31 protein-coding genes are annotated in these 51466 nt (G+C 39.3%); 18 read left to right on the top strand and 13 right to left on the bottom strand.

The window, feature by feature from the left end:
* Positions 1-224 precede the first annotated feature (224 nt).
* Together Q4534_RS22520 and Q4534_RS22515 are read left to right on the top strand one after the other, a co-directional pair.
* Positions 225-695, top strand: a complete 471-nt coding sequence (locus Q4534_RS22520) for a MarR family winged helix-turn-helix transcriptional regulator (protein WP_303615417.1) — start codon at positions 225-227, stop codon at positions 693-695.
* 201 nt (positions 696-896) lie between these two features.
* Positions 897-1376, top strand: coding sequence for a GNAT family N-acetyltransferase (locus tag Q4534_RS22515; protein WP_303615416.1), 480 nt, complete (start codon positions 897-899; stop codon positions 1374-1376).
* A gap of 307 nt (positions 1377-1683) precedes the next feature.
* Here Q4534_RS22515 and Q4534_RS22510 read toward each other — a convergent pair whose 3' ends face one another.
* Positions 1684-2307: a TetR/AcrR family transcriptional regulator gene (locus Q4534_RS22510; RefSeq protein ID WP_303615415.1), complete on the bottom strand. Its 624-nt coding sequence runs from the start codon at positions 2305-2307 to the stop codon at positions 1684-1686.
* A gap of 54 nt (positions 2308-2361) precedes the next feature.
* On the opposite strand from Q4534_RS22510, the gene Q4534_RS22505 reads away from it, so the two are divergent.
* The 4 genes from Q4534_RS22505 (at position 2362) to Q4534_RS22490 (ending at position 6298) form a co-directional block, all read left to right on the top strand.
* Positions 2362-3486, top strand: a complete 1125-nt coding sequence (locus tag Q4534_RS22505) for an FAD-dependent monooxygenase (RefSeq protein ID WP_303615414.1) — start codon at positions 2362-2364, stop codon at positions 3484-3486.
* Positions 3483-3947 carry a GNAT family N-acetyltransferase gene (locus tag Q4534_RS22500; protein WP_303615413.1) on the top strand — a complete coding sequence of 155 codons (465 nt, stop codon included), beginning with the start codon at positions 3483-3485 and terminating at the stop codon, positions 3945-3947. Before Q4534_RS22505 ends, Q4534_RS22500 begins: the two co-directional genes overlap by 4 nt.
* Positions 3944-4762: a CPBP family intramembrane glutamic endopeptidase gene (locus tag Q4534_RS22495; RefSeq protein WP_303615412.1), complete on the top strand. Its 819-nt coding sequence runs from the start codon at positions 3944-3946 to the stop codon at positions 4760-4762. Before Q4534_RS22500 ends, Q4534_RS22495 begins: the two co-directional genes overlap by 4 nt.
* Positions 4763-5158: 396 nt before the next feature.
* Positions 5159-6298 carry a PKD domain-containing protein gene (locus Q4534_RS22490; protein WP_303615411.1) on the top strand — a complete coding sequence of 380 codons (1140 nt, stop codon included), beginning with the start codon at positions 5159-5161 and terminating at the stop codon, positions 6296-6298.
* Positions 6299-9157: 2859 nt separating this feature from the next.
* On the opposite strand, the gene Q4534_RS22485 is transcribed toward Q4534_RS22490, so the two are convergent.
* The 4 genes from Q4534_RS22485 to Q4534_RS22470 form a co-directional block, all read right to left on the bottom strand.
* Complete coding sequence (locus Q4534_RS22485) at positions 9158-9601, bottom strand: hypothetical protein (protein ID WP_303615410.1); 444 nt, start codon at positions 9599-9601, stop codon at positions 9158-9160.
* Between the two features lie 31 nt (positions 9602-9632).
* Positions 9633-11240, bottom strand: coding sequence for a RagB/SusD family nutrient uptake outer membrane protein (locus tag Q4534_RS22480; protein WP_303615409.1), 1608 nt, complete (start codon positions 11238-11240; stop codon positions 9633-9635).
* Between the two features lie 19 nt (positions 11241-11259).
* Positions 11260-14784 carry a TonB-dependent receptor gene (locus Q4534_RS22475; RefSeq protein ID WP_303615408.1) on the bottom strand — a complete coding sequence of 1175 codons (3525 nt, stop codon included), beginning with the start codon at positions 14782-14784 and terminating at the stop codon, positions 11260-11262.
* Between the two features lie 138 nt (positions 14785-14922).
* Positions 14923-15372: a hypothetical protein gene (locus tag Q4534_RS22470; RefSeq protein ID WP_303615407.1), complete on the bottom strand. Its 450-nt coding sequence runs from the start codon at positions 15370-15372 to the stop codon at positions 14923-14925.
* Positions 15373-16131: 759 nt separating this feature from the next.
* On the opposite strand from Q4534_RS22470, the gene Q4534_RS22465 reads away from it, so the two are divergent.
* The 11 genes from Q4534_RS22465 to Q4534_RS22415 all read left to right on the top strand — a co-directional run bounded on the left by Q4534_RS22465 (position 16132) and on the right by Q4534_RS22415 (position 40828).
* The gene (locus Q4534_RS22465) at positions 16132-18849 is read left to right on the top strand and encodes a family 78 glycoside hydrolase catalytic domain (protein WP_303615406.1); all 2718 of its coding nucleotides are present in this window, start codon (positions 16132-16134) and stop codon (positions 18847-18849) included.
* A 151-nt stretch (positions 18850-19000) separates the two neighbouring features.
* On the top strand, positions 19001-19609 hold the full coding sequence (locus Q4534_RS22460; protein WP_303615405.1) for an RNA polymerase sigma factor: 609 nt from the start codon (positions 19001-19003) through the stop codon (positions 19607-19609).
* Positions 19610-19735: 126 nt separating this feature from the next.
* Positions 19736-20737 carry a FecR family protein gene (locus tag Q4534_RS22455; protein WP_303615404.1) on the top strand — a complete coding sequence of 334 codons (1002 nt, stop codon included), beginning with the start codon at positions 19736-19738 and terminating at the stop codon, positions 20735-20737.
* 145 nt (positions 20738-20882) lie between these two features.
* Positions 20883-24359, top strand: a complete 3477-nt coding sequence (locus Q4534_RS22450) for a TonB-dependent receptor (RefSeq protein ID WP_303615403.1) — start codon at positions 20883-20885, stop codon at positions 24357-24359.
* A 14-nt stretch (positions 24360-24373) separates the two neighbouring features.
* Positions 24374-26269 (top strand): RagB/SusD family nutrient uptake outer membrane protein, encoded by a 1896-nt coding sequence (locus tag Q4534_RS22445; protein WP_303615402.1) that lies wholly within the window; start codon positions 24374-24376, stop codon positions 26267-26269.
* A 44-nt stretch (positions 26270-26313) separates the two neighbouring features.
* A complete protein-coding gene (locus Q4534_RS22440; RefSeq protein WP_303615401.1) occupies positions 26314-29427 on the top strand; it encodes a SusC/RagA family TonB-linked outer membrane protein in 3114 nt (1037 codons plus the stop codon).
* Positions 29428-29438: 11 nt separating this feature from the next.
* The gene (locus Q4534_RS22435) at positions 29439-31205 is read left to right on the top strand and encodes a RagB/SusD family nutrient uptake outer membrane protein (RefSeq protein ID WP_303615400.1); all 1767 of its coding nucleotides are present in this window, start codon (positions 29439-29441) and stop codon (positions 31203-31205) included.
* A complete protein-coding gene (locus Q4534_RS22430) occupies positions 31205-32947 on the top strand; it encodes a hypothetical protein (protein ID WP_303615399.1) in 1743 nt (580 codons plus the stop codon). Before Q4534_RS22435 ends, Q4534_RS22430 begins: the two co-directional genes overlap by 1 nt.
* A gap of 1 nt (position 32948) precedes the next feature.
* A complete protein-coding gene (locus Q4534_RS22425) occupies positions 32949-35051 on the top strand; it encodes a DUF5722 domain-containing protein (RefSeq protein ID WP_303615398.1) in 2103 nt (700 codons plus the stop codon).
* The gene (locus tag Q4534_RS22420) at positions 35048-36865 is read left to right on the top strand and encodes a hypothetical protein (RefSeq protein WP_303615397.1); all 1818 of its coding nucleotides are present in this window, start codon (positions 35048-35050) and stop codon (positions 36863-36865) included. Before Q4534_RS22425 ends, Q4534_RS22420 begins: the two co-directional genes overlap by 4 nt.
* A 2058-nt stretch (positions 36866-38923) precedes the next feature.
* Positions 38924-40828: a hypothetical protein gene (locus tag Q4534_RS22415; RefSeq protein WP_303615396.1), complete on the top strand. Its 1905-nt coding sequence runs from the start codon at positions 38924-38926 to the stop codon at positions 40826-40828.
* Between the two features lie 1148 nt (positions 40829-41976).
* Here Q4534_RS22415 and Q4534_RS22410 read toward each other — a convergent pair.
* From Q4534_RS22410 to Q4534_RS22390, 5 genes are all read right to left on the bottom strand, one after another.
* On the bottom strand, positions 41977-43140 hold the full coding sequence (locus Q4534_RS22410; RefSeq protein ID WP_303615395.1) for an alpha/beta fold hydrolase: 1164 nt from the start codon (positions 43138-43140) through the stop codon (positions 41977-41979).
* A gap of 191 nt (positions 43141-43331) precedes the next feature.
* The gene (locus Q4534_RS22405; RefSeq protein WP_303615394.1) at positions 43332-43673 is read right to left on the bottom strand and encodes a hypothetical protein; all 342 of its coding nucleotides are present in this window, start codon (positions 43671-43673) and stop codon (positions 43332-43334) included.
* Positions 43674-43680: 7 nt separating this feature from the next.
* On the bottom strand, positions 43681-44748 hold the full coding sequence (locus tag Q4534_RS22400) for a BF3164 family lipoprotein (RefSeq protein ID WP_303615393.1): 1068 nt from the start codon (positions 44746-44748) through the stop codon (positions 43681-43683).
* A gap of 646 nt (positions 44749-45394) precedes the next feature.
* Positions 45395-46447, bottom strand: a complete 1053-nt coding sequence (locus Q4534_RS22395; RefSeq protein ID WP_303615392.1) for a 6-bladed beta-propeller — start codon at positions 46445-46447, stop codon at positions 45395-45397.
* A 110-nt stretch (positions 46448-46557) separates the two neighbouring features.
* Complete coding sequence (locus tag Q4534_RS22390) at positions 46558-46803, bottom strand: hypothetical protein (protein ID WP_303615391.1); 246 nt, start codon at positions 46801-46803, stop codon at positions 46558-46560.
* A gap of 424 nt (positions 46804-47227) precedes the next feature.
* Between Q4534_RS22390 and Q4534_RS22385 the strand changes: the two genes are divergently transcribed.
* Positions 47228-47440: a hypothetical protein gene (locus Q4534_RS22385; protein ID WP_303615390.1), complete on the top strand. Its 213-nt coding sequence runs from the start codon at positions 47228-47230 to the stop codon at positions 47438-47440.
* Between the two features lie 232 nt (positions 47441-47672).
* Here Q4534_RS22385 and Q4534_RS22380 read toward each other — a convergent pair whose 3' ends face one another.
* The 3 genes from Q4534_RS22380 to Q4534_RS22370 are packed head-to-tail and all read right to left on the bottom strand — an operon-like array spanning position 47673 to position 49509.
* Positions 47673-48677: a galactose oxidase gene (locus Q4534_RS22380; protein WP_303615389.1), complete on the bottom strand. Its 1005-nt coding sequence runs from the start codon at positions 48675-48677 to the stop codon at positions 47673-47675.
* A gap of 21 nt (positions 48678-48698) precedes the next feature.
* Positions 48699-48944, bottom strand: coding sequence for a ThuA domain-containing protein (locus Q4534_RS22375; RefSeq protein ID WP_303615388.1), 246 nt, complete (start codon positions 48942-48944; stop codon positions 48699-48701).
* A 7-nt stretch (positions 48945-48951) separates the two neighbouring features.
* Complete coding sequence (locus Q4534_RS22370) at positions 48952-49509, bottom strand: hypothetical protein (RefSeq protein ID WP_303615387.1); 558 nt, start codon at positions 49507-49509, stop codon at positions 48952-48954.
* Positions 49510-51466 lie beyond the last annotated feature (1957 nt).

The raw sequence follows: 51466 nt of genomic DNA, 5'->3' as shown, positions 1-51466 counted from the left end.
AATGGCACAGTTTAAACCGAAATGCCTGGCACAGTTTGACCGAAAAGGGTGGCACAAATCAAACCGTTATATCCACAAGATCGAGAATTATTTTTTTGGTAATCTAAGCCATAAAAATTGGTTTGGCTTAGTTCCGTTTTAAGCAATTCTTCAAAAAAAAAAAAACATAACCAGTTAACTATTTAATTTGAAATTCCTATATTTGCATAACCAGTTATGTAATTATGAAAAAATACGACCATTTAACTTTTACTGCCAGACTCAAAAGAATAAGTGATAATTTACTTTATGGAGCAAAGGATTTATATAAAACCTTAAACCTTGAAATTGAACCTAATTGGCATTTAATATTTCTTCTTTTCAAGGAAAAAAATACCCTTACAATTACTGAAATTGCTGAAGAATTGAAAATATCTCAGCCTGGAGTTATTAAGATTGTCAATAAAATGAAGACCAAAAAATATCTTAAAGCCGAGAAAGATAAAAAGGACAGTAGAATTCAGTTACTGAAACTTACAACTAAGGCAAAAAAAGAACTACCTAAATTAGAAGGGATTTGGTCTGCTGGTGAAAAAACTATTGTAGACATTTTAGATAACAACACTGAAATTTTCGAACATTTGGATAGAATTGAAATTGCTATTTCAAAATCCGACTATAAAGAACGAACTTTAATCCATTTAGATAATGATTAATTTATTCGGTTTTTCAGCTTTAGGTATCGCTTTATTTGCTTTGTCAAATAAAAACATAATCAAATTAAGAACCTGGCATTTCATTTCTAGCTTAATGTATATTATTTATGGTTTTGCTATAAATGCTATTCCAGTTGTGGTAGGTGCTATTTTATACTGTTTCATTCACGCCTATCATATTTACAATTCAAAAAATATCCAATGATTAGAAAAGCAACAAGAGAAGATTATAACGCCGTATGGAAAATATTTTCTGAAGTGATAAAAACAGGAGATACATATGTATTTAGTCCGGGAACGTCAAAAGAAGATATTCAGAAACATTGGTTTTCGGATTATATGAACACCTTTGTATTTGAAGAAAACAATGAAATTTTAGGGACTTATATAATAAAGCCAAACCAAATAGGTTTAGGAAATCACATAGCAAATTGCAGCTATATGGTAAGTCCTAATGCGCAAGGAAAAGGTATAGGAAAACAACTATGTGAACATTCATTAGAATTTGCAAAAGAAAGTAATTTTAAAGCAATTCAATTTAACATTGTTGTTAGTACTAACAAAACCGCAATTAAACTGTGGGAAAAGTATGGGTTTAAAATCATTGGTACCACACCAAATGGATTTAGACACCTTAAATTAGGCTTCGTAGATACTCATATTATGTATAAACCACTATAATCTGCTTACAATAACTAAGCATTCTGATAGCTGGAACCCATCGACCCCTTAAACAAGCTCAGGGAACTTTCTCAGGGAACGGTTTAGGGGTTTGGGAATTAGGATTACTATGGGGAATGGTTTTCCCTCTTTTTTTAGATTTTTATCGACTACCCTGTTAGTTTATTATTATCTGGAGCTGTCAGGATTTGGACGTAAGCTCCGGTAGCTTTTTTTTTCGCAACAGGGAAATTAGCTTGGTTATAATAAGCCATTTATTGCCACAGCACTAGTGCCTTTCAGGTATTAGTATTAAAACAATCAGGCACTAGCTTGCTGACTGATTTAACAATAGCAGGTACTGCTTTTTTCCTGGTTGGGTTAGATATGGATAAATCACCTCAAATAATAAGGCATGGTAATAATCTACTTTTGAGGTATCTTCTTTAATGAAAAATTCAGCAGCATTAATCCAATTGTCCCCCAAGATATTCATGCGCTCATACAATCTGTCAAATTCACCTTCCAGCTCTTCCTCTCGCATCAAACCTTGGTGAGTTAAGTTTTTGAATAGCAATTTGTATTGTTGTTTGCGTGTTTGCTGTAAGTGAAGGTAATGTTTTTTCAAGGCTTCATCATTGCCCAGCACATGATACAAATCTCTGGTGATAAACCGGTATTGGTATAAAATATTCATGGATACTTTGGCACTCTTAAATAATAAAGACAGAATGGGCTTATCGCCGCTTATTTGGTTTATTTCACGATCCATCTTATCTACCAACATAAAGTACAACTGGGATACAATCTCTGATTTTGTTCTAAAGTGATAATTCAAATTACCCTGACTCATTTCAAGTGAACTTGCTATTTGCCTTAAGGTGATCTCTTTAAGGCCTTGTTTATTGAACAATGCCAATGCTTTAATGAGAATTCGTTCTTTTGTCTTCATAAAATTAGTATACTTGACCTAATTTAGTAAATTTGACCTAAAATTACGAAAATAATGGATATATCGATAATTGGAGGAGGAATCACCGGCTTGACAACCGCATTGGCCTTGCATAAATCTGGAGTAGCATCAAAAGTTTACGAACAAGCAGCATCACTTAATGAGATTGGTGCGGGTGTGTGGCTACAGCCAAATGCTGTTCAAATTTTGCATTGGCTTGGTCTGAAGGAAGCTGTATTGAATAAAGGCTGTGCCCTTGATAAAATGGAAATTACCTATCCTAACCTTAAACCCATCAAAAAAATAAGAAAAGCCGTTGTTGAAGATCAATATGGAAACCAGACAATTGCGATTCACCGTGGGAAACTTCAACGCATCCTTTACGAAAAGTGTGAGCAACTCCAAATGGTAGCATTAGGGGAGCCCTATATTGATCATCAAAATGATGAAGGCAAAGTGCAATTGCAATTCAAGAACAAATCCATTCCAGCAGATATTGTCCTGGGTGCTGACGGCATTAAGTCACGAGTGAGAAAAGCAATGGGCTTGCCTACTGAGTTTAGACAAACCAGACAAATTTGTTGTAGAGGAATAGTAAATATTACTTTACCTAATCATCTAAAACGAGTAGGTAAAGAAGTTTGGGGGGATAAACGAAGATTTGGGTTCTCTCAGCTTTCACCCGATTCGGTATACTTTTTCATTGTTTTGAATAGAGAAATTTGTCCTAAAGAATTTAGTAAGCCTTCCTTATCGGCTTTATTTAAAGACTTTGATCCAATAATAGCCAAAATTATTGAGGCATCAGGAGATATGCATAGGACCGAGCTGATAGATTTAAAAAGATTGGATACCTGGTACAATTCAAACGCATGTCTACTTGGTGATGCTGCACATGCTACTACCCCAAATATGGGGCAAGGGGCTTGTCAGGGAATAGAAGACGCCTTCTATATAAGTCGCTATTTAAAAGAGGCCGACTCTCCACAAGATGCATTCAAAGCCTTTGAAATACAAAGAAGAAAAAAGGTAGACTATGTAGTAAATAATTCCTGGAATTTCGGACGAATGGTACACAATAGAGCAGGGCAAATGCTGCTAAAAGCTATGATGAAAATAACACCGGAAAAAATAGTAGACAAGCAAATGAATATGCTTTATGCTGTAGATGGTTTATGAAATTTTTAGCATTACGTTTCAGTAAAAGGATAGTAAATGAAGCCATTCCGTATAAGCATTTGCTATTGGCCGATGAATCTATCCAAGCCATTAATAAATACATTCACCGATGTGATCTTTATCTGGTAACAGACAATGAACTGACCATTGGTGTCTGTGCCATTCAGGAAATAGACGCTTCCACTATTGAGATTAAAAACCTGGCGATTATCAAAGGATACCGCAATTGTGGGGTGGGGAGCTGGTGTATTCAAAAGGTCAAGGAAATCTACCCTACAAAAATTGTACTTGTGGGAACGGGTGATGCCTCCAAGAATGCTTTGAGGTTTTACAAGAAGAATGGGTTTAAACCACACTGTCTAAGAAAGGATTTCTTTTTGGAAAATTACGACCACCCTATAATAGAAAATGGGCTACAGCTAATAGATCAAATCGTACTAAAATATCAATCAGCTAAATGAAGATAGTAAACAATAAACTAAAATCACTAGTAAAGTCAATAGGCTTTATAGCCATGTTTATACTTTTTGGTGCTATATTGTCCCAGCTAAAACCTTTCTTTCCGGCCGAATATGAGCGATACGCGCAAGGATTATTGGGTACCATAGGGGTAATACTGACAGTTATTGTATTTCTGAAATGGGAGAAGAAAAAGCCTAAAGACTATGGTCTTAACTGGGAGAAAAGTTCCTTTGCTAAGTCTGTCATTGGCGTTTCTTTGGGTATAGTGCTTGCAGCAGCGATGATGTTTTCTCAAATCGGGTACAGCCAATTGGAATTATCTTTAAACCATGATGTTTCCTTATTCCCTTTCTTATTCTGGTCTTTAGCATTTGTCCCACTTGCTTTTATGGAGGAAGTGGCATTCCGATCTTACCCGCTATTGACCCTTAAGAAAGCATTCGGATTTAGGGCCACCCAAATCATTTTAGCCCTATTATTTGCTGTATACCACATGCTTATGATGTGGAGCCCTAAAATTTCACTATTAGGACCCGGTATTTGGGCTTTGGCATATGCACTAACCGCTGTGATGTCCGGTGGAATAGCTTTTCCTACAGGGCTACACTTCGGCCTCAATTTTGTTCAATCTGTAATAGGTGGTCAAGAAGGAATTGAATCTATATGGAATGTGGACTATCCGGCGAATGTCTCCGAAACGGAAATAATAGCCAATGAACACTTTGGGGTGGGGCTTCAAGTTCTTCTGTTGATTATAGGTATAGTGGCCACAGAAATCTATATAAAAAAAGAAAAAGCTAGCCACAACAATTAAGTGTTTATGGTGCGGTTAAGGCTTCAGTTTATTGCGGACCTGCCTTTTTTGCATAAGTAATTAAAGAATGTGGGTGTAGAAGCCGGATTTTGGAAGTTTCGGGAGGGAATTGATTTAGACTTTGTTGGCTCACCATTGTTTTTTCTGATTACAGCTTGGTTTGTAAGTCTTTATATACATCTAGTGAATCAAACCGATAAATCCTTCAATTGCAATTTTTCATAAAAAAATGGTCTTTCTCCTAGATTCTTTGTCCGAAATACTTAATTTGATATATAATAGCTTAAGTGACTGATAACATAGGGCATTTGCATGCAAATCCTTGGTTAAGTATTTAAGTATTTATTAATTAGAGTTAATTATATTCTTAAACGTTTGAAAGGTTATTTTAGTTAAATGAGCAAGCTGAAAACTTATTTTTTTACAATTTTGGCGGTTTTTTGCACTTCTTCAATGAAGGCGCAAAATGATTCAGCGAATGAGATCTCCGGAAATGAAAAACCTTTCAAAATCTTTCAGTTCCCTAAAAATCAGATGCCCCGTATAGATGGAAAATCGGATGACTGGGAAATAGTACCCAATTCGTATGAGTATGGCAATGAAATGTTGAAAGATACAGAGGATGGATTGGGAAATGCTATTGATCATACAGACGATTTAAATGTAAGCGTAAAAGTAGGTTGGGTAAAGGGTTTAAACAGGCTGTACTTTTTGTATGAAGCTACTGATGATTTTTGGGATTTTGGGAGGTTTAGTAATAAGGGATACCTCAATGATATTTTCGAAATAGTGGTTGATGGGGACCTTTCAGGTGGACCTTTTATTTATAACCCGGATTATAATAAAGATAAGCTGAAGTGGGATAGCAAATCGGAGGCCTATTTAGAAAACCATTTCACTTTTAGTGGTGTCCACGCTCAAAATTATCATATCTATACCCCGCCTGTAAATAATGCATGGGTTTTGATTTGGGGCAATCAACATTGGATAGGTGATTTCCCTCAATCAAATTATGCTTATGATTACAATTTTGAACCTGGGGATGGGGGAAAGCTGGTTTTGGAATTTTGGGTTACACCTTATGATTATGCCCCTTATGAAGGTCCTGAAAAGGCCATTGAATCGGAACTCATTGAGGGCGATAGCATTGGCCTTTCCTGGTCGATATTAGATTTTGACGGAGGGGAAAGAGAAGGGCATTTCAATTTATCCCATGATGTACGGATGGTAAAAGACGCAAGCTTCCTACGCAAGTTTAAATTGATGCCAATAGAAAGTGAATTAAGGGATTTGATCAAGGCAGAATGGTCTTTTGAAGTAATAGATATGGAAAAGAAGCGTGTAGCCTTCAGAGATGAATCACAAGGAGAGATTTTGAAATGGGAATGGGATTTTGGGGATGGAAATTACTCGAATGAACAACATCCGATCCATCAATTCAAAGAAAAAGGAATTCACAAAGTGGTGACCTTAACGGTAGAAGGGCCTGCCGGTAAATCAAAGCACACGAAGTACTGGGAAGTAATGATTAGATAAATATTGTTTTTAGCAAGGGGCCCTAGCATTAGCGGAAAGCCAATTTCACTATTGAGCTTACAGTCGGCTAATGCCCTAAAACCCCAACTCAATAATACCCCGGGTCGCATCTCCTGCGTCGACTTACCCGGGGCTACCAAGATTGCACTCCGCTGGAGTGCTGGATTGGATATTTTCAACTTGGTTTCTGCGTTTTTAAATTGTTAATTCTTGGAATGATCGATTGGTTGGTATAAAACTACCAGAACGTCATTGCGAACCTTTTTTCGGGGAGCTGTTGCGTATGGAAAGGCTGTGGTAACCCCTCTTTCAGGTCTAGCGATTTTCCAAGAGATTCTACCCCACGTTCAGCAAAAGTCACTACATTGCTGAAAGCTCAAACTCCCCCTTTTTTCAAAGGGGGACAAAGGGGGATTTTTTTCGCTACCGTCACTAATATCAATTTCGTAATGGTTTTGTCACGTCCTGTTAAAATCCCTTTCTTAGCCTATCGGTGACAGCTTGAAACCAGGGTTGAGGGGCCCTAGCATTAGCGGAAAGCCAATTTCACTATTGAGCTTACTGTCGGCTAATGCCCTAAAACCCCAACTCAATAATACCCCGGGTCGCATCTCCTGCGTCGACTTACCCGGGGCTACCAAGATTGCACTCCGTTGGAGTGCTGGATTGGATATTGTCAACTTGGTTTCTGATCTTATAATTGTTAATTCTTGGAATGAGGAATTTTTCATAAAACTGAATCGAGTTCTTGTCTTACAGGAAATTAAAATCCGCCTTGTAGATTTTCGGCGTTAAGAAATTTAAGCTGGGTTGGCAAGGGCACAGGCATGGTTAGCCTATTAATTATGGAATTGAATACCTGGAAACCAATGGAAATAAATGAACCATAAATACCGGAGTTTGCCTGTGTGCGGGAGGCCTTAAATTTTAGTCGAAAAGATACACAGCGGTGGGGTTTTCCCTGACTAGCTCCGCTTCAGGACAGGTTGCTTACTTTTTTGACCTATAGCAAAAAAGTAAAAATGCTCTTTTTAATTGAATTCTGTCAACTTGGTTTCTGCATATTTAAAATGATAATTCTCGAAATTACTTTCCGTCATTACGGACCTTTTGGGCAGGGCTAAGGTGCGGCCGTCTCGCCATTGTGAGATTCCTTCGACTTTCTCTTCACTAGGCCTCTGCAAAGTCTCGGAATGACGATAATAATTTCCGCCTTGTAGATTTTCGGCGTTAATAAATTTAAGCCGGGTTGGCAAGGGCACAGGCACTGTTTGACGAAGTTTTTGGTTTAGTAATCATTAAAAAAACAACGAAACAATAATACCAAAAACAAGGAGTTTGCCTGTGTGCGGGAGGCCTTAAATTTTAGTCGAAAAGATACTCAGCGGTGGGGTTTTCTCCTGACTTGCTACGCATCAGGACAGGTTGTTTACTTTTTGGGCCCTGACCGCTACGCATCAGGGCAGGCCTGCAGCAAAAAAGTGACAGTTGTTTTAGTGAATGTCTTGGTGTCGTAAAAACTGGTTTGTAATTTAACAATAATCACTTGGAAATTTCAAATCTTTACTAATTGTAAAGTACAAGAATTAATAGAACTGTCACTGGTTCAGCGCTGTCTGGTGAGTTTGTCTTTCTAAAGTGATTTTATCCCTGAAAGCAGAGGTTTTCCGTTCATTTCTTTTCCATTGATGAAAAGAAACGAACCAAAGAAAAATCTAGCCAAAACTAAACTCCCGCCCGCAAGGCCCAACCCCGCCTCGTAGTTTTGGCCCGGCCCCCCGCCCTCAGTTTGACGAGTACGTTAAAAATCGCCCATCATTAATCAATTTCCGCCTTGTAGATTTTCGGCGTTAAGAAATTTAAGCAGGGTTGGCAAGGGCACAGGCACTGTTTGACGAAGTTTTTGGTTTAGTAATCATTAAAAAAAACAACGAAACAATAATACCAAAAACTAAGGAGTTTGCCTGTGTGCGGGAGGCCTTAAATTTTAGTCGAAAAGATACTCAGCGGTGGGGTTTTCTCCTGACTTGCTACGCATCAGGACAGGCCTGACTAGCTCCGCTTCAGGACAGGTTGCTTACTTTTTTGACCTATAGCAATAAAGTAAAAATGCTCTTTTTAATTGAATTTTGTCAACTTGGTTTCTGCATATTTAAAATGATAATTCTCGAAATTACTTTCCGTCATTGCGGACCTTTTGGGCAGGGCAAAGGTGCGGCCGTCTCGCCATTGTGAGATTCCTTCGACTTTCTCTTCGAGAGGCCTTTGCAAAGTCTCGGAATGCCGATAATAATTTCCGCCTTGTAGATTTTCGGCGTTAAGAAATTTAAGAAGTGATGGCAAGGGCACAGGCACTGTTTGACGAAGTTTTTGGTTGAGTAATCATTAAAAAAACAACGAAACAATAACACCAAAAACTAAGGAGTTTGCCTGTGTGCGGGAGGCCTTAAATTTTAGTCGAAAAGATACTTAGCGGTGGGGTTTTCCCTGACTAGCTCCGCTTCAGGACAGGTTGCTTACTTTTTTGACCTATAGCAAAAAAGTAAAAATGGTCATAATCAATTACTTGGTATAGTAGAAACAGAAATGCTTTATTACCCAGAACTGCTTTTTATAATTATACAATTAATTGGTTATTAAACGTTCATTTCTTTTCCCCCTGAGTTACTTCGTTTCAGGGCAGGACCATTATGAAAAAAAGAGATCCTGCCATATTTTGGCAGGATCTCATTGGTAGGTTTCCTATTATCACCTTTCTCCTCACATAACGATCTATTCGCTATTAAGATGTCTTCGACAATAATCCCTATTATTCAAAGGGGGCAGGCAGTTCATTAAAACATAAATTGATTTAATGAACTATGGTTCAAGCGTGATCGAGATGATCCCTGAATCGGTATCTCCTGAAAATACAATGGTAACTGCATCGCCTACATTAGTCAAACCGGCTTCCTCCTTTGTGTAGGTTACTGAAGCAGTCAAATCGTCTCCAACCGTCACCTCTTTTAAAGATCCCTCTAAAGGCAATAACTGTAAAGCCCCTTCAGGATCCCATGAAGGCACCTGGTTTTTTAATACCTCTGCTTCCATCACATCTCCCGGTTTTGCATTTGGAAAAATGGCATTAATGGTGAAATCAGGATCTGCTGCCGTCACGCCATCTGATGTGACTTCAGAAATATCAGTAAAGATCACATTACCATTTTCATCATAAGGGATGTCAAAATAGGGTTGCTCGGTACAACCCATCATTAGTATAAGCGATACTATGAATGATATCGATAATATATTTTTAGTTTTCATATTTATTCAACTTTTTGATTAAATGAATTCCTCAATTTGTTTGTGTTGGCAAATACCCAAAATTCTGCTGAATAACCCCATTGGTGTTCATTTCATCCCCCGGTATTGGAGATAACAGATGCTGAGGAGTAAAAGCAAAGTTGAATATTTTTGGTTGGTGACCAATGAAGTTGTCAATGCTTGAGATTTCATTATCGCCATAAACAATACACCTTCTTGTACGGCGCTGATCCCAAAGCATTTTGTTTTCAAATACCAACTCCCAGGCCCGTTCACTAAGTATTTCTTTCAAGGTAATTGTTGCGCCATTTAGAGGAGCTAAACCGGCCCTTAGCCTTACTTCATTTATCCCTTTTTCTATTTCTGCAGGACTCTCACCCAATGCCCAGTTGACTTCCGTAAGCATTAATAATATATCCGCATACCTATAATGTGACCAATTCAGCCCGGATCCGTTCACTGACTTTACTGCTGCTGCATCATAGTATTTATACAAGTGAGGGGGAAACCGAATGGTATCGCTTTCATCATCTATATTGGTATCCCAAGTAAAAAACATACTTCTCTCCATAGCACGTTCATCATTGGCAGCATAGGAATCATAATAATGCTGAGCCGGAACAAATGAACCGTTCTCATCAGATTTCGAAATTTTAGTCAATAATGGTAAAGAAGGTTGCAAAATACCATTGTTATAACCGGGTTGGGTGGAATACTGTACTTGGAATATGGCCTCACCCTGATTATTCATGGCCGGATCATGCAAATCATCATAAGTGCCCAGTACATAATTGCCGTATAGGGCATCAAGCTGGGTTTTCGCTTTTTGCAAAAATGCCGTCGCACTGCCACCGCTCACAGGATACTCCTGCATGGCCCAAGATCCTTCTCCGCACCAATCCTTACTAGGATCAGTCTCTACCTCTTGGTATGGATATCCGGAAACTGTAAGGTATACATCAGCTAATATAGCTCTGACAACATCCTGTGTTATACGTCCGTTGCTTGATTTGCCGGCCGGGACCGCATTTAGTGCAAATTCAAGGTCAGGGATAATTACCTCATCGTAAATCTGCTTGAGACTGGTTCGAGGTAATGCTGCTTCATTTACATTGTCAAGTGGTGCGGTGATCATCACTGCATCGCCCCAGTACCGAACGATATTGAAATAATAGAATGCACGTAAGGCACGAACTTCTCCTTGATATTGAGCCATTAAGGCTTGAGGTAGGTCTACAGAAGGGAGCAAATCCAATGCAAGGTTAGCATCCTGAACCCCGGCATACCAATTTGACCACTGATTATTGAAATTATCTAATAGGTTACCTGTAACTTGGTTGGTAGCATATTTATCAAATTGGGCATGTGGCTCACTTGTAAATGCCCCACCTGTAGGGAATTCCAATGTGTTGGGCAAAATATTCCCCCAATCTCTGGCACCACCGGTCCAGGAAGATAGCATTCTGTATGCACCAATTGCTAAAGGTTCTCCGAATTCTCTAGCCGTCAAATCCGCCTGAGCGGTAAGCTGATTAGTCGGAACTTCCTCCAAAAATTCCTCGCAACTACTTAGGGTAAAAAAGCATACCAATAAGAAAATTGCGGGTCTTATCACGATATAATTTTTATTGTATTTCATATTATTAGCTCTTTTTAGATTAGAAATTAACATTAACTCCTAAAATGAAATTTGTAGGATTAGGATATTGATATTTGTCAATATTCTGAATATTAGATCGCCCTTTATCCAGCGAACTACCTTCAGGATCATACCCTTCCATCTCTATTGCAGTTAACAGGAAGAAGTTCTCCATTGAGTAATAAACCCGCAAATTATCAATACCTGCCAATTCAGAAAATGTATAGCCTATCGAAGCTGCTTGGCCTCTGATAAATGCTGCATTATAGATTTCGTGGGTATCTGTAAATGAATCGTAACGTGCACCGGCATTACCCGCTCTAACCTGAGCTACTATCGTACCTTCCTGATGGTCCGGACGCCAGGCGTCTAACACCCTATTTACCATACCTGACACAAATTGCCGGTCTTCAGCAGACTCATGCACAATGGCTTTGTCCACCCCACCAACAAATTGTATCGTAATGTTCGCATCAAAATTACCATACGTGAATGAATTGATAAATCCACCGTAAACTCTAGGATAGGAATTCCCAATAATATTACCGTCGGAAATCAGCTCGATTTTTCCGTCCTGATTTACATCTTCAAACTTCAGGTCACCGGGAACCCTGCCATAGCGCGCAGCCAAAGCAGCTTCTTGGGTACTATATACACCCATACGGTTAAGCCCAAAGAAGGAACCTATTGGCTCGCCAACTCTATATACAGATGTAGCGTTTCCTGCACCGGTATCAACGAAAACGTCGGCATTTGTGGGGCCAAGTTTCAAAATCTTATTTCGATTGGCAGACAAGGTAAGACGTGAAGCCCATGTGAAATTTTGCCTTTGAATATTGGTGGTTGCCAATCCGATTTCTATCCCTTTGTTTTCTACTTCTCCTAAGTTTACGAAGGCACTACCGGGTGCACTTGAATTTGGTAATGGAAGATTAAACAACATGTCGCTTGTTGTTTTATGGTAATAGTCAGCTACGATATTAAACCTGTCATTGAACAGGCTAAGGTCTATTCCTACGTCCCACTGAAAAGTTGTTTCCCATTTTAAGTCGGGATTACCTGTAGATCCCGGATAGAATCCTGATCTTAAGCCATCACCAAACATCACATTCGTCGTGTTGATATACCTTTGGGTTACAAAGCTCCCGATTTCCTGATTACCTGTCTCACCGGCACTGCCTCGAACTTTAAGGTTAGAGATTACCCTGCTATCTTTTAGAAAATCTTCATTGGAAATGGTCCAGCCTAATCCAATAGAGGGAAAGAACGAATATTTATTGTTGGGACCGAACTTTGAAGATCCATCCATACGCCCGGTTGCGGTCAACATGTATTTGCCATCATAAGCATAATTGACACGCGCAAAATAGGAGTTAAGGGCACTTCTTTGATTTGAAGAAAGGGCTGACGGAGTATTTGCACCTGCACTTAAATTGTTGAAGCCATAAAAATTTGATGGAAAATTGGATGCTTGCGCTTCTAACCAATCCATTTTAGTTTCCTGCCAGGAAAGCCCGATTACACCGGAAAATGAATGGTTGTCAATTATTTTATCATAATTAAAATAGTTTTCATTTTGCCAGTAAAACCACCTTCGATTGCTTCCCCTGGCATCTGAACTCCTCGTTCCTTGGAAATCCCCATTAAACCATCTACTATCCTCACTTCTGTTGTCTATGGCGAAATTAGACTTAAAACTTAAGTTGTCAGTAATTTGAGCGTTTAGTACTATCCCTCCAGTCAACTGTTGGTTTAAGTAATATCCGTCTCTCTGATCCATTGTGTACACAATATTTCTCCAATTTTCTCCAACCGGAAAATCTCTACCTGTACTCCATGTACCTGCATAAATACCAAATTCAGGATCATCCGGATATTTGGTTGGCAAGATTGGCCAGGTCTCTGAAACCGTACGAAGTTGATCATCACCTCTCGTATTTTTTGCCCTTGAATACAAAATATTTGTGCTTACGCCCAACCATTTATTCAATTCGATATCCGTTGTAAATCGGGCATTTGTACGCCTATAGTATGATTCCATCAAAAGGCCATCTTGATCTGTATGGCCCAGACCAAATGAGTATTTTGCATCTGCAGTTCCACCACTCACATCAATATAATGGTCTTGTGAAAATGAATTATCAAAAGCGATATCCTCCCAGTTTGAATAATATCTGGGTTTGTAATAATTTCCGTCATTCCCAACCAGGTCCATAAAGTATTCTCCTTGGGCAACCTGTTCAAACAAATGTGGCATTTCAGACCAGGAAGCGCCCGTGCCCTGTCCGCCTCTAAAATCCTTTGATTTATCCAGGGTACCATACTTAGGAGTGTTGGTAAACGCCTGCTCATAGAGGTAGAAAAATTGGTCTGCTGTAACAGTATGATTATGTCGCTGCATTGTTCCCAATGTCGCGGAACCATTATAATTAACTTTCACTTCACCAACCTCTCCTCGTTTGGTGGTGATGATGATTACGCCATTTGCTCCACGGGTACCATAGATAGCAGTGGCTGATGCATCTTTCAGAATATCCATTGATAAAATATCCTGTGGATTAATGTTTCTCAAGGCGTTGCTAACCCCAATAATCCCATCGACTACAAAAAGTGGATCACTGTTCGAATTAATGGAATTTGTACCTCTGATACGAATGATAGGATTGGAGCCCGGATAGCCGGCCCCTTGTTTAACTACCTGAACGCCTGAGACCTTGTTTTGCAATGCTTGTCCAATATTGACAACAGGCCTGTCTACGAGCTCCTTTGTGGAGACACTGGCAACGGAGCCTGTAAGATCACTTCTCCTTTGCGTACCGTAACCTATCACCACCACTTCATCGAGGCCGCTGATATCTTCTGTAAGGGTAACATTGATTACTGTTCTAGTGCCTACTGTCTCTTGTACAGATTCGAATCCGATAAATGAAAAGTCCAATATCGCATTCCCATCGGCTACCTCTATTTCATAACGCCCCTCTAAATCAGTGACAGTGCCGTTTTGAGTGCCGACAACCCTTACATTTACTCCGGGGATACCCTCAGGTTCAGTTTCCGTAGTGACCTTTCCGCTTATGGTAATAAATCTAAGGGCAGGAGTGGAGTTGGATGCCTGTGCTTTTTGAGCTTGATTTCCCTTTGGGGTAATTACAATATTGTTTTCATTTTTCACATATTGTAAATCGGTGTTTGCCAGAAGTAGATCCAGCGTAGTTTTGAGTGTTCTCTCTGACTTATTTAACGTTAGATTTTGATGCTTTTCGATTTGATCCAACTTATAGGAGAACTTATAAGGAGTGCTTTCGTTTATCTTTTTAAAGGCACTCGACAGGGATTCACCTTTGAGTTCTATACTGACAACGACATCCTCAAGATCCGGTAATTGATCGCTGGCTTTAGTAGCTGTAGTAGTAATCATTAATAGAAATACTAAAAAGCCGACTCCAAGCGTTTTAAAAGAAACTGCCAATGATTGACAATTCATAGGATAAAGTCCATGATTTTCTAATAGGACACGATGCATCCTAGATAAGTAAAATTTCATAGTTTTAGATTGGGTTTATTTAATGGAAATTGACTGAATCTATGCCTTTGATTAGGCAGCGCTGCTTCGGGTGCAACCGGAGCAGTTTTTTTAGTTGTTGGATTTTACATAGGCTATGGTTTTTTACTGGTCTTTCATTTATATAAAATAGATATTGCTATTTTTCTCCCTCAAGGAAATTGCATTGAATTTGGTCGACGCTTCATGGACTTTATCTAAATCTTCTCTCAAATCAAAATTTGCAGTAAACCTAAATTTCTTATGGGGGGCTTGGTCGAATAGCAACTCAACTCCAATGGGCGTTTGTAGTGTAATTGCAGCTTTGCCAAATGTTGTGTTTTCAAAAATTGCTTCTCCAATAAGCCTTTCTAATTGTGTCAAAAAATCCTGAGAGAATTTTATTGTCGAACCGGCGATTAACTCCATTACATTGCTATTCGGAAGAATCATGGATTTTCTTTTCCAAATATTACCTGAAAAGGATGTAAAGTCTTTTTGGTTGGTTTGTTTAATTCCTATTAAAAGAAAAATTAATGGTTTCAAGCTAGCAAAGAAAATAAAGGATGCCTCAGCACATTTCCACTTCATAATTGTCTCAATTGATTTTTAAACATTAAAATGAGCAGACTTTTATTCATTGTTTTCTCAATAAAAATCATTAACAGATAGCAAGCTAGAACCTACATCAGCACTAAGAAAATTCCACGACTCATGTATTTTTCGGTTAAGCATATCCTTAAAATAGGTTCAATAAGCATTTCAAATAGTTCATCTTTTACTAATGGCAAACTAGTCTTGACTAGTTGTTATTGAATAGTTGCATAAATCGGTATTATTATTTAATACCTTGATAGTTTATTTCAAAATGGTCATTAATTAACAAATTAAAAGTAATATAAACAAATAAAAACTGAATTCTGTCCTAATTAAAGGTTAGATTGAATAGGTTGGGTTTTAAGTCGTTGAATTTGGAAATAGAGCTATTATTACATTCTTAGGACGTTTTTATGGTCATCAAATGGTCTGTCGCGCCATTTTTTGATTCGTTTTTAACCAATATTTTAATTGAATAAATGCCACTGTTTTGGACTCTTGTCAGCCCTATTTTGTAGTCGCCAACTTTCCATAAACTAACTGTTGGTGTGCTACGAAGCCTTGGTAATTCAGTAGGTGTATCTCCTTGCAGTATATATTTAATATACATTGGATTTTCCTGAACTTAGGCAATTTCCACGGTCGATAAAATATCAAAATGCCGGATAAAAAATTGTGGTGGTTTAAAAAATTCTTACCTTTTCACCCTATCCTCGGTGAAGAAAGGTATACCACTTCAACAAAAAATAATTTATGAATCGGATTTTCCAAATAACCTCTTGTTTATTGTTAGGCTTGGTTTTAGCCTGTAACTCAACAGCAGCCTACAAAGTTTGTGAGCTAAAAACCAACCACCTTAAAAGTCCCTTGGGCCTAGAAGAAAACCCTGTATTTAGTTGGCAGATGAAAGAGGTTTCAACGGGTTTTTACCAACAAAATTACCGGATCTTGGTGGCCTCAAATCCGAGAGATTTAGAACTAGGGAAAGCTGATCTTTGGGATTCAGGAGTGATTTTCTCTGCTCAATCGCTAGGCATTCCTTATACCGGAAAAGACCTTAACTCGGGTAAAAGAGCTTTCTGGAAAGTCATCCTTGAAGATGAAAAGAGACTGGTTCATGAAAGCGAACCCAGCTGGTTTGAGATGGGGCTGACCAACCCTAAGGATTGGAAAGCTTCATGGATAGCGGCAACAGAAGTTATGGACAGTATACCTGAATTAACGGCAGCCCCTTATTTCAGAAAGGACTTTCCTGTAAATAAGCCTATTCATTCTGCAAGACTTTATATTTCAGGTCTAGGCTATTATGAAGCCTTTATCAATGGCACTAAGGTTGGAGATCATGTGCTGGATCCTGCCATGACTCGCTATGATAAAAGTGCGAAATATGTGGTTTACGATGTTACTGAATTACTAGAGCATGGAGACAATGCCATAGGCGTGGTATTGGGGAATGGCTGGTACAATCAGCATACAAGGGAAGCCTGGGATTTCGATCAGGCGCCTTGGCGCGGCGTACCTGTCCTAAGGGCGCAATTGAAGATCGTAGATGCTGAGGGGAAAGAGCATTGGATTTACACCAATGACAGCTGGAAATTCACCTTGGATGGGCCAATCCTTTTTGATAGTGTGCACAATGGGGAGACTTATGATGCCGGAAAAGAAATGAAGGATTGGACCATGCCGGGTTTTGAAGCGCATAATTGGAAAACAGCCCATTCAGTAAGCGGGCCAAAGGGGAAAATGGTAGTACAGGTTATGCCTCCGATAAGGGTTATTCAATCCCTTGAACCCAAGACTCACTGGGCAATCAACGACAGTACCCAGATGTATGATTTAGGGCAAAATATAACCGGATGGGCAAATTTTAGGGTAAAAGGACCAGCCAATTCAAGGGTGAAAATCAGATATGGTGAACGAATTTATCCCGACAGTACTTTGGATATCGAGGAGCTTAGCCGGTTTATTTGGTCAGGAGATACCCAAACAGACAGGTATTTTCTGAAAGGTGAGGGAGAGGAGTCCTGGCACCCCGTTTTCACCTACCAAGGTTTCCAATACATGGAGGTTACCCTAAGTGAACCGGATATTGATTTATTGGAAATTAAGGCTGATGTAGTGCATACAGACTTGTCAGAAAAAGGATATTTCAGAAGCTCAAATGCCATGTTTAACCAATTGCAGGAAAACATGCGTTGGTCTTTTTTGGGCAATTACCATGGGTATCCCACCGACTGCCCTCACCGGGAAAAAATGGGATGGACCGGCGATGCGCTCTTGGTAGCAGAGATGGGGAATTACAATTTTGAAATGGTGCCGGCTTACAGTAAATGGTTGGATGACTTTGTGGATGAGCAGCAAGAAAGTGGAGATCTTCCCGGGATAATTCCAACCAGCGGTTGGGGCTATACTTTCAATCAAGGACTGGATCGGGAAAGAGGCTATGGTCCTCATTGGGAAGGGGCCTTTCTAGAAGTAGCTTGGCAGATGTACCGATTTTCAGGAGACAGCTTATTGCTGGCCAAGTATTATCCCAATATGAAAAGATATGTAGACTATCTAGAGGATCATGCTGAAAATTACCTTTTAAATTTTGGAATTGATGATCACAAACAATTAGAAAACCTTACCCAAGGACCCTTTTTATCCACTGCTTTTTTTCATTATTTCAGCAATTTACTGGCTAAGATGGCTGGTATTTTGGGTGAAGAGGAAGACAGGGAAACTTATGGGGCATTGGCAGCAAACATTGCTGATGCATTTAATCAGGCCTATTTTAATGCCCAAACCGGTCAATATGACCATGGAGGACAAGCCGCTCAGGCTGTACCATTATTTACAGGTTTGGTACCCGAGGAGAAGGAAGAGTTGGTGTTAACAGCTTTGTTAAAGGCCATTGCAGCTAAAGACGGGCATATTGATGCGGGTGTAGTGGGGACCAAAGCCATTATTCATGTGTTGATGGATTACCATCAGGAGGATGTATTGTTTGAATTGGCCAATAAAAGAACCTTTCCGGGCTGGGGATATTGGGTAGATGAGCTGACTGCCAACACCATGTTCCAAAACTGGGATGGCAGTCAATCTCGAAACCATATCATGTTTGGTACAATTGGGGATTATTTCTACAAAGGTCTGGGAGGTATCCGTCCAACTGATGAAAGTCCGGGATTCAAAAAGTTTACTGTTGCCCCTTCTTTTCCTTCGGATATGGAATGGGTAGAATCAGGACATTCCTCTCCCTATGGAATGGTAAAAAGTCATTGGAAACGAACCTCGGAAGGAGTAGAATGGACAATCACCGTCCCAGCCAATACCACGGCAGAAATAAGATTGCCGGCAAAAGGAAAGAAGGCTCCCTATTTTTTAAACCAAAAAGGGAAAAGCTTTGAAAAAATTGTTGATAAAGGAGTATTTGTTTATTCTTCGCAATTACCGGGAGGAGTTTATGTATTGGTAATGGATAGTTAAAAGTATAATGTTGTGTTGGTAGGAGTTTTCGAAGAATTTACGCTTATTGTAAAATGTATTTGTACTATTTTATATGTGATAATTTTAATTTAAAATAGGGTCTGTTTAAAATATCCTTATATTTAGGTATTAAGCAATAATAAACCCAAAAATGCCTCAATTTAAACTTGATCCTTTTTCAAGTAAAATACTTGAGTTTAATAATTTGGAGCCTTCCAAGTTGTTAAAGGATAGTATTTTATGGGATGACTTTAGAAATGGTGCCGATGCGGCATTTATCCAAATTTATGAGCAATACTTTGACAGCCTCTTTGCTTATGGTATGCGATTATCAAAAAACGAATCACTTACTGAAGATGGTATACAAGAAGTGTTCTTTGACCTGAAACGCCTACGTCATAAAATTGGTCCTACAGACAATATCAAATTCTATTTACTTAAATGTCTTAAAAGAAAACTTCAGCGTCAGTTTTCGAAGTGGGAACAAAAGCGGGTAAGCATAGAGAATTGTCAGGATTTTGATTTCACAATTTCCCATGAACAACAGTTGATTGATCAACAAATAGGGATGGAGAGAATTGGGAAATTAAATAAGGCCATTTTGAATTTAAGCCCCAGAAAAAAAGAAATCATTTATTATTTTTTTTATGAAGGTTTTAGCTATGCCCAAATTCAGGAAATAATGGGATTGGACAATGTCAAAACTACTCGAAACCTAATGTACAAAGCCTTGGGATTTTTACGAGAGACGCTTAAATAGGGCAATAGGGCTGTTTAATTTATGAGCCGTTTTCTCTAAAGTTTAAGATATTTCAAAATAATATAAATTTTTTAGGTGTTCTTTTGCAGGTGCTTGGTATTTACCTGTAAAGCCAGTATAAATTAGATGAAGACCAAAGAGGATTTTTTAACTGACCCTGAGTTTATTGCCTGGGTAAAGCATCCAGATGATCACTTGAATGATTATTGGTCTAAATGGATGAATGCAAATCCAGATGATTTAAAAGAACTTAAGTTGGCCCGAGAGATTTTATTGCGGACAAAGTATCAAGATTATAAAGCCTCGGAAAGAATTAAAGAGAACCTACGCAAAAAGTTACTAACCCAAGTCCCTGAGGAAAGCCGGATTAGAAAGAAAAACTATAGATGGATTATTAACATAGCTGCAATACTATTGATAGGTTTTGCTTTGGCTTGGATCTCGGGAATTTTTAATGTCGACTTACAAAAAAGCCAACTTGAAAATGTGGTTTTGATTCATAAAAAGACGGTTTCAGGTGAAAAGTTACAGCTAACCCTTTCGGATGGAACAAGGGTATGGTTAAACAGTAACAGTGTTTTTTCTTTTCCAGATAAATTCGGAACCTCAGAGCGGAAAGTCTTTTTAGAAGGGGAGGCATTTATAGAAGTGGAGAAAGATAGCCTGAGACCTTTTAGGGTTGTCGCACAGGGGTTGGTGACGACCGCTTTAGGCACTTCTTTTAATATTAAGGAAAAGGGTGAAGCAGAAATTAGTATTTCATTGGTAACTGGTAAAGTGAAGGTTGAGAATGTAGGTACAAGTGAAGATTTCTTTCTTAGTCCGGGAGAACAATTGCATAGAGATCCTATTACAGGTGAAAAAAGTATTCGGAAGTTTGATAGGCATACTATTTCATCATGGAAAGAAGGGACTATTTTATTTGAGAAATCAAATCTTGAAGAGGTGGTTGCAATACTGGAAAATTGGTATGGGGTAAAGATTGAAGTTGAAAATACTACAAATGCCTCTTGGGAATTTTCGGGTGAATACCATAAGCAAAGCCTTGCAAATGTATTGAAGAGTATGGCCTACGTACAGAATTTTGAATATGAACTAAAAGGAAAAAATGTCACAATCAAATTTTAAAAATAGGATTCCCAGAATACCACCTTAATAAAACCGGTTGGATAAATCCAACCGGCAGTGTGAGGTCTAAAGATGGAAAACATTGGGGAATGGGACCATCTAAAGACCCTGCGTATTGAATAAAATCCAATAAACCCTTAAAAATATGAAAAAAATATTACTTAAGACAATTATGATGTTGTCCAAAGGCTTCTTGTATGGATTAATATTCCAGATGATGGTGGTAAATTTTACCAGTATCATACAAGCAAAGGGCCAGTATAAAAATATAGATGAGGTGGAGGTAAACCTCTCCCGAAAAAAAATGGACCTTTATTCCTTTTTCAATGAGGTAAAGCGACAATCGTCTTTTAGATTTTCCTATGATAAAAAGACGCTCAAAAAATCATCTGTTTTATCCTTTAACAAGCAGAAAGGTACAGTTGAAGAATTCTTGATTGAAGTTAGCCTTCAATCTAATTTGCTTTTCAGACAATTTAATAACACGATTGATGTCAAAGTTGCTAAGGTGAAAACTGGGTCCGAAAATCTATTGAGGGATCCCGTGACCATCTCTGGAACAGTCAAGGATCAATCGGGTGAACCGCTTCCTGGTGCAACTGTTTCTGTTTTGGGTACCAGCAAAGGTACTGTAACGAGTATTGATGGGACGTATTCGATTCAAGTAGAATCTGGAGATACACTTGTATTTTCTTATATAGGCTTTCAAAACCAATCCTTTGATATAAGCAATCAAACGACCTTAGACGTAATTCTATTAGAAGATGAGTCCGCCCTAGAAGAAGTCGTTGTAGTGGGATATGCCGAACAAAGAAAACTTTCAGTAACTGGTGCGGTAAGTTCTGTTTCTTCCGATGAATTGGTTAAAAGTTCTTCTCCAAGTTTGGCCAATGCCTTGGCAGGAAGGCTACCCGGTTTGACTTCTATCCAATCCGGTGGAGGTCAGCCAGGAAAGGATGATGCAACTTTATATTTAAGAGGTGCTGCTACCACTAATGGGAGAAGCCCATTGATTTTAATTGATGGGGTGCCAAGGGATAACATAAGAACCTTGGATGCCAATGAGGTGGAATCTGTCACCGTACTTAAAGATGCCTCAGCCACTGCAGTGTTTGGTGTGCGAGGTGCAAATGGGGTAATATTAATTACCACCAAGAGAGGAAAACCTGGTGAAATGGAATTGAACATTAGCCTTGATCAAAGCTATAGTTCCTTTACCTATGAGCCGGAAAGATTGACGTCTTTGGAGTACATGAACCTCAGAAATGAGGCAGGCCGAAATGATGGAATGACCACGCCATTTTTTAGTGAGGATGTGATGGCCAAATATGCTAACCCCTTACTAGGCCTGGATCCTAATGATCCTGATTATGCCCAAAAAGCCATGGTTCGTCAATACATGTACCCCAATCATGATTATTACCGCGAATTTATCTCCAGATATTCCCCACAGACCAGAGTCAACGTGAGTGCAAGAGGAGGCACCGACAAAATCACTTATTTTGTGAATGGTGCTTACTTAAATCAAGGTGGAAATTTAAATACTGAACCTAAATCTCAGTTGGGCTATGATCCTTCTTCCTGGATGAAAAGGTATAATTTCAGAGCAAATATCGATTATAAGATCAGTGAGTCTTTTAAGGCATTCTTGAATATCGGTAGTTATATAGAACAAGTTAATATGCCTTCAGCTTGGCTTTATGGAGGAGGAGATACCAACTGGATGATGAGGGATCTTTTTTATCAAGCGCAAACCATTTTACCTATTACACCCGGCCCAACAACTATTGATGGGTTTGGGGTTGCCCCTGGCCAGATAGTGGATCCCGGATATATGGATCGCTCAGCATTTGAAGTAATGAACCGTTATGGGTACAGAAATGAGGTAAGGTCAAACCTGAACTCATCTTTAGGCATGGAACTCGATTTAAGCAATATGGTTACGGAAGGTTTAAGTGTAAGGGGTATGGTTTCTTATGATGCCCGTGCAACCACAGCCATGCAGGGAAGTAAGTCAGAGAGGTTGTTTTTAGCTGAGGTCAATCCTGATACGGATGAATTGAGCTATGCAGTCAAAAGACCAGATGAATCTTTGCTCACCTTGGAAAAGGGAGCAGATTCTAGGTACAATATTAATCTGCAAGCAGCAATTCAATATGCTAGGATTTTTAATGACAAACATAGAGTGAGTGGTTTGATCTTGGCCCAAAGAGACAATTGGGAATCGACGGCAGGAGAGATCCCTTTTAATGTATTAGGAATTGCAGCTAGGGCTACTTACGAATACGATTACAAGTACCTGGCTGAAGTAAATATTGGTTACAATGGTTCTGAGCAATTTGCGCCTGGAAAACGCTTCGGTTTTTTTCCGGCGGTATCTGTGGGGTGGATATTAAGCAACGAAAATTTCTTATTGGACAATCCAGTTCTTACAAATGTTAAGTTCAGGGTATCAAATGGAAGAGTAGGAAATGATCAAATGGGCTCTTCCAGATTTTTGTACCAGAGTGACATTACCATGAGTGGAGGGCCCTTACCTAGCTTAGGAAGGGGACAGGGAGTTCGTCAGGGTTTACTGGGAAATCCTAACATTACTTGGGAAATAGCGGACAAGCAAAATTATGGTATCGATCTGGGGATTATGGACCAACTTGATATTTCATTTGATTATTTTATAGAGAACCGAACGAATATTCTTATTTCCAGAGGCACTGTGCCTGCATTTCAAGGAGTACCTTTAGGTAATATTCCTAAAGTCAATATGGGTGAAGTTGACAACAGTGGTTTCGAACTGGAGTTGTCTTATAGAAAGCAGTTGGCTGAGGATTTCAACATCAATATCAGGGGTAATTATGGTTACAACCACAACGTTGTCAAATTTATAGATGAACAAATTAGGGATGATTCCTATGTACACAGGTACCGCAGTACGGGTTATTCAATAGGTCAAAATTGGGGTTACCAAATTGATTATGAAAATGGAAACGGTATATTTAATTCCCAGGAGGAATTGGATACCTATAGAGAAAATACACAGTACGGTTTCGGAGAGCCTAGGGTCGGTGATTTTATATACAAAGATCTAAATGATGATGGTACTGTCGATGATAAGGACAGAACCCCAATTGGCTATTCATCCATTCCAAGAGTAACCTATGGTGCAGGTGTCAATCTCCAGTACAAAGCATTTGATTTTTCAATTTTCTTCCAAGGTGTGGGAAAATATTCTCGCAATTATGGTTCTCAGGGAGTATATGAAAATATAATCCAAGGAACCTATTTTGATTACCATAAGAATGCCTGGACACCTGAAAGATACGCTGCCGGGGAAGAAATTACCTATCCTGCACTGAGTACCAGAAGTACGACGAACCATACCGCAAATAACTTTTTTATTATGGACAGGTCCTTTGTGAGATTGAAAAATATTGACATAGGTTATACCCTCCCAAACCACCTGACACAGGTGGTAGGCATGAGTTCACTTAGGGTTTACCTAGGTGGTCAAAACTTATTGACCTGGGACAATTTAAGAATGGGTCATCTTGATCCGGAAAATAATGATTCCATCGGGTACCCGGTTACCAAGATGGTGAACTTTGGTTTTAACGCCACCTTTTAAACCCAAAATTAACGATGAAATTAATAAATTTATACCTGGCAATAATGCTATCGGTCTTTTTGACATTTTCCTGTACAGATGTACTGGACATGGCACCCGATGGTAAAATTTCACTTGAAGAAGTGTTTTCAGACAATGATAAGGTTGGGGCATTTCTCAATAGTTGTTACAGTAACCTACCGACCAAAGGTACTCGGTATTTCTTTTGGAGTAGAGGTCCTGTGAACTGGAGTGATGAATCTTGGGATACTGACGCTGAGGCCGAATCTTGGCTGACTTCAGGAAGAATGTACAATGGGGATGCTTCGGCAGCCAATCATCCATCAGTCCAATGGTCCAATGATAACAATGGTGACTATTGGGACAAATACTGGAGTTCTATCCGTAACCTAGCCATGTTTCTAGAGCGAATTGATGAAGCAGCAGTAGACAATCCCGATGATAGGAAAAGATGGAAGGCAGAAGCGCATGTACTGAGAGCATACTACTACATGGAATTGCTGAAATGGTATGGAACAGGTCTTCCTATTGTTAGAACACCTTACGACTTTTCAGATGATTTTTCGAAAGTAGAAAAATCATCTTATTTTGAGGTAGTACAATTTATTCTTGAAGATTGTAATGCAGCCATAGCAATTGATGAATTGCCCTATAGAATTACATCCGGAGGTGAGGCAGGTAGGGTCAATAAAGCTTTGGCTGAAGCCATCAAGTCTACTGCCATTTTATTTGCCGCAAGCCCTCTGTATAACGATGGCCAAAACCATTGGGAAGAAGCTTACCAAATTAACCTGAACGCAGTTCAAAACTTAAAAAACAATGGTTATGAATTGTATAATCAAGTGAACTTACCCCAGACTTACTTGTCTGATGTGGCATATATTGGCGAAGAAAAGAATCCTTATGCCGCTTTATACAATGAGTATTTCACCCAAACTACCGCTTATGCTGCTAACCCTGTGGACAAAGAGACCATCTACCAAAGCCGAGAAGGCCAGGGGAACATTTGGAACATTGATGGGATAGGGGCTCAGGATGGCTACAAGTCAGGAACATGTCCCACTCAGGAGTTGGTTGATGCATATGAGACTATAGATGGCGAGCCAATTTTGAATTTACAAAATCCATACCTAGACGAGCAACACCTGTACCCAAATTACAATCCGGACAATACATTGTATGATCCACAAAACCCATATGCAAACAGGGATCCAAGGTTCTATGCTTCAATCTATTACAACGGTTCCAAGAGAAAATCACTATGGAATTTTGCTGAAGCTCCGGAGTCTTTTGAAAATTATCCTGCAGGGATTGGAAACAGAACAAGGGTCATTGCAACCTATGTGGGAGAGCCTCAAACGGGTATTCATCCTACGGTTAGGAGGGCTACCAGAACAGGCTATTTCCAAAGGAAATTTTTGCATCCAAATTCTGGAGGAGATAACCCTGTAGGAGGAGCCAACTGGAAATATTACAGATTGGGAGAGATAATACTCAACCTGGCTGAAGCTGCAGCCGAGGCAGGACATTTAATGGAGGCAACTGCTGCTGCAAACGAAATTAGATCACGAGTTAATATGCCGGAATTGCCCCAAACCCTTACACAAGAAGAATTGATTCTAAGGATTAGAAATGAAAGAAGGGTGGAATTGGCATTGGAAGAAAACAGGTATTTTGATGTAAGAAGATGGTCTTCTCCTGAAGGAGATCTTTCTGAAACAGATAGATGGATAACCGGAGCTGAGATAATCAGAAATGAAGATGGAACTTATACCTATAGTAGAAGAAATGTAAGAGAGGTAGAACGTAAAAATTATACCAATAAATTTTTACATGTCCCCATTCCACTTAATGAGGCCAATCGACTTCAATCGATTACAGGAACCAATTGGCAAACGCCAGGTTGGTAAAATTTTGCCTATAAGTTTTTCTGAAAGACTATAATGAACTCAAAATGAAAAGATATATAAATATTATAAAACTTACTTTAGGTTTCCTGTGCATGCTGTTTTACCTCCAAAGTAGCCATTTAATTGCTCAAGAGGCATTGACTACCATTAGCGGCAAAGTAATAAATGAATTGGGACAACCTATACCGGGAGTATTGATAAATTCAGCATCCGGTAATCAGGGAACATACACTGACTTTGAAGGCAATTATACCATAAGCTTACCTACCTCTGAAGAGTTTCTGCTTTTTGAAGCCCGCGGCTTTGCAAATAAGCGGGTGCAAATTGAGGATGGGCTTGACATTGATCTTGAACTGGCTTTTGACAGTCATGGTCAAGATGATGTCGTTTCTATGGGTTATGGCACGCTGTCAAAAAGAGCGCTCACAGGATCAGTAGCCACTGTGTCAGGAGAGGAGCTTGAACGTTCTCCTGTAGCAAATCTTAGCCAAACATTTTCCGGAAGGTTTGCAGGATTAACTACCCAAGAAACCTTCTCCGAATTGTCTAGGGCCAGTACTGATTTATTTGTAAGAGGAATTTCTGGTGCTAGACAAAATGGTCCTTTGGTCGTGATTGATGGTATCCCTGTCTCTTATAATAGCAATCAAATTTTGGAATACATTTCAGCCAATGAGATCGATACAATAACTGTATTAAAAGATGCTTCCACCCAAGCCATTTATGGCATTCAAGGAGCAAACGGTGTAATTGTAATCACCACCAAGAGAGGTAGAAAAGGTCCACTTCAGGTCAAAGCAAGATTAGATCACTCTGTACAGGAAGTAACAACAAAGCCAATGTATTATCCAGCCGCTGAATATGCTCAAATGAGAAATCAGGCCGCTTTTAACGATGGGTTTGGCGATGAATACTTGTTTACTAACAATGAAATTGAAGAATTTCAAAATGGGAACAATCCCAACTACCCCAGTAATGATTGGTATTCCAGATTTGTAAAAGACTATGCTACCATGCAAAGGGTAGGGGTAAATGTTACCGGAGGAAATGAGAAGGTTCAGTTTTTCTCCAATGTCAACTTTATGCACCAGGGTGGCCAATTTAAAACGGAACAAACCAAATACGATCCAAACCCTAAAAATATTTGGGTCAATTTCCGTTCAAATGTGGATATGAAGTTTAATGAACTATTGTCAGGCTTCGTAAGGTTAAGTGGAAATATCAAACGAGAGCATACCCCGGGAGTAGGCAATCAGAGTATTTATAGTAGCATTTTTCAAATCCCTCCTACAATGTTTGGCCCAGTTATTCCTGACCTTACTGCTGATGGAGAGCCTTTTCCTGGTGCAGGTCAGGTTGTGACTACAGAGAGGGTTTCATCTCCTACTTATGGAATGTTAAATAGATCAGGTTATTATAACCATACAGTAACCAACATAGCTTCCCAGTTTGGCTTAGACCTGGACATGGATTTCCTTACCGATGGACTAAACCTTTCTGGTGTATTCGCTTACCAAACCAACTCTGTTGGCAGTTTAGGCACCACTCAGAATTATGAACGTTGGTTGAGAACGGATGATTTTAATGAATTGGGATTTGTCAAGAAAGGATCAGAACAGAATACCCCTTTAGCTTATGGCAAAGGACATCAATATTACTATCACTTGTCCTATAATACTGCATTGAACTACCAACGCCAGTTTGGTTTAAACAAGGTGTCAGGAATGGCCTACATGTTTTACCAAAACCTAACCAAGGCAGACAATTCTTCACCTGGCCTATTGCCCTATAACCGGATTAGCTCAGGAATTGAGGGGAATTACGCTTTTGATGACAGGTATCTATTAAAATTAGTGGTAGGCTATTCTGGGTCTGAACAATATGCCAGAGCCGTTAGGTTTACCACTACACCTGCTGTAGCGGGTGCATGGGTTGTATCCAATGAGGCCTTTACCTCTTCAGCCACCTTGTTAAGCAATTTGAAGCTGCGTGCCTCTTATGGTAAAACAGCCAATGACCAAACGGGAATCGCTAGGTATGCTTATCTGGACAATGTGACCGCAAGTCGTGGGGGGCTTATTCCTTACCTTCAGTACATTGTCAATGAAAACCAGGTTGGGAATCCCAACATAAGGGCTGAAATCTCTACTAAAACAAATGTTGGTTTAGACTTGGGATTGTTTAATGCACTTTCCCTTTCTGTGGATATATTCGATGAGCGCATGGACAATATGATCGTGAGCGCATTGGCAACCATACCCGCATACCAAGGTGTACCATTGGATAATTACCCTCAAATCAATGGGGGGCAATTTGAGAATAAAGGTTTTGAAATTGTTGCCAACTACAGGAAAGTATTTAATCAAGACTTTTCTGCCTATCTGGGAGGGATGTTTAGTTACAATAAAAACAAAATCATCAATTGGAATGAAGCTGAACGAACTGATGACTATGCTTATAGAAAGCGGGAGGAAGGCTATTCATTCGGACAAGAGTTTGGCTATTTGGTGGATTACTCCAATGGTAATGGATTCTTTAATTCTGAGGAAGAATTGAATGAAAGCAATTTGAGTTACGGATTTGGTATACCTAGGGTAGGAGATTTGATCTACCAAGATTTAAATAGTGATGGTAAAATTGACGAAAGGGATTATGCCCCGATTGGAAATGGTGTTATTCCGCGTACTACTTATGCATTATCAGGTGGAATAACCTATAGAGCTTTTGATATTAACTTCCTTTTTCAAGGAGTAGGAAATTATTCCTCACTTATAGGAGGAACAGGAATATGGGAAACTGAATTTGATGGGATATTTGGTAGTATGCATCAAAATGCATGGACAGAAGAGCGCTATGCAAACAATGAACTCATCACTTGGCCGGCACTTTCTTTGGCCAAGTCTGTCAACCATGAGCCAAGTGATTTCGTGAATTTTGACAGGTCTTATATCCGACTTAAAAACCTGGAAATCGGCTATACTTTACCACTTACAGTTTCCAAAATTTTCAGATCAGAACATGCAAAGGTACTCCTTAGTGGACAAAACCTCCTAACATGGGATAAAATGAAAACTTCAGACTTTGGCCCTGAAGGAGGTGGCTATTCAGGCTTTCCTGTTTATAAAGTTTACAATCTGGGATTAAGTGTAACATTTTGATAATTAGCGCTATGAATTATATAAAATATATATTTATTTTCTTCATTTTCATTACCAGCTTTGCCTGTAATGATCAATTGGATTTGCCTAGCGACGGCAGGATAACAATGGATGAAGTTTTCAGTGATTATAACAGAACCAGAGGATACCTCAACTCTTGTTATGGATATGCTCCCAAACCCTATATGGACAGGGCATCTTATACAGACGAAGCCCAAGATGCAGATGATGTGACTCCGGGCTCAAATTATGTGGTTTGGTATGGGGGGAATGTTACGCCGACGTCCTACCCTAGTTATTCTGCAGATGGCAGTCCTTGGAATAGCTTGTACGAAGGGATACGAAAGTGCAATGTTTTTCTTGAAAATATTGAAACCGCTACAGTTTATGCTACAGAGGAAGAAAAAGCCTCGTGGAAAGCACAGGCTCACACCTTGAGGGCCCTGTATTATCTTCAATTGATCAAAAGGTATGGAGGTGTGCCCATTTTTAATACCCCTTTAGAGATTGGACATGATTTTTCTACTGACACTAAAGCATCCTTTGCTGAAGTCGTGGATTTCATTCTGAAAGATTGTGATATTGCTTTATCTTTTCCGGCTGGCAGAGATGGTTTCTCTTGGGATATATACGACAATCAGTATGGAATAATGACCCGTGCGGTGGCTTATGCGATCAAATCTCAGGCAGTCACCTATGCTGCCAGTGATTTATGGTCGGATGGTACTTATTCCTGGGAGGATGCGACAGCAATTAATGCGGAGGCGCTCAGTCAATGTTTAAACAATGGCTACGAATTGTTTAATATAGAAACTTCAGCAGATATTGCTCAAAATGCCTATGCGCTTTATTTTATTACAAGTTCCAATGATCAGCGCGCAGTGGATAAGGAAACCATTTACCATTGGGGTGATCAAATGCAGGTTTGGAAATATGCAGGTTTACCTACCAATGATGGTATGGAAAGAACAGGCCCCTGTCCCACACAGGGTCTGGTAGACAGCTACGAAATGAGCAATGGACAAAGTCCAATATTGGGATATTCTGATTCCGATAAATTGGTTCCTATTGTCAATCCAAATTCTGGTTATGACCCTGAGAATCCATATTTAAATCGAGATCCAAGATTCTATGTCTCCATATACTATAATGGAGCTGTAAGATATTTAGACCAACCGGAGGGAAAGAAGGTAGAAACTTTTGTAGGAGGTGCAGAAGAAATATCCAGTACCAACAGAAGAAATACAAGAACAGGTTACTATTTACGAAAATTCAACAATTATCAATCTGGATTAAACAACAATGGAGATGGTGCAATCAGGCTGTTTCGATTAGCTGAGCTTTACCTCAATTTTGCTGAATCGGCCTATCAATCAAGTGGACCTGATGTAGTCATTTCTTCCAATGGTATTTCCATGAGCGCAAGAGATGCTGTTAATGCCGTAAGGGAGAGGGCAGGAATGCCTGATTTTCCTTCAGGAATGAGCGCTTCAGAATTTCAAGAAAAATACAGAAATGAAAGAAAAATTGAACTGGCTTTTGAAGAGCACAGGTTTTTTGATGTGAGGAGATGGAATATTCTGAATGAAACAGACAAGTTTGTTACCGGTATGCGGATTACCAATGAGGAGGGGGATACCAATTACCAACGGTTCCGTTTTGATAACAGGGGCTCGGCAGCTGATAAATATTTGAGGTATCCGATTGATCAAGCGGAGGTCAATAAAATTGTGGGTTTAACAGGTGAAAATTGGCAAAATCCAGGATGGCTAGATTAATGGATTCAAATTTATTCACCAGATTCAATAGAAAAGCAATGTTTTATTTCGGCGTTTTGTTAGGGGTTGTAACCTTTGCTCAAGCGCAAGAAACAGGAGGTACGGATGATTTGGGTAGAACATTGCCTACTTATGCGGAAATAGGAGATAAAAAGGAACGTACGGTTGCCATGTTCTATTTTTTATGGCATGGGGACAATACATCGGCCATAAATTATGACCTCAGTAAAATTATCCCACAACACCCGGAGGTGTTGAATGATTTTGACAATCCACATTGGGGCGGTGGGGGAATGTATTATTGGGGAGAACCCCTGTATGGCTATTATAAAGCAGATGACTATTGGGTGCATTTAAGGAGCCTTCAATTGCTTACAGATGCAGGAGTGGATCTTTTGGTAATTGATGCCACCAATCGGTTGATTTATGCTGACCGAGCAAATGTCTTGTTGAATGCTATGGATGCCATAAGGCAACAAGGGAAAAATCCTCCTAAAATCGTCTTTTATACCAACACTTCCTCTGGGGACACCATGGAGGAAGTGTATGAGACTTTTTATAAAAAGGGGGCAAAATATTACCATCCAGATTCCTGGTATTACCTAGATGGAAAACCTATGATCTTGGGACATTCCAAAGAAATAAATGGTAAAGAAGCCGGAGATTTCTTCACCATTAGGGAATCCCAATGGCCCAACGAACCCTATAAAGAAAACAGCTGGCCATGGATAGAATTTCAGCGATCACAAATGGTGCACAAAAACCATAAAGGGGAGGTTGAAATTATGAACGTTTCTGTGGCCCAGCATCCCAATCCCACCGCAGGGATGGGAGGGTCTGCCTTCTACGGCAACCAAGACAACTGGGGCAGGAGTTTTCGTGGTGGGAAAAAAGGGAATCCAGTAGAAGACATTGTAATGGGATATAATTTTCAGGAACAATGGGACAATGTCCTCAAGGTAGATCCTCCAATTGTATTTGTAACCGGCTGGAATGAGTGGATTGCCACGAAATTTGAAAGTCATGACGATAACCCAGAACACTCTTGGTTTTGCGACCAGGCAAGCCCGGAATACAGTAGAGACATTGAACCAACCAGAACCGGTGGACTGAAAGACCATTACTACATGCAACTGGTTGGAAATGTTCGGAGATACAAAGGAGGAGAAGCACCCATGACTTTTGGGATGGATAAAACCATTACAGGACTAAAAGATTGGGAAAAAGTCAATGTGAAATTTACGGACTATATCGGTGAAACAGATCCTAGAAACCACCCGGGAGCACAATCAGAACCAACGGTAACTTACACCAATTTTACAGGAAGAAATGATTTTCAGACTTTAAAAGTGGCGAGGGACAATCAATCCATTTTCTTTTATGCCCAAACCACCAAGTCTATATCAGAGAATAATAGCAACAATTGGATGCGACTTTATCTTGATATTGACAGAGATTTTGAAACAGGTTGGAAGGGGTACGACTTTAGAATAGTTCGTGGGAATCAACTACAAAAGTTTAGAAAGGGAAATTGGGAGACCATAAGCCAGGTAGTCCATATGATTTCTGGCAATGAAATGATGATTACGTTGCCTAGGTCGATTGATGATAGATTAGGGGAGGTATTAAATCTGGAGTTTAAATGGTCTGATAACATGCAGGACAATACAGATCCCCTTGATTGGTATGTCAATGGAGATGTGGCACCGGGAGGTAGGTTAAACTACATTATAAAAGAATAAAATGAAGACTATTATAACCATCTTATTCTTTGTTTTAACGGTTTCGAGTTCCATTGGGCAACAAGGTACTTTACTTATATCCGAGGAAAATTCACACAATATTGAGGTGGAAATAGGTGAACCAGGAAATTATGAGATAACAGCATTGGGTTCTGATCCTTATCTCTTTACTGCTCCATTGATAGCTGAAATTGACAATGAAGAGACAATTCTCACTTTCGAGTATTTTTCTACGGAGTACCTTGATAATTTTCAGCTTTTCTTTGGCCCCCCAATGGATGAAAACTTCAGTATAATTGCATCATTGGGCATTCGGGAAGGTTGGAGTAGTTATGCTATTGATGTAAAAGATGCCTTACCTAAAGGTTGGGGGAAGAAAGGAGATGTCATAAGAATGGATTTTGGTGGAGGTGCAGGATATGCTGGGCAGTTCCGAAACTTTCGTTTCAGACGACCCAATGCAAGTGAAATTCAAAGATCTCTAGACCAAGAGCTGTTGATGAAAGAAAAAGAGGCTTACAAAGCTGAATTGTTGAACTATTTAAATACGAATTTCCAGAATTCAATTAGAGAGGTGAATGTTCTGGATTCTGCCATAATTATAAAAGGTTTTCTTTCCAAAACCAGCCCTAATTACTATGTGGCAGAAGTTCCCATGCATGTACAGGTGACCAAAGCTGCTAATTTTGAATCAATTTACCCAATAGCACAATCGCAAGGAGAGTTTGAGATTAAAGTGCCAAGATTTACATTCCAAGATGATTTTATGAGAGATGGCCTGCTGTCAGGTTGGGCAATCGTAAAGAAGCAATACAACGGTGTTGACTTGCAGTCGCATCTTCGTTATATGGATAAAATCGAGCCAGTTTTTAGCTCAACAGCGGCTGTATTGAAAAACAAAAAAGGCTTAGGCAACTTTCATAGCAACGATTATGTGAGTGATTTGGACTCCTTGGGAATAGGAAGTATCACTACTAATATGTGGATTTCCAAAATGTTACGTTCTGCGCCCTCTGACAAAACCATCACCTTTAATTACGGGGGTAAGGATTATTATGCAGATAAGCAATGGGTAGAAAAACATGATAGGGCGCTAAAAGAATCCGCTAAAAGAAAGGTTATTACATCTGCGATAGTGTTGATAGATAAGGCTGTTAATACGCCTGATAAGGAGATTGGAGCCATTATGGAACATCCTGATTGCGAACCTTCAGGTATTTATAGCATGGCCAATTTTACTGATCCGGAGGCAGTTCATCTATATGCAGCTGCCATGGATTTTTTGGCCCAAAGATACAGTGATCCATCAGAAGGTCATGGAAGAGTTCACCATTGGATCGTTCATAACGAAGTGGATGCAGGCTGGGTCTGGACAAATATGGGAGAAACGGATAGCCTTACTTTTATGGACACCTACCATAAATCGCTTCGGTTAATTAATAATATTGCCAAGCAGTACAATGCACATTCTAAAGCTTTTATTACCCTTACTCATTATTGGAACTGGACGGTTGATAAGCATTTTTATTTATCTAGAGACTTGCTGGAAATGCTTATCAAATACAGCGACCTTGAAGGAGACTTTGATTGGGGGGTTGCCCATCATCCGTATCCGGAATCACTGTTTGAGCCCAAGAGTTGGTTGGACAAGAAAGCAACCTTCAGTTTCGATACACCTTTGATTACCTTCAAAAACATTGAAGTATTAGACGCTTGGGTAAAACAGCCATATGTCAAATTTAAGAATAGAACCAAGCGCACCGTCTTTCTCTCAGAACAGGGGCCTAATTCCAGAGATTATTCGCCTAAACATTTGAATGAACAGGCAGCCAGTATTGCTTATGTGTGGAAGAAAATGGAGGTTTTGGATGGAATTGACGCTTTCCAGTTTCACAATTGGCTGGACAATAGGGGGGAAGGTGGTTTAAGAATAGGTCTTAGAAGATTCCCAGACGATGAAGAGGATCCTGCCGGTAAAAAACCCGTCTGGTTTGTGTACAAAGATCTTGGTACTGATCAAGAGAGATCATCAATTGAATTTGCAAAAGAAATAATAGGTATTTCATCTTGGGATGAGGTAAGACACTTAAAAGAAATAAAATGAAACTTTCTGAAATCAATATCTATGTCATTGCGCTTATATTAGTTTTGGCAGTTCACCCAAAGGTAGAAGCACAAAATGAACTAATCAATTATAGCTCTAATCTCCCTGCAACGGATGCTTTGGGGCGCTCACTTCCCGGATATGAAGAGGTGGGAGAGCTAAAAGAGGATAAATTCGTCGGTATTTTTTATTGGACCTGGCATACCCAACAATCAAAAAACAGTGTTAAAGCATTTAATGCCAGTGAAATTCTGGAAAAAAAGCCTGAAGCGATTAACGATTACAATGATCCCATTTGGCCCACACGAAAAGAGGCAGGAGCCTTCTTTTGGTCGGAGCCACTTTATGGTTATTATTTAGATACCGATCGTTGGGTATTGTACAAGCATGCTGAAATGCTGGCCGATGCAGGTGTAGACATGGTCATGTTTGATTGTACCAATGGCTCCTTTACTTGGAAGGAATCTTATATGGCATTGGCTGAAGTCTTTACTGAAGCAAGAAAGAATGGCATAAAAACTCCTCAGATTGCTTTTATGATGGCCTTTTGGCCAACAGATGGTAGCTACCAAGCGATAAAAGAATTGTATGAAGAGCTTTACAAACCGGGGTTATATCAGGATCTCTGGTTTTATTGGAAAGGTAAGCCATTAATTATGGGCTATCCTGACCGTTTTACAGCTGTTGAAGGAGATCCTGAAACCAGTAAATTGCATCAGGAAATTAGAGCGTTTTTTACTTTCAGACCTGGCCAACCTGTTTACAATAAGGGGCCGAAGAGAGAAGACCACTGGGGTTGGTTAGAAATAGCACCACAACACGGTTTTGTTAGTGATAAGAATGGTGGATTTGAGCAAGTGACCGTGGGAGTCTCACAAAATTGGTCAAAAGACAGAGGGTTAACCGCAATGAATGCACCGGGATCTTTTGGCAGAAGTTATACGGATACAAATGGTCATGCGGAGGATCCTGATGCTGTCAATTATGGTTTGAATTTTCAAGAACAATGGGAAAGGGCTTTTGTGCTTGATCCGGAATTTGTATTCATCACGGGTTGGAACGAGTGGATTGCCGGAAGGTACGAAGAGTGGCAGCAACAGCACAATGCCTTTCCAGACCAATACAATCAGGAGCACAGCCGAGACATAGAGCCCATGAAGGGTGGACATGGGGACAATTATTACTATCAGATGGTAGCCAATATCCGAAAGTTTAAAGGAGTATCCAAGCCTCCTAAATTCACCCAGAACAAAAAAATTAGCATTGATGGTAATTTTGTGGATTGGGAAACGGTGTCTCCGAAATTCAAGTCTCATAAAGGAAATACCCTTAAAAGGAATAGTGGAGGTTGGGGAGATTTAGTGTATAAAAATACCACTGGTAGAAATGATATAGTGGCTAGTAAAGTTGCCAGTGATAAAGACAATCTCTACTTTTATGTAGAAACCTCAAATGCACTAAGCCCATCTGATGATCCTGCCTGGATGAGGTTATTCATCGACACTGATCGCAATGGAGATACTGGTTGGGAAGGCTATGATTATGTTATTAACCGATCAAATCCTGGTGAGAAAGCCACTATTGAGAAGAATACTGGGGGTTGGAATTGGGAAAAAGTAGACAGTTTGAAATGGAAGATGTCTGTCAATAAGATGGAAATAGCTGTACCCAAAACGGTATTAAAATTGAATGGGAAGGTAAATATTGAGTTCAAATGGTCAGATAATATGCAAGCAGGTGGTGAAATAATGGACTTTCTGCTACATGGTGACGTTGCCCCACTTGGCAGATTCAATTATTATTATGCACCTTGATGGGGTGATGATGTGATCTGGTGATGGAGTGAGTTGGTTATGTAGTGATGGGGTGAAAATCTAGCTAAAAAGAAACTCCTATTACAAGACTTAATGTCACTTTGTGTTTAGGCCCAGTCATAGCACTTCAATATTCACGATTCCGATATAAATTGATGTGTCGTTGCGATTCCTTATTTGGGGAGGTGTAGCGCAGGGAAAGGGTGTGGCAATCTCATCACCTTGGAGATTCCTTCGACTTTCTATACCTAAAGCCACTGCAAAGTCTATTGGTGACGGATTTTAAAAACCAGGGTTAAGGAGCCACTGGCATTAGCGAAAAGCCGGTTTCACTATTGAGCTTACTATAAGCTAATGCCCAAAAAAGCCAACTGATTAACACCCTGGGTGGCACCTCCTTCGTCGGCTTACCCAGGGCTACAAAGATTGCACTCTGCTGGAGTGCTGCATTTAAAATTGTCTTCTGAATTTCTGACCTTGTTAATTTTAATTCTTGGAATGACGAATTTTTCATAAAACTGAATCGGGTTCTGGCCTTATTAAAAATCAATTTCCGCCTTGTAGCTTTTCGACGTTAAGAAATTTAAGAGGCGATGGCAAGGACACAGGCACTGTTTGACGAAGTTTTTGGTATAGTAATTATTAAAAAAGCAACGCAAACATTTTAACCAAAAACAAGGAGTTTGCCTGTGTGCAGGAGGCCTTAAATTTTAGCCGAAAAGATACTCAGCGGCGGGGTTTTTGGGTTACTTTTTTGGCCACTGACTAGGATCAGGACAGGCCTGCAGCAAAAAAGTAACAATCGAAATGGTGAAAGCCTCGGTATAGATATACTGTCCTTTATTTAAAACCTCAATTCGAGTTATAATTATGCTAATAATATCGTTATATCGTCATAGCGACCCCTTTCTTGTGGAGTTGTAGCGTAGGAAAAGGGTGTGGCAATCTCATCCCATTGTTGAGATTCCTTCGACTTTCTCTACACGAGGCCCCTGCAAAGTCTCGGAATGACGGATATCTTAACTTCCGCCTTGTAGCTTTTCGACGTTAAGAAATTTAAGAGGCGATGGCAAGGACACAGGCACTGTTTGACGAAGTTTTTGGTATAGTAATTATTAAAAAAGCAACGCAAACACTTTAACCAAAAATAAGGAGTTTGCCTGTGTGCGGAAGGCCTTGAATTTTAGCCGAAAAGATACACAGCGGCGGGCTTTTCTCCTGACTTGCTACGCATCAGGACAGGTTGTTTGCTTTTTTGATCCCGATTCGTTTCACTGCTCGGGACATGCACTATAGCAAAAAAGTAAAAATGCTCTTATTAATTGAATTCTGTCAACTTGGTTTCTGCATATTTAAAATGATAATTCTCGAAATTACTTTCCGTCATTGCGGACCTTTTGGGCAGGGCTAAGGTGCGGCCGTCTCGTCATTGTGAGATCTCTTTGCGAGGCCTCTGCAAAGTCTCGGAATGACGATAATAATTTCCGCCTTGTAGATTTTCGGCGTTAAGAAATTTAAGCTGGGTTGGCAAGGGCACAGGCACTGTTTGACGAAGTTTTTGGTTTAGTAATCATTAAAAAAACAACGAAACAATAATACCAAAAACTAAGGAGTTTGCCTGTGTGCGGGAAGCCTTAAATTTTAGCCGAAAAAATACTCAGCGGCGGGGTTTTTTGTTTACTTTTTTGACCTGTAGCAAAAAAGTAAAAATGGTTTTAATATTTGACTTTGGATAGGTATAAAGAAATGTAATTCAAAATGCATCATGGACCTATTAAAGTTCTGATTATAATTTATCCATTCATTTTTTTCTACCGATCAAGCCCTGAGTTGCTCCGCTTCATAACATGCATTAATTATAAGAAACGAACCAAAGAGAAAATTAGAAAGCATAAAAAATCTTCTAGGGTAAATACAAACCTCCAATAGAAGGCCTTATCCTTTCATTTCATGGTCAAATCATACAAAATATAAAGATATTGTGTTATATTTTTATAAATTTATAAAATAAGCGTAAATTAGTTTGGAGTTAAAATTTAATTCTGAAATAAAAACATTATGAAATATATTATAGTAGTAATATTTTTTGTGACAGTAATTATTCCTCCTGCTGTAAGTCAGGAATTGGATTCAATTCCCAACCTTAAATCCGTACCCTATCACTCTCCCTCTCCACCTCCGGAATGGGCTTTGTTACAAAGGCAAATGATGGAAGCACTCTATCCTGCCGCCATGGAGTTTGTTGAAAAATACACCAATCCTGACGGTACCTTAATATGGAGAGATGAATGGCCCGGGATGGATGGATCAGATGACGGCTATGAGAGTTTTTATAATTTCCCCTTGTATTATGCGCTAGGTGGACCAAAAGAAATAGACCTGCTTTCCAGGAAATTATGGGAAGGAGTTACCAGACAGTTTACCGGCTATGGTCAGATAGTGGATGAATTTGATGCAGGCTATGACTGGATGCATCATGGGGAATCTTATACCTATTTTTACTTTTTCGGCCTGGCAGATCCTACTGATAAAAAGATGCGGGACAGGGCCATGAAATTTGCAAAATTGTATTTTGATGATGGTACTGAAAACTCCAATTTTGACAGTAAATTGAAACTTATTCGTTCCCCACTTACAGGTAGCCTTGGTCCCAGGTTTGTGAATACTGCTGAAGATTGGGTTACCCATAGACCCATTTTAAGCAATTACCCCCTTCCATATGACGACATACCCAATGTCACTTCAGGAAAAGATTGGAACAACGACAACAAATTCCAATTTATTTTGGAGGCTTTAAATAACCGCATGATGAAAGGAGATGTGCCCTTAAATTTGGCTTCAACAAGCATGATGCTGAACGCCTATATGTACAATGGGGAGGAGGAATACAAAGAATGGGTAACCTCCTATGTCAATGCTTGGATGGAAAGGACTGATAAAAACAATGGGATAATCCCGGATAATGTAGGCCTTTCGGGGGAGATTGGAGAACATATGGATGGGAATTGGTGGGGAGGATATTATGGGTGGAAATGGCCCCATGGGGTCAAAAATAAGCTGGAAGCGACAACAATTGGCGCTTCCAATGCATACCTGATTTCCGGAGATGATAAATACCTGGATTTACCCAATGCCGTAATCGCATCCGTTTCAAATGAGGCAAAGGAAGAAAATGGTAAAAAATTGGTGCCTCACCGATATGATCAAAGGGGCTGGTACGACTACCGGCCGATGCAGCCCATGTATCCTACGCATTTATGGTACATGTCTCGGGAAAATAAGGATTGGGAAAGGGTAAAAGACTTGTTGGATCCTGAGGAAATGGAAAAATTGACTTATAGAAAGGGCAAAGGAGATGAAATTAATACGGCAACATGGTTAGGGTATTTAGAAGGGAAGGTTCCCACTTATCCGGTAGATATTTTAAAGGCCACGTACAATGAAATGCTTTCCAGACTGGACCGTATTAGAAAAGACACTACCACACCTGATTTTCAGGATGTCCATCATTGGCTGAACCTAAATCCGGTTGTATTAGAAGGAATTGTTCAGACCATGCTTGGTGCTCCCAACCATATCTACCATGGAGGATTATTGCATACGTCAGTGCGCTATTTTGATCCTGAAAATAGGAGGACCGGAATTCCTTCCGATATGGCCGCATTGGTTGAACAAATCACCGATGCAGGTATTTCCCTAACATTGGTAAATCTACATCCCACCGAAACAAAGAAGGTAATTGTTCAGGGTGGGATGTTTGGAGAACACCATATCAAACGGGTAAATATGATCGACAAATACCCTTACCAATTTGATACAATCGATCACAAATTTTTTCAAGCTGAGATAGCACCGGGATCGGTTGTGAAATTGGAAATTGAAATGACCCGATTTCAAAATCCTCCGACCTATGCCTTTCCATGGCATGGAGAAAACATACCGGAAAGGGATATTAATTATTAGTTTGGGTTTGAATATAGAAAAAAATGTAAGGGAATGAAGCTTGCCTGAGAGATTTTGTCAGTATTGTTGCAGAAAAAAAGCAACAATACCGCCAAAATCAGTTTGTGCTTCTTGCCTTAACCAAGGCTTAACAGCTTTGGCTACAAAAATGGCACCCCCATGGGGTTTTGGGCCATTGTTTTTACAACTAAGTTCCTGACATGCTACGCATCAGGATGGGTCACTACAAAGATTGCACTCTGCTGGAGTGCTTTATTGTTTATAATCATCTTAACTCTGAGCTTTTAAAATGTCAAGTCTCGGAATGACGTTTTTCGGTCACTGAGCTTGTCGAAGTGTACCGAATTAACGATATACCATTTCGTCATTGCGAACCCTTTTTTGGGGAGGTGTCGCGTAGGAAAAGGGTGTGGCAATCTCATTACGTTGGAGATTCCTTCGACTTTCTCTACGCAAAGCCCCTGTAAAGTCTCGGAATGACGTTTTTTCGGTCACTGAGCTTGTCGAAGTGTACCGAATTAATGATATACCATTTCGTCATAGCGAACCCTTTCTTGTGGAGTTGTAGCGTAGGAAAAGGGTGTGGCAATCTCATCCCATTGTTGAGATTTCTTCGACTTTCTCTACGCAAAGCCCCTGCAAAGTCTCGGAATGACGAAAATTTACTTCCGCCTTGTAGATTTTCGACGTTAAGAAATTTAAGAAGCGATGGAAAGGACACAGGCATGGTTGGAATAGGATTTAGAGGATGAGCCTCTAGAAATAGTAATTGTTAAAAGCGAAACCATAGATACCGGAGTTTGCCTGTGTGCGGAAGGCCTTAAATTTTAGCCGAAAAGATACTCAGCGGCGGGCTTTTCTCCTGACTAGCTCCGCTTCAGGACAGGCCTGAGTTGCTATGATTCAGGGCAGGTTCGTTACTACTTTGACCACTGAGTCGCTCCAAGTCAGGGCAGGCTTGCAGCAAAAAAGTGACAAGAGTTTTTTATAAGAGAAGTTTTGGATTAATAAAATAAGGTTTAAAGCATCCGTATTCCGTTCATTTCTTTTCCCCTGAGTTGCTTTGCCACAGGCCATGCATTAATGAAAAGAAACGAACCAAGGAAACATTTAACCAAGACTAATCTACAGAAATAACACCAACCTTTTCAATACCTTACCCGATCTTTTTTGTTATAAAGTAATCCTTTTTCCTGTAGTAATTGATAAACACTGACTTTCTCCTTGATATCATTGTTGATAAAGGAACGAATTAGATTATTATGCAACATTGAACCACCTAATTTCCCAAAGGAATGCCCATCTCGAATAAGCAATAAGGTGGAATTTAAATAAAACTCTGCCAACACATCATAACAAAACCTGGGAAGCAATTTGTCATGTACTGCACCTACAATCAGAACCTTACCAGTAAAATTTAATCCCCGATCATAATTTACCCCATAAACAGAGAAAGGTATGCGTTCAAACTGCTTCCATATTTCGTGACTTTCCAGCATCATCCACTTCGCTATTTTAGATTCTAGTAAATTGGCAGCTGCATTATAGGTCAATCCATAACTGTGCTCAAAAAGCCTAATTTTCAGAGCGATATCGGCTTTATCTGCTTCTACTAAAGACGGCAACAGAAACCGCCATTTTAAATAAGTATAAAAGGCCAGGTCTATGTCTTCAGTCCCCGTTTGTTCCTTACAAAGGTTCTCGGAATTGTTGTACCACAAAAAGTCTAAGTAGGAAGTATTTTCAAGTGGTATTGATTCCAGGCACTGTGAGGGGTTGATAAGATTCAGGTTTTTTTGAAGGTCAAACAATAAGGGGTTAAAAGAAATCAAAGACTTGACGTTTTCAGGGAAAAGTCCAAGGTAATAATGCGAGTAGGCAGCTGCACCGGAATAACCAAATAAATGTACTGGCCGATCTCCTGGTAAGTCTTTACGGACCAATTCTATGTCTCTTGCTTGTTGGTCCATATTTAGCAATTGATAAGCTTTTGCCCAATCAATTTCCCCTGAAGAATTGATAATTTTCAAAATGGCATCAGCCTCATTCCGACCTTTGATATGAACGATATTAAATTCATCCCGCAGTGGCTGCAGGTCTATGCTTTCCTGAAAATACTTGTCCAAGGGATCCTCAATAAGCAGAATGGTTTCCTTTTGCTTATCGTAGGCATGCATTAGCATATAGCTAATTTCTATTTTCCTAGCATTCTTTACATGATGATCCAGCGGTACTAATAGGAAGTGAGTTGTATCAGAGGGAGGAAGGTAAAAACCTGTGATTGCACTTAGAAACAGTAGAAAAGCTATCAAAAAACTGTTTGGTTTAAGTTGACGATACGAGGCTCAAAGTATTTTTCTTAAACCTCTAATATTCAGGAGTCAGTACTTAAAAATAGCTTGTTTAAAATCTTAATCCAATTATGGATAGAATTTGCAGCGTTAAATTATGTAAAATAGGATCTTTTGGTTCCTAGAGTGATTGTAAGTCAAAAACAACAAATCTAGGATCTTCTTGGAGGGGTGAGGTGATGATGTGGTGATCTTGTGATGGGGTGATAGGGTGATGTTGTGATCTGGTAATAGAGTGAATGATTGCTGACAGGCACAAGGGTAAAGCTAAGAGGGAAATAATTTAGGGAGTTTAAGACCTGATCGTCAAAGATGTGCGTATTCACGTCTTCTAAGTTTGGATAAGAATTATCCCCTATCAAATGGTACAACACCACTGTATCTCCCATATTTTGGGTAGCTGTAAACAGCTTATGGTATTTTTGGATTAAAGGGAGTGAGGTTTTATTGGTGAGGATTAAAAAAGATTGTTTTAGCGAAGTATTTTTGCCCATTGAGGTATTATTTTAGGTCAGGTAAGTCAAAAACAGCAATTCCTGGATCTTCATCTGTAGTGATGCCATATATTTTTTGGGACGCTTCGTCTACAGCCAATCCTCTGATTGAAATATCCAATATAAATTTACATATGATATTACCTTCCAGGTCAAAAACATAGATATCATTGGCGATTTCACTACTTTCCCTTAATTGTTTTTCAGTTTTACCGGTATATAAACCAAAAATATAGTTTTTAGATATGGCAATGTCCAAATAGGCCAAGGGTTCGGCTATATCTACAATTAATGCACCAGATGAGCCACTAGAATTCACAATAGTAAATTTGGGAATGTAATTGAAGGGGCCATCTGTGATATAAATGCTTCCGTTCTCTTTGTTTAAAATTTCAATCCTATCTCTATAACCACCAGCAGATGCATAAATATTATTTAGCTGGTTTCCTTTATACCAACCCAAATGAAGATCCGACATCATATAATTCGTTAGGTCTTCTCTTACTAAATGATCTTCCCATTTTCCATAATTTGCTAAGCGCCTGCCATCAATCGAAAATTCTACAAACTGATGGGGGTCATTTACCATGCGGCACATAACTGTACTATCGGAGGACCAAGCCATGGCCATAGCCATAAAGAAGTCTCCTTCTTGTTTGATCTGATTTTTTGACAAGGATGTCGAATCATTAAGGGCGAATTCTGAAAAATGTTTTGACATGGCGCTATAAACCCAGAAAGTATTATCATTGGCACCTAAATCAATTCCTGATACGTCAGAAACTTCACCAGGTCCAAAGCCTCTTTTACCGAAAGGCCGCAAATATTTCATTTTTTTTGCATCGAGGACATGAATTGGAGGAAAATCTTCAGGTACCCTTCTGCTTTCGCCAATGATTAATTTATTGTTTTTAATGAAAATTTTAAGCGGCACTTTTATTTCCTCAAAAAAGTATTTTTTGCCAGCCAGGTTTACTGTTCTAGGTATCGTTTTTTCAGTAAAGCTTTTTAAATTATCAGATTTCAATTTGTCTTCTGAACAATTCGATAAGGACAATAGTATAATGATTAACATTGCCGCATTTAATAAAACCTGATTTGATTTTTTAGTTAATTTCACAACAGTATTAAATTTACAATTTGCTAAAAAGCTTCACGATAAACCGAAAGATTCTAACTAACCTAAATAAATCTAGATATAAAATAACTCTTATCGTGAAGCCTTTTATTTACTATTTACCATAGATTATTGATGATTCGTACAGGTATCACCTGGAAAATCTCTATCAACCGGTCTGTCCTCTGACCATACTATTCCAGATTCATTAGTACAGTATGAGGTGCCTGGGCAACACATATAACCACAACCTCCATCTGCTTCCACATTAAAAGAATTAAATAATCCAACACTCATGGCCACTACTCACACGGCCACTGAAGCTTTTTGTAAAGTTATTTTCTTTTTCATGCTATTTTTTGGTTTATGGTTAAAATAAGGTATAATTAAACCAATTAAAATTATTTTTCATAAACGATTAATTATATTTATCGTGAACTGGTTGCTTTTTTCCGTGAATGGGCATTATTACCTTGGTATTAATCTGTGTGAAGACTGTAATGAGAAGAAAATCAGGAATTTGGGGTGTTTAGATTGAGTGATGTTGTGATGTGGTGATTTAGTGACCTTGTGATCTACTGAAGAGGAGTTCTTAAGGAATTGGTTAATCCTTTATTTGATATATGGCAAAAACAAAAGACACTGTTTCTTGTTGTAGTGACTCAAGCAGGGGATGGTCAGAATTTTCCATCTGTTCAATTGTAATAAATTCATCGGGATAATGAACGCTAATAAGTGTTTTATCGGATAAATATTTAACATTTAAATAAGGTAATAATCCATCTAAATCATTGGTAGCATTGGAGATGGATTTAGAGGTTTTTTTTGTTCTATTATAGAGTAGTGTACTTCTGTAATTTTTCTCCCTAAAACAAGTGACCAAATATTTTCCGGATAGGTGTAAATTGGGCATGTGGTATACATAGTCTTGCATGTACTCCAAGTTATTGAGAATATTTGAGTCATGTTCCTGAAATATATTTAACTTTAGCTTTTTAGAATTCTCAAAATCCAAATACATCTTTTCTTTCAATTCCTTACCTTCAAATACGTAGATTGTATCGGAAAAATGCTTTGTAAAGAAAGTTTTGTTGTCTAAGTAGACCAAGATATTCCTGTCGGCAAAAAACGGAATTTTTTCTTCCATAAATTTAGAGGTAAAAAAAGGATGGACTTTTTGGTTTTCATATGAAAATAATATATTATCGCCATGCTTAGGGTCAGCCGACGAAATGTTTGGAGGAACGTAAAATATCAACTCGTCCTTTTTGGTAGCTAAGAATTTATATCCACCACTTATTGGTCTGTCTAAATCTTCAACGAAATTTCCATTGAAATCGAATGTCAATATTTTTTTGGTAGATAAAATAAGTACTTTCGGGTCTTCATGATGTATGACAAAGTCGTTAATTTGAGTGTACTCCCCCGGTCCTTCCCCAAATGCGTTGATACTGCTTAGGAAATTACCCTCCTTGTCAAGGATAATTACTTTGGGATTTTGGTAAAAGTCTCCAATGAATATATTATCTTCAGTTATAATTACTTTATCGGCCTGGCCAATGGCTGATTCAAGTGGTAATTGGACAGTTATATAATTTACTTTATTAAAAACTTCTGAAAATCTTTCGATATTTTCTTCAGGTATGGGAATTGCCATATTTTGGGAACCCAAATTATTGTTATTGGATGTATTTGAGCAGGAGCAGAGAAATAAAAAACTAAAGATAATTCCGGGTAATGTTTGAGAGAAAGAATTCATTGTTTTTCTTAAAAGCCTCCACATGCGAGACTACATGGGTTTTGCATCCAAACTTCGCAGGTAAAAATTCCTTCTTCACGGCATTTTTTTACTACATGGATACAATTGGGATAATAATTTTGGCAGTAGTCGTTTTCTTTATAATAGCCACAACCTCCATCTGCTTCCACATTAAAAGAGTTAAATAGTCCAACTCTCATGGCTACCACCCCTACAGCCACCGTAGCTTTTTGTAAAGTTATTTTCTTTTTCATGCTATTTTTTGGTTTATGGTTAAAAGATTTTTTAATTAAACCAATTAAAATTATTTTTCATATAGGAATAATCATTTTTCTTGTGAACCGGATTCGTTTTCCCGTGAACGGGCTTTTTTATCTTGTTAATAACATGTGTGAAGACTGTAATGAGAAGAAAATCAGTAATTTGTGATATAGAGATTGAGTGATGGGGTGATGTAGTGATGAGGTGTACCATTCTTTTGCCATTATCTTTTTTATCACCCGTTAGGACTGAAAATTTGACATCTTGTATAATGGTGAATTATCTTTTTGGGAATCAGGGCATAATAAAAATGGCCTTGTTAGCTCTCTACTAGAATGAAATATACGTTAAAAACACTTATTAAAACCACTATAAAAAAAATCACTATATTTAAAGGAGCTAATTCTACCAAACAGCATGGAAAAATTTGAAGAATTTGAACATCGTATAAAGCGGGCTTTGAACAACTTGGATGCCAAAATTTCCTATTTAAATGATGTTACAGGTCAATTCAAAAACTCCTTTGGAGAATTCCAGAAAGAGATGGATGAGTTTATGCATTTTGTCGGGAATCACGTTTCAGATCATGAACAGCGTCTCATCCGGATTGAGAAGCGCATGGGTATTTAAATAATTGTTTGTTCTTTTTTGACTTGGGTTTTAATGATGGAGGTTTAGCAATATTGATATTAAATGAGAATGATTAATCATTCTAATCTTTTATCTATTTGTTAATAGGGATCAATTTATTGATGATAAAGTGATGTGGTGATCTTGTGATGGGGTGTGGTTTTAGGTTTTGGGGACTTTATATTCTGTTTTATGTTTAGCTAGGATTTATCTACCCAAGGCAAAAAGGTTTTTACCAGTCTTCAGGCAAGTCCAAGGACCAAACATCATTGACTAGGGGAGGGAGCATGCCTCCGGCAACAAATATTTTATCCTGGAAAACAAAAGCCGAATGTTCGTGTCGGCCGGGCCAGGATATTTTCGGCTTGTATTCGGTCCAGTTTATGCCATCCCTGCTGTACCAGGCATCTCCCCAATTTTTGTAAGGGTTATTGGACCAGCCGCCCATTACCCAGATGCAGTCCCTGTACACGACAGATGAAAACCATATCCGCTCATGCCATGGGGCAGCTTCGGTTACCTGTTCCCAATTGATACCGTCTTCTGTGACCCAGACATCGATTTTTGCATGGTATTCAGGAGTGTAATTCCCACCTCCAAAAACATACATTTTGCCATTGAGCACGGCGGACTGATGGTAAGCTCTTGGAGACCAGCCGGCATCGGCAGTGGCCAATTCCCAATCCTTCCCATTTTCGGAAACCCAAACATCATTTTTAAGGCTTTTTTCATCCCCAAAATAGTAATTCTCTATTCCGCCCATTAACCATAGCTTGCCTTTGAATTCCACTATGGTTGATGCTATTCTAGGTGTCCAAGAGGCAGTCTTCTTTTTCAATTTCCAGTCTGCTCCATTTGTGGAGGACCAGATGCTATTGCTGGCAGAATGTCCTTCCAGCCGGCCATTGTACCAGCCACCTGCGATCCACATTTTATCCTCAAAAACAAAAGTCATGGGCAGGTCACTGTGGATCCATGGTGCATTGGATGCTACTTTGTTCCAATCCTTTCCATTAGCAGATGACCAAACATCTCTTGGTGGTGCATGATGGGAATCAAACCAGCCACCTAAAATCCAGAGCTTGTCCTTATAAACCAGTTCCCCCTGTGAATCCCTGGCTTGCCAGTCAGCCTTTTCACTCACCTGTTCCCAATTGGGTAAAGGGTTTTGGGCTTTTAGGCCAATAGACAATAGACTAAAAAAAAGTAAAGGGAGGAAGAAATTTCTTTTGTTCATTTTAGGAAGCATATTACTCATTTACTCTTTTTCCAAAGCCCAATGAATACTATTGATCAGCAATTGAATAAAGGGTGCTTGTTTGAAATCCGTTGGATAGCCCAATGAGGTGTAAAAAACCTTTCCACCATAAGCTGTATTTCTTGTCCATGCTATGGGTTCGATGTCGGATTTCCCTCTTGGCTTGCCATTGAGTAAAACCACCGCATTTGGATCAATGATAGGCTTAACTTTATAAACCTGCCCCTTGCTTTTCCAATTATTCAAATCTATGTTAGCTAAAAATTGGATGTCCTTCAGCATTGGGGAAAGCACTTACAATTGTCCCTAATTTCTCAGGAAAATAACCATTGTTTTCACAGCCCAAGATGTCCGGTACAAAACCCCACCATCCTTCAAATCCGGGCTCCACTTCATCTCTCACCGAAAACCCGTGATTGGCTGTTCGCAAACCCACCAATGGCTTACCCGACCTGAGGTAATTTTTGATGCTTGTCATTTGGTCAAAAGGCAGTGCTAATCTTCTGCAAAAGACCACCAGTAAATCCGCCTCTTTAAGTATCTCAAGGTTAGGAAAGCGATAGGCGCCATATGTGCCCTCACCTTTGAGCACGGTTATTTTTAAGTCTTCAAATTTTTTATCCAACATCTCCGCAAAAGGAGGGACCGTAAGGTGGGCTTCATAGTTTAAAGGATCCTCACTGATTAGAAACACCACATGTTTTTGTTCCTTAGGTTCATCGAGGCCTAAGGTTGTTGCAAAGATAGTTACAGGTAAGCCTACAACACAGTAAATCAAAAGCGCGACCAAGATGGATTTATGGTTTTTCATTATATGGTAAAATGATTGATGTAAAGTTTATTTGAATTTCAATTATTATAATTGGCAATTTTAATTTTGACGGTTACCTTACCTAAATATGGTTTAAATTTTTGATGTATTGAAATTATATGCTAAAAAATATAGGTCAAGTAATGAATTTTACCGGACCCTGAGCGAAGTCGAAGTAACGGTCACGTCTCCCTAAGGCTTCGGCTCCGCTCAGCCACCGGGAATGAGGTGGTTTCCTTCATTTAATATTTGGATTAATTTACAATTCGTGGAAAAAATCCCCCTTTGTCCCCCTTTGAAAAAAAGGGGGATTTTAAGTTTTCAGGATTGCCAATTGCTTTACAGACTTTACATTGCGTTAGCCAGATTACAGGGCCAACGATTTCTCTAAAATAACCGGACCCTGAGCGGTGTCGAAGGGGAAGGTATATCGTTCACGTCACCCTATGGCTTCGGCTCCGCTCAGCCACCGGTTTGAATTGTGGTTATTCACTTTAATGCGTCTAAAATACCTTCTTCTTTGCAATGGGAATGCCTGTATTTCTTTCAAACAAAGCCTACATGACAGGAGAAAATGCCAATAATTCCATAACATGTTTTTTCCAATTATGGTAACTTTTAATGTATGATTTTGCAAGAAGCGCGGGGGCATGCCAGAGAACGAGGCGGCGTCGGGCTATGTGGGGAGGAGTTTTCTGCTGGCTGGATTTTTCTTTGCTTCGTTTCTTTTCATCAAGGGGAAAAGAAATGAAGAGGTCAAAAGATTCTTTGCTGGTTAAAGTAAATTTTTTTACCTCTCAAATATGCTAAGCCAAATTCCCGATCATCAAACCACCCTATGACTTCGACTCCGCTTAGCCGCCGGGGAAGGGGGGATTTTCTTTATTATTCCATCTAATAATTTACTTGAGAATTAAGGTGCTCCATAGGAGCAATATTTTTGTAGCATATGAGGTCAGTTTCGATTATTAGCTCCAAAGGAGCGGCACCTTTTTGATTTATACCGTTCCAATAAAAGCTCCTTTTAAATTATCCTATCGCAAGAAGCGCGGGGGCATGCCAGAGAACGAGGCGGCGTCGGGCTATGCGGGGAGGAGTTTTCTGCTGGCTTGATTTTTCTTTGCTTCGTTTCTTTTCATCTAAGGAAAAGAAATGAAGAGGTGAAAAATATCTTTGCAGAAGAGAATTAAAACTTTAACCTCCCTAACGGGCTAAGCCAAATTCCCGATCATCAAACCACTCTATGACTTCGACTCCGCTTAGCCACCGGGGAAGGGGTGATTTTCTTTATTATTCCATCTAATAATTTACTTGAGAATTTAGGAGCTCCAGAGGAGCAGTATTTTTGTAGCATATGAGGTCAGTTTCGATTATTAGCTCCAGAGGAGTGGCACCTTTTGATTTATACCGTTCCAATAAAAGCTCCTTTTAAATTATCCTATCGCAAGAAGCGCGGGGGCATGCCAGAGAACGAGGCGGCGTCGGGCTATGCGGGGAGGAGTTTTCTGCTGGCTGGATTTTTCTTTGCTTCGTTTCTTTTCATCAAGGGGAAAAGAAATGAAGAGGTCAAAAGATTCTTTGCTGGTTAAAGTAAATTTTTTCACCTCTCAAATATGCTAAGCCAAATTCCCGATCATCAAACCACCCTAAGGCTTCGACTCCGCTCAGCCACCGGGGAAGGGGTAGTTTCCTTTATTTATTATTTTCGATTAATTTACAATTCGTGGAAAAAATCCCTCTCGATTGTGGTCTGGACAAGCTCTGCGCCCCCTTTTTAAGAGGGATTTGGTAGCGATTGGGTTAACGGGTATGACATTCCCATTGGCTTTCTCAGCTCGATGAAATAATATCCTATCAGCACAAAATCCCCATTTCAGCTAATCCCCCTTCTCTTATGGTTTAAGCAAGTGAATGAATGTATTTTTTTTCATAAGCTCGGTCTTGGTTTACAACCGCA

Origin of the sequence: Cyclobacterium sp. 1_MG-2023 (assembly GCF_030546805.1) — a bacterium.
Taxonomy (GTDB): Bacteria; Bacteroidota; Bacteroidia; order Cytophagales; family Cyclobacteriaceae; genus Cyclobacterium.
The sequence above is the reverse complement of the archived record's forward strand: the minus strand, read 5'-3'. Positions and strand labels throughout refer to the sequence as shown.

Excerpts from the sequence above, each read along its gene's own strand:
- Q4534_RS22520 (WP_303615417.1), top strand. The coding sequence starts at position 225 with ATGAAAAAATACGACCATTTAACTTTTACTGCCAGACTCAAAAGAATA.
- Q4534_RS22515 (WP_303615416.1), top strand. The coding sequence starts at position 897 with ATGATTAGAAAAGCAACAAGAGAAGATTATAACGCCGTATGGAAAATA.
- Q4534_RS22510 (WP_303615415.1), bottom strand. The coding sequence starts at position 2,307 with ATGAAGACAAAAGAACGAATTCTCATTAAAGCATTGGCATTGTTCAAT.
- Q4534_RS22505 (WP_303615414.1), top strand. The coding sequence starts at position 2,362 with ATGGATATATCGATAATTGGAGGAGGAATCACCGGCTTGACAACCGCA.
- Q4534_RS22500 (WP_303615413.1), top strand. The coding sequence starts at position 3,483 with ATGAAATTTTTAGCATTACGTTTCAGTAAAAGGATAGTAAATGAAGCC.
- Q4534_RS22495 (WP_303615412.1), top strand. The coding sequence starts at position 3,944 with ATGAAGATAGTAAACAATAAACTAAAATCACTAGTAAAGTCAATAGGC.
- Q4534_RS22490 (WP_303615411.1), top strand. The coding sequence starts at position 5,159 with ATGAGCAAGCTGAAAACTTATTTTTTTACAATTTTGGCGGTTTTTTGC.
- Q4534_RS22485 (WP_303615410.1), bottom strand. The coding sequence starts at position 9,601 with ATGAAAACTAAAAATATATTATCGATATCATTCATAGTATCGCTTATA.
- Q4534_RS22480 (WP_303615409.1), bottom strand. The coding sequence starts at position 11,240 with ATGAAATACAATAAAAATTATATCGTGATAAGACCCGCAATTTTCTTA.
- Q4534_RS22475 (WP_303615408.1), bottom strand. The coding sequence starts at position 14,784 with ATGAAATTTTACTTATCTAGGATGCATCGTGTCCTATTAGAAAATCAT.
- Q4534_RS22470 (WP_303615407.1), bottom strand. The coding sequence starts at position 15,372 with ATGAAGTGGAAATGTGCTGAGGCATCCTTTATTTTCTTTGCTAGCTTG.
- Q4534_RS22465 (WP_303615406.1), top strand. The coding sequence starts at position 16,132 with ATGAATCGGATTTTCCAAATAACCTCTTGTTTATTGTTAGGCTTGGTT.
- Q4534_RS22460 (WP_303615405.1), top strand. The coding sequence starts at position 19,001 with ATGCCTCAATTTAAACTTGATCCTTTTTCAAGTAAAATACTTGAGTTT.
- Q4534_RS22455 (WP_303615404.1), top strand. The coding sequence starts at position 19,736 with ATGAAGACCAAAGAGGATTTTTTAACTGACCCTGAGTTTATTGCCTGG.
- Q4534_RS22450 (WP_303615403.1), top strand. The coding sequence starts at position 20,883 with ATGAAAAAAATATTACTTAAGACAATTATGATGTTGTCCAAAGGCTTC.
- Q4534_RS22445 (WP_303615402.1), top strand. The coding sequence starts at position 24,374 with ATGAAATTAATAAATTTATACCTGGCAATAATGCTATCGGTCTTTTTG.
- Q4534_RS22440 (WP_303615401.1), top strand. The coding sequence starts at position 26,314 with ATGAAAAGATATATAAATATTATAAAACTTACTTTAGGTTTCCTGTGC.
- Q4534_RS22435 (WP_303615400.1), top strand. The coding sequence starts at position 29,439 with ATGAATTATATAAAATATATATTTATTTTCTTCATTTTCATTACCAGC.
- Q4534_RS22430 (WP_303615399.1), top strand. The coding sequence starts at position 31,205 with ATGGATTCAAATTTATTCACCAGATTCAATAGAAAAGCAATGTTTTAT.
- Q4534_RS22425 (WP_303615398.1), top strand. The coding sequence starts at position 32,949 with ATGAAGACTATTATAACCATCTTATTCTTTGTTTTAACGGTTTCGAGT.
- Q4534_RS22420 (WP_303615397.1), top strand. The coding sequence starts at position 35,048 with ATGAAACTTTCTGAAATCAATATCTATGTCATTGCGCTTATATTAGTT.
- Q4534_RS22415 (WP_303615396.1), top strand. The coding sequence starts at position 38,924 with ATGAAATATATTATAGTAGTAATATTTTTTGTGACAGTAATTATTCCT.
- Q4534_RS22405 (WP_303615394.1), bottom strand. The coding sequence starts at position 43,673 with ATGGGCAAAAATACTTCGCTAAAACAATCTTTTTTAATCCTCACCAAT.
- Q4534_RS22400 (WP_303615393.1), bottom strand. The coding sequence starts at position 44,748 with ATGTTAATCATTATACTATTGTCCTTATCGAATTGTTCAGAAGACAAA.
- Q4534_RS22395 (WP_303615392.1), bottom strand. The coding sequence starts at position 46,447 with ATGGCAATTCCCATACCTGAAGAAAATATCGAAAGATTTTCAGAAGTT.
- Q4534_RS22390 (WP_303615391.1), bottom strand. The coding sequence starts at position 46,803 with ATGAAAAAGAAAATAACTTTACAAAAAGCTACGGTGGCTGTAGGGGTG.
- Q4534_RS22385 (WP_303615390.1), top strand. The coding sequence starts at position 47,228 with ATGGAAAAATTTGAAGAATTTGAACATCGTATAAAGCGGGCTTTGAAC.
- Q4534_RS22380 (WP_303615389.1), bottom strand. The coding sequence starts at position 48,677 with ATGAACAAAAGAAATTTCTTCCTCCCTTTACTTTTTTTTAGTCTATTG.
- Q4534_RS22370 (WP_303615387.1), bottom strand. The coding sequence starts at position 49,509 with ATGAAAAACCATAAATCCATCTTGGTCGCGCTTTTGATTTACTGTGTT.